The 57,671-nt window shown below is 41.6% G+C and carries 50 protein-coding genes (1 of these 50 cut by a window edge); 22 read left to right on the top strand and 28 right to left on the bottom strand.

The window, feature by feature from the left end; genetic code table 11:
* Nucleotides 1–143 carry the 5' end (the start) of an A/G-specific adenine glycosylase gene (gene mutY / locus BM378_RS14515; protein ID WP_371915640.1) on the bottom strand. Its footprint begins 934 nt before the window's first position, so the window shows 143 of its 1,077 coding nt (coding positions 1–143); its start codon is at nucleotides 141–143; the stop codon falls past the left edge of the window.
* 372 nt (nucleotides 144–515) lie between these two features.
* Between mutY and trmB the strand changes: the two genes are divergently transcribed.
* From trmB to arcA, 5 genes are all read left to right on the top strand, one after another.
* Nucleotides 516–1,241, top strand: coding sequence for a tRNA (guanosine(46)-N7)-methyltransferase TrmB (gene trmB / locus BM378_RS14510; RefSeq protein ID WP_074989461.1), 726 nt, complete (start codon nucleotides 516–518; stop codon nucleotides 1,239–1,241).
* A gap of 17 nt (nucleotides 1,242–1,258) precedes the next feature.
* Complete coding sequence (locus tag BM378_RS14505; protein ID WP_074989460.1) at nucleotides 1,259–2,287, top strand: methyltransferase; 1,029 nt, start codon at nucleotides 1,259–1,261, stop codon at nucleotides 2,285–2,287.
* Between the two features lie 118 nt (nucleotides 2,288–2,405).
* On the top strand, nucleotides 2,406–4,028 hold the full coding sequence (locus BM378_RS14500) for an ATP-binding protein (RefSeq protein WP_074989459.1): 1,623 nt from the start codon (nucleotides 2,406–2,408) through the stop codon (nucleotides 4,026–4,028).
* Nucleotides 4,028–4,549, top strand: a complete 522-nt coding sequence (locus tag BM378_RS14495) for a YfiR family protein (protein ID WP_036970447.1) — start codon at nucleotides 4,028–4,030, stop codon at nucleotides 4,547–4,549. The genes BM378_RS14500 and BM378_RS14495 overlap by 1 nt, the downstream gene beginning before the upstream one ends.
* Before the next feature lie 105 nt (nucleotides 4,550–4,654).
* On the top strand, nucleotides 4,655–5,371 hold the full coding sequence (gene arcA, locus BM378_RS14490; RefSeq protein ID WP_036970449.1) for a two-component system response regulator ArcA: 717 nt from the start codon (nucleotides 4,655–4,657) through the stop codon (nucleotides 5,369–5,371).
* A gap of 6 nt (nucleotides 5,372–5,377) precedes the next feature.
* Here arcA and arcB read toward each other — a convergent pair whose 3' ends face one another.
* Nucleotides 5,378–7,705, bottom strand: coding sequence for an aerobic respiration two-component sensor histidine kinase ArcB (arcB, locus tag BM378_RS14485; protein ID WP_074989458.1), 2,328 nt, complete (start codon nucleotides 7,703–7,705; stop codon nucleotides 5,378–5,380).
* A gap of 174 nt (nucleotides 7,706–7,879) precedes the next feature.
* Here arcB and folE2 point away from each other — a divergent pair, with 174 nt between their 5' ends.
* The 4 genes from folE2 to BM378_RS14465 all read left to right on the top strand — a co-directional run bounded on the left by folE2 (nucleotide 7,880) and on the right by BM378_RS14465 (nucleotide 11,246).
* Complete coding sequence (gene folE2 / locus BM378_RS14480) at nucleotides 7,880–8,800, top strand: GTP cyclohydrolase FolE2 (protein WP_036970453.1); 921 nt, start codon at nucleotides 7,880–7,882, stop codon at nucleotides 8,798–8,800.
* A gap of 80 nt (nucleotides 8,801–8,880) precedes the next feature.
* Nucleotides 8,881–9,480 (top strand): DUF2726 domain-containing protein, encoded by a 600-nt coding sequence (locus BM378_RS14475; protein WP_036970456.1) that lies wholly within the window; start codon nucleotides 8,881–8,883, stop codon nucleotides 9,478–9,480.
* A gap of 103 nt (nucleotides 9,481–9,583) precedes the next feature.
* Complete coding sequence (gene mtnN / locus BM378_RS14470) at nucleotides 9,584–10,291, top strand: 5'-methylthioadenosine/S-adenosylhomocysteine nucleosidase (protein ID WP_036970459.1); 708 nt, start codon at nucleotides 9,584–9,586, stop codon at nucleotides 10,289–10,291.
* A 1-nt stretch (nucleotide 10,292) separates the two neighbouring features.
* Complete coding sequence (locus BM378_RS14465) at nucleotides 10,293–11,246, top strand: cobalamin biosynthesis protein CobD/CbiB (protein ID WP_036970462.1); 954 nt, start codon at nucleotides 10,293–10,295, stop codon at nucleotides 11,244–11,246.
* 55 nt (nucleotides 11,247–11,301) lie between these two features.
* Here BM378_RS14465 and tyrS read toward each other — a convergent pair whose 3' ends face one another.
* Nucleotides 11,302–12,501 (bottom strand): tyrosine--tRNA ligase, encoded by a 1,200-nt coding sequence (gene tyrS / locus BM378_RS14460; protein ID WP_065978412.1) that lies wholly within the window; start codon nucleotides 12,499–12,501, stop codon nucleotides 11,302–11,304.
* 395 nt (nucleotides 12,502–12,896) lie between these two features.
* Between tyrS and BM378_RS14455 the strand changes: the two genes are divergently transcribed.
* Nucleotides 12,897–14,213 (top strand): peptidoglycan DD-metalloendopeptidase family protein, encoded by a 1,317-nt coding sequence (locus BM378_RS14455; RefSeq protein WP_036970468.1) that lies wholly within the window; start codon nucleotides 12,897–12,899, stop codon nucleotides 14,211–14,213.
* A gap of 62 nt (nucleotides 14,214–14,275) precedes the next feature.
* Here BM378_RS14455 and BM378_RS20440 read toward each other — a convergent pair whose 3' ends face one another.
* The 4 genes from BM378_RS20440 to BM378_RS14440 all read right to left on the bottom strand — a co-directional run bounded on the left by BM378_RS20440 (nucleotide 14,276) and on the right by BM378_RS14440 (nucleotide 17,741).
* On the bottom strand, nucleotides 14,276–14,452 hold the full coding sequence (locus tag BM378_RS20440; protein ID WP_162898025.1) for a hypothetical protein: 177 nt from the start codon (nucleotides 14,450–14,452) through the stop codon (nucleotides 14,276–14,278).
* A 105-nt stretch (nucleotides 14,453–14,557) separates the two neighbouring features.
* Nucleotides 14,558–15,688 (bottom strand): sodium ion-translocating decarboxylase subunit beta, encoded by a 1,131-nt coding sequence (locus BM378_RS14450; protein ID WP_036970471.1) that lies wholly within the window; start codon nucleotides 15,686–15,688, stop codon nucleotides 14,558–14,560.
* A gap of 10 nt (nucleotides 15,689–15,698) precedes the next feature.
* Entirely contained in the window at nucleotides 15,699–17,477 is a 1,779-nt protein-coding gene (gene oadA / locus BM378_RS14445; protein ID WP_036970475.1) for a sodium-extruding oxaloacetate decarboxylase subunit alpha, read from the bottom strand.
* 15 nt (nucleotides 17,478–17,492) lie between these two features.
* Entirely contained in the window at nucleotides 17,493–17,741 is a 249-nt protein-coding gene (locus tag BM378_RS14440; protein WP_036970477.1) for an OadG family transporter subunit, read from the bottom strand.
* Nucleotides 17,742–18,273: 532 nt separating this feature from the next.
* Between BM378_RS14440 and BM378_RS14435 the strand changes: the two genes are divergently transcribed.
* The 3 genes from BM378_RS14435 to BM378_RS14425 all read left to right on the top strand — a co-directional run bounded on the left by BM378_RS14435 (nucleotide 18,274) and on the right by BM378_RS14425 (nucleotide 21,859).
* Entirely contained in the window at nucleotides 18,274–18,447 is a 174-nt protein-coding gene (locus BM378_RS14435; RefSeq protein ID WP_036970480.1) for a DUF1328 domain-containing protein, read from the top strand.
* A 52-nt stretch (nucleotides 18,448–18,499) separates the two neighbouring features.
* A complete protein-coding gene (locus BM378_RS14430; protein WP_036970483.1) occupies nucleotides 18,500–18,691 on the top strand; it encodes a hypothetical protein in 192 nt (63 codons plus the stop codon).
* 201 nt (nucleotides 18,692–18,892) lie between these two features.
* Entirely contained in the window at nucleotides 18,893–21,859 is a 2,967-nt protein-coding gene (locus BM378_RS14425) for a TonB-dependent receptor domain-containing protein (protein ID WP_036970486.1), read from the top strand.
* 51 nt (nucleotides 21,860–21,910) lie between these two features.
* On the opposite strand, the gene BM378_RS14420 is transcribed toward BM378_RS14425, so the two are convergent.
* Nucleotides 21,911–22,864 (bottom strand): hypothetical protein, encoded by a 954-nt coding sequence (locus BM378_RS14420; RefSeq protein ID WP_227006836.1) that lies wholly within the window; start codon nucleotides 22,862–22,864, stop codon nucleotides 21,911–21,913.
* Nucleotides 22,865–23,119: 255 nt separating this feature from the next.
* Here BM378_RS14420 and BM378_RS14415 point away from each other — a divergent pair, with 255 nt between their 5' ends.
* Nucleotides 23,120–23,587, top strand: a complete 468-nt coding sequence (locus tag BM378_RS14415; RefSeq protein ID WP_074989457.1) for a YcxB family protein — start codon at nucleotides 23,120–23,122, stop codon at nucleotides 23,585–23,587.
* Nucleotides 23,588–23,614: 27 nt separating this feature from the next.
* Here BM378_RS14415 and csrA read toward each other — a convergent pair whose 3' ends face one another.
* The 6 genes from csrA to BM378_RS14385 all read right to left on the bottom strand — a co-directional run bounded on the left by csrA (nucleotide 23,615) and on the right by BM378_RS14385 (nucleotide 29,693).
* Nucleotides 23,615–23,806, bottom strand: coding sequence for a carbon storage regulator CsrA (csrA, locus tag BM378_RS14410; protein ID WP_036970495.1), 192 nt, complete (start codon nucleotides 23,804–23,806; stop codon nucleotides 23,615–23,617).
* Nucleotides 23,807–23,899: 93 nt separating this feature from the next.
* On the bottom strand, nucleotides 23,900–25,117 hold the full coding sequence (locus BM378_RS14405; RefSeq protein ID WP_036970498.1) for an aspartate kinase: 1,218 nt from the start codon (nucleotides 25,115–25,117) through the stop codon (nucleotides 23,900–23,902).
* Between the two features lie 6 nt (nucleotides 25,118–25,123).
* On the bottom strand, nucleotides 25,124–27,724 hold the full coding sequence (gene alaS / locus BM378_RS14400) for an alanine--tRNA ligase (protein WP_065978417.1): 2,601 nt from the start codon (nucleotides 27,722–27,724) through the stop codon (nucleotides 25,124–25,126).
* Nucleotides 27,725–27,741: 17 nt separating this feature from the next.
* Nucleotides 27,742–28,194, bottom strand: coding sequence for a regulatory protein RecX (locus BM378_RS14395; protein ID WP_036970503.1), 453 nt, complete (start codon nucleotides 28,192–28,194; stop codon nucleotides 27,742–27,744).
* Nucleotides 28,194–28,988 (bottom strand): BPSS1780 family membrane protein, encoded by a 795-nt coding sequence (locus tag BM378_RS14390; RefSeq protein WP_065978419.1) that lies wholly within the window; start codon nucleotides 28,986–28,988, stop codon nucleotides 28,194–28,196. The genes BM378_RS14395 and BM378_RS14390 overlap by 1 nt, the downstream gene beginning before the upstream one ends.
* A gap of 78 nt (nucleotides 28,989–29,066) precedes the next feature.
* Nucleotides 29,067–29,693: a GTP cyclohydrolase II gene (locus BM378_RS14385; protein ID WP_036970507.1), complete on the bottom strand. Its 627-nt coding sequence runs from the start codon at nucleotides 29,691–29,693 to the stop codon at nucleotides 29,067–29,069.
* A gap of 340 nt (nucleotides 29,694–30,033) precedes the next feature.
* Here BM378_RS14385 and BM378_RS14380 point away from each other — a divergent pair, with 340 nt between their 5' ends.
* Nucleotides 30,034–31,104: a TonB family protein gene (locus BM378_RS14380; RefSeq protein ID WP_074989456.1), complete on the top strand. Its 1,071-nt coding sequence runs from the start codon at nucleotides 30,034–30,036 to the stop codon at nucleotides 31,102–31,104.
* A gap of 42 nt (nucleotides 31,105–31,146) precedes the next feature.
* On the opposite strand, the gene BM378_RS14375 is transcribed toward BM378_RS14380, so the two are convergent.
* Both BM378_RS14375 and BM378_RS14370 read right to left on the bottom strand, forming a co-directional pair.
* The gene (locus BM378_RS14375; RefSeq protein WP_036970515.1) at nucleotides 31,147–31,596 is read right to left on the bottom strand and encodes a low molecular weight protein-tyrosine-phosphatase; all 450 of its coding nucleotides are present in this window, start codon (nucleotides 31,594–31,596) and stop codon (nucleotides 31,147–31,149) included.
* Nucleotides 31,597–31,605: 9 nt separating this feature from the next.
* Nucleotides 31,606–32,112, bottom strand: coding sequence for a DUF3087 domain-containing protein (locus BM378_RS14370; RefSeq protein ID WP_074989455.1), 507 nt, complete (start codon nucleotides 32,110–32,112; stop codon nucleotides 31,606–31,608).
* Nucleotides 32,113–32,230: 118 nt separating this feature from the next.
* Here BM378_RS14370 and BM378_RS14365 point away from each other — a divergent pair, with 118 nt between their 5' ends.
* From BM378_RS14365 to BM378_RS14355, 3 genes are read left to right on the top strand one after another with little or no spacing between them, the layout of a single operon-like run.
* Nucleotides 32,231–32,878 carry an energy transducer TonB gene (locus tag BM378_RS14365; protein WP_074989454.1) on the top strand — a complete coding sequence of 216 codons (648 nt, stop codon included), beginning with the start codon at nucleotides 32,231–32,233 and terminating at the stop codon, nucleotides 32,876–32,878.
* Nucleotides 32,879–32,884: 6 nt separating this feature from the next.
* Nucleotides 32,885–33,436: an RNA polymerase sigma factor gene (locus tag BM378_RS14360; RefSeq protein ID WP_065978423.1), complete on the top strand. Its 552-nt coding sequence runs from the start codon at nucleotides 32,885–32,887 to the stop codon at nucleotides 33,434–33,436.
* Nucleotides 33,426–34,025: a hypothetical protein gene (locus tag BM378_RS14355; protein ID WP_074989453.1), complete on the top strand. Its 600-nt coding sequence runs from the start codon at nucleotides 33,426–33,428 to the stop codon at nucleotides 34,023–34,025. Before BM378_RS14360 ends, BM378_RS14355 begins: the two co-directional genes overlap by 11 nt.
* Nucleotides 34,026–34,180: 155 nt before the next feature.
* Here BM378_RS14355 and BM378_RS14350 read toward each other — a convergent pair whose 3' ends face one another.
* Complete coding sequence (locus BM378_RS14350; protein WP_036970528.1) at nucleotides 34,181–34,936, bottom strand: hypothetical protein; 756 nt, start codon at nucleotides 34,934–34,936, stop codon at nucleotides 34,181–34,183.
* Between the two features lie 325 nt (nucleotides 34,937–35,261).
* Between BM378_RS14350 and BM378_RS14345 the strand changes: the two genes are divergently transcribed.
* Nucleotides 35,262–36,398: a PQQ-dependent sugar dehydrogenase gene (locus BM378_RS14345; protein WP_036970531.1), complete on the top strand. Its 1,137-nt coding sequence runs from the start codon at nucleotides 35,262–35,264 to the stop codon at nucleotides 36,396–36,398.
* A gap of 171 nt (nucleotides 36,399–36,569) precedes the next feature.
* Here BM378_RS14345 and BM378_RS14340 read toward each other — a convergent pair whose 3' ends face one another.
* Both BM378_RS14340 and pbp4b read right to left on the bottom strand, forming a co-directional pair.
* Nucleotides 36,570–37,946 (bottom strand): Na+/H+ antiporter NhaC family protein, encoded by a 1,377-nt coding sequence (locus BM378_RS14340; protein ID WP_036970533.1) that lies wholly within the window; start codon nucleotides 37,944–37,946, stop codon nucleotides 36,570–36,572.
* Nucleotides 37,947–38,040: 94 nt separating this feature from the next.
* The gene (gene pbp4b / locus BM378_RS14335) at nucleotides 38,041–40,488 is read right to left on the bottom strand and encodes a penicillin binding protein PBP4B (protein ID WP_074989452.1); all 2,448 of its coding nucleotides are present in this window, start codon (nucleotides 40,486–40,488) and stop codon (nucleotides 38,041–38,043) included.
* A gap of 340 nt (nucleotides 40,489–40,828) precedes the next feature.
* Here pbp4b and BM378_RS14330 point away from each other — a divergent pair, with 340 nt between their 5' ends.
* Nucleotides 40,829–41,674, top strand: coding sequence for a MurR/RpiR family transcriptional regulator (locus BM378_RS14330; protein WP_036970537.1), 846 nt, complete (start codon nucleotides 40,829–40,831; stop codon nucleotides 41,672–41,674).
* Nucleotides 41,675–42,048: 374 nt separating this feature from the next.
* Entirely contained in the window at nucleotides 42,049–45,090 is a 3,042-nt protein-coding gene (locus BM378_RS14325) for a TonB-dependent receptor (RefSeq protein ID WP_036970539.1), read from the top strand.
* A 318-nt stretch (nucleotides 45,091–45,408) separates the two neighbouring features.
* On the opposite strand, the gene BM378_RS14320 is transcribed toward BM378_RS14325, so the two are convergent.
* The 9 genes from BM378_RS14320 to BM378_RS14280 all read right to left on the bottom strand — a co-directional run bounded on the left by BM378_RS14320 (nucleotide 45,409) and on the right by BM378_RS14280 (nucleotide 55,030).
* On the bottom strand, nucleotides 45,409–45,666 hold the full coding sequence (locus BM378_RS14320; protein WP_227006848.1) for an energy transducer TonB: 258 nt from the start codon (nucleotides 45,664–45,666) through the stop codon (nucleotides 45,409–45,411).
* Between the two features lie 207 nt (nucleotides 45,667–45,873).
* Nucleotides 45,874–47,052, bottom strand: a complete 1,179-nt coding sequence (locus tag BM378_RS14315) for an exo-beta-N-acetylmuramidase NamZ family protein (RefSeq protein WP_036970543.1) — start codon at nucleotides 47,050–47,052, stop codon at nucleotides 45,874–45,876.
* Nucleotides 47,052–47,987 carry an N-acetylmuramic acid 6-phosphate etherase gene (gene murQ, locus BM378_RS14310; RefSeq protein WP_074989451.1) on the bottom strand — a complete coding sequence of 312 codons (936 nt, stop codon included), beginning with the start codon at nucleotides 47,985–47,987 and terminating at the stop codon, nucleotides 47,052–47,054. Before murQ ends, BM378_RS14315 begins: the two co-directional genes overlap by 1 nt.
* Entirely contained in the window at nucleotides 47,977–48,888 is a 912-nt protein-coding gene (locus BM378_RS14305) for a glucosamine kinase nucleotide-binding domain-containing protein (RefSeq protein WP_051501818.1), read from the bottom strand. The genes murQ and BM378_RS14305 overlap by 11 nt, the downstream gene beginning before the upstream one ends.
* On the bottom strand, nucleotides 48,889–50,463 hold the full coding sequence (locus BM378_RS14300; RefSeq protein ID WP_074989450.1) for a sodium:solute symporter: 1,575 nt from the start codon (nucleotides 50,461–50,463) through the stop codon (nucleotides 48,889–48,891).
* Nucleotides 50,464–50,543: 80 nt separating this feature from the next.
* On the bottom strand, nucleotides 50,544–51,293 hold the full coding sequence (locus tag BM378_RS14295; protein WP_065978429.1) for a L,D-transpeptidase family protein: 750 nt from the start codon (nucleotides 51,291–51,293) through the stop codon (nucleotides 50,544–50,546).
* On the bottom strand, nucleotides 51,290–52,402 hold the full coding sequence (locus tag BM378_RS14290) for a mandelate racemase/muconate lactonizing enzyme family protein (RefSeq protein WP_065978430.1): 1,113 nt from the start codon (nucleotides 52,400–52,402) through the stop codon (nucleotides 51,290–51,292). Before BM378_RS14290 ends, BM378_RS14295 begins: the two co-directional genes overlap by 4 nt.
* Before the next feature lie 8 nt (nucleotides 52,403–52,410).
* Nucleotides 52,411–53,787 carry an SH3 domain-containing protein gene (locus tag BM378_RS14285; protein ID WP_074989449.1) on the bottom strand — a complete coding sequence of 459 codons (1,377 nt, stop codon included), beginning with the start codon at nucleotides 53,785–53,787 and terminating at the stop codon, nucleotides 52,411–52,413.
* Nucleotides 53,788–53,803: 16 nt separating this feature from the next.
* Nucleotides 53,804–55,030 (bottom strand): hypothetical protein, encoded by a 1,227-nt coding sequence (locus tag BM378_RS14280; protein ID WP_143104590.1) that lies wholly within the window; start codon nucleotides 55,028–55,030, stop codon nucleotides 53,804–53,806.
* A gap of 252 nt (nucleotides 55,031–55,282) precedes the next feature.
* Here BM378_RS14280 and BM378_RS14275 point away from each other — a divergent pair, with 252 nt between their 5' ends.
* Nucleotides 55,283–57,298: a TonB-dependent receptor gene (locus BM378_RS14275; RefSeq protein ID WP_074989447.1), complete on the top strand. Its 2,016-nt coding sequence runs from the start codon at nucleotides 55,283–55,285 to the stop codon at nucleotides 57,296–57,298.
* Nucleotides 57,299–57,671: the final 373 nt, after the last annotated feature.

Below are 57,671 nucleotides of genomic sequence, written 5' to 3'. Positions count from 1 at the left end.
GTCTGTTGCAACATCACTTCGGAGATCCATACTTTGTAAGGGGTTTTATTTAACTGCCATGGCAGTGTCTTACGACCATGAAGGTGATACCAGTCAACCACTTGGTTAGCAAACCAAGTTGACTCCTTATTGCTTAAATTCAAAATAACATCTTTACTTGCTGAAGCTCATTGCGGCTCAGTCTATTGCAGTTAGTTAGGCCAAGCAAGTGAAAACCCAGCATCGAGGCGTGTTGCCCTTACAGGATTAAATAAGAGTTAATATAAGTGTTAATCCGTCCTTAAATAGAGCAAAAGCGCTTCGCATATTTATTCGCGTATTTAACAGCGACACAGCGCTTTTGCCAATTATGTCTCCTACCCACGTCATAGACTCCGCCTTGCCTCAATATCAAATTCACTACAGCAAAGTTAATCTCGAAAGATAAACAGGTCCTAACTATTGTACTCAAGGCGCTGGTCAGGGATAATACGCACCCTTTTTCTATAGTCCGTGTTTTTATCAGGCCAAATTATATGAATGACTCAAGTAACCCTAACCTCGAGCAAGCAAAGCAAGAGGGTAAATATATCCGCACTATTCGTAGTTTCGTTAAGCGCGAAGGTCGCCTAACTAAAGGCCAAGCAGCCGCCATCGAAAAGTGTTGGCCAACAATGGGCCTTGAGCATAAAAACGGCATGCTCGACCTGAAAGACGTCTTTGGTAACGATAACGATATCGTATTAGAAATCGGCTTTGGTATGGGTAAATCACTTGTTGAAATGGCCAAAAATGCCCCTGAGTTAAACTTTATTGGTATCGAAGTACATCGCCCAGGTGTGGGTGCATGTTTAATGGATGCCGATGAAGCGGGTATTACCAATCTACGTGTATTTGAGCACGATGCTATTGAAGTGTTGGCTGACTGTATTGCCGATGAAAGCTTATCTAAGCTGCAACTGTTTTTCCCTGATCCATGGCATAAAAAGCGTCACCACAAGCGTCGTATCGTGCAACCTGAATTTGCACAAAAACTACGTAGCAAGTTAAAAATAGGTGGGGTTTTCCATATGGCAACAGACTGGGAAAATTACGCAGAACACATGCTAGAAGTTATGCAAGTTGCAGAAGGTTACAAAAACCAATCTGAAACAAACGATTATGTTCCTCGCCCTGATTCTCGCCCGTTGACTAAATTTGAGCAACGCGGTCACCGTTTAGGTCACGGTGTATGGGATTTAATGTTTGAACGTACGAAGTAACATAAGGTAAAGCCAGAATGAGTAAGTTAACCAACCCCAGTTTATTATTACTTCGCAACGACGAAGAGTTAGTTGGGCAATCCATTTTAGTGGTTAACTTTGAACAAGATGGCTTTTTACGAGAGCTAAAAGCATTAAACCCAAATGCGGCCATAACTGCATTTAGCTATAACCACGCAAATGCACAGTATGCCAGTAAAATTAATGGCATACGCGCGGTGGTTGATCACACTATGCCTGAAGGGAATTACGACTTAGTTATCTATTACTACCCTAAAGCGAAGCCTGAAGCTTTAATGTGTCTTGATAATATTCGCGCTATTTGTAAAGAAGATGCACAGCTTCTTATTGTTGGTGAAAACAAAGGTGGCGTTAAGTCAGCAGAAAAACAGCTTAAGGATTTATGTGGTTTTAGTAACAAAATCGATAGCGCCAAACACTGTATTCTATACCTTTTTTCTGAGCTGACATTAAACGATAGTTTTGATATCAGCCGTTACCACAAGCCATTTCAAGTTAAAGCGGGCGATCTTGAATTTACCGCTATCAGTGTACCGGGGGTATTTAACCATGGCGCACTCGATGTAGGGACCGCTGTATTATTAAATAACGCTCCTAATATCAGTAAAGGTAAAGTACTCGATTTTGCCTGTGGGGCTGGTGTAATTGCCGCCTATCTAGGAATTAAACACCCTGAACTTGTGTTTACTTGCAGTGATGTCAGCGCACTTGCAACCTATGCAACCACACAGACTCTTGCGTTAAACAATTTACAAGGTGACGCAATATTAAGTGATGGTCTTGAAAGTATTGATGGTAAATTTGATTTAATAATCAGTAATCCACCTTTTCATACCGGCATTGCGACCGACTACACAATTGCTGAAGCGTTTTTAGCTAATGCAAAACAACACCTTACTAAACAGGGTAAGCTTACAATCGTCGCGAACAGCTTTTTGAAATACCCTCCTATTCTTGAAGCACAATTTGGTCAATACACAACTGACTTCAAAAATACCAAGTTTTCAGTTTACTCAGCGGCTTAGTTTTCGTTAATTAATATTGGTTGTTGAAATATTTTTCTTATTATTTAGTTACTTTTTGTTGTCTTTGCTAGACTAAGAAGTTACTAATAATATTAAAAAGATTGGCTTTAGACAGCGCATGTCAATATTCTCTGCACAAACAAGTATTCGCAAAGCTTTAACTAACGCAGTAATGTTAGTTACCGCACTCTGTTTGTCGCTATCAATTTCTATTTCGACCTTCCTTGATGTAAAAGAGCAAAAATCACTCATCATCGATAAGATTACTATTTTATCTAAAATTGTCGCATACAACGCACAAGTTACCGTGCTATTCGACGATAACGAAACAGAAACTGAGCGCTTAAAATCATTTGAGTCAGTGCCTTTAATAAAAAACATTCATATTTACTCTATTGACGAGCTTTCTAATGAACCGGTTTTTTTCAGTAGCTTTAACGCCAGCAAAACGCCGCCCGTTCCGATTAAAGTTGGTAGTATTAATGACTTATTAGTACCTAATGTTAAAGATAAGGTTATTGAGCTTGTTACCCCTATCGTTTACGAGGGGAGCACCATTGGCTATGTGTATATTCGCGGTGGTCTAGACCGATTAAATGAATACATTAATCATAAAATTATGATTGATATCCTACTGACGCTGTTCGTACTGGTATTAGTGTTTTTTGTTGCGCGAAGTATTCAAAAGCGTATTGCAAACCCCATTGATGAGCTGAGTGTGTTACTGCAAGACGTTTCTAAAAATCATAATTATGAAACGCGCGCGCAAAAAACCAATATTGATGAAATAAATCAACTCGCGGGCAGCTTAAATATCATGCTTGCGCGCACTCAAAAACAAATTGAGCGCCATGAAAAAGACAAACAAGAGATAAAACAACTCAACCAAAGTCTTGAAGAAAAAGTAAATCAGCGAACCATTGCCCTTCGTGAAGCAAACCAAGAGCTACTCAACACCCTTGAGCGAATGCATCAATATCAAAACCAAATCGTTGAAAACGAAAAAATGGCTTCGTTGGGCCAAATGGTTGCAGGGGTCGCACACGAAGTTAACACCCCTATTGGTCTGGGGATCACCGGGTCGACGCTGTTGCGTGACAAGCTGGCTGAAATCAATACGCTGTTTGAACAAAAAACCTTAACATCGGCACATTTAAAACGCTTTATAAATGATGGCATTGAAAACCTCGACTTAATTTATCGTAACCTCAACCGCGCTGCCGAACTGGTGTCGAGCTTCAAAAAGGTGGCTGTAAACCAAGATGGCGAAATGACTTCTCTGGTTAACTTACATAACCTACTAAGTGATGTTGTGCTCTCAATGCGTTCAGAAATTGAATACCGCAGCCCTAAAGTAAACATTAATTGCAGTCACGACATTAGCATCGAAACAAAGTCAGGGCCGCTGCAACAGATCTTACAACAACTGTTAAGTAACTCCGTGATACACGCTTTTACTGACAATCAAAATAACGAAATAACCTTTGACGTTGAGCGTAATGAGAGCAGCTTAGTCATTCATTATTTCGACAATGGCGTTGGGGTAGACAAATCGATTAAAAAACGAATTTTTGACCCCTTTGTTACCACCAAACGTGGCGAAGGTGGAAGTGGTCTAGGCATGCACCTCGTTTATAATTTAGTTACCCAAGCATTAGGGGGCAGCATTATTTACGATGAGCTAAGTAATGAAGGCGCTCACTTTATTATTACTCTGCCATTGAACGAAGGTGCAGTTTAATGAGAGCGCTCTTTTATCTATTTGTATTAGTGCTTATAACATACCCCGCGCAGGCTAAGTCACCAGACCAAGTAAAATCGGCATTTTTATTTCAAATTGCGAAGTTTGTTGAGTTCACACATGATGACACTGCACGCCCTGTGTCATTTTGTTTTTACAGTTTAAATAGTGGTCCTGGTGCATTTATGAAGGACCGAGATGAACTGCAAATTAACAACAAACCAATTAATGTGATATTAGTTAAAAAAACTCAGCAAATTTCTGAACTTTCTCAACTTTGTGATATCACATACATTGATGAAACATTAGAAAATGATATACTTCCACTTTGGACCGATACAATTTCATTGGATACTTTAACAATAGGTGAAAGTATCAGTTTTTTAGAAAACGGCGGCATAGCCTCTCTGGTTCAAGAAGGGAATAAAATCCGACTGTATATCAATAAGCAGCACGTATTGCAGCAGAACTTTAAAGTGCAATCTCGATTGTTAGCTATGGCTAAGTTTTATCCAAATTGATTTTACTTGTTAACAATTGGATCTACTCCTATAATCTCTAGTATTCGGTTTTGCTTGATAATACCGAATTTTTGTAAATAAAATTTCCGAAAAGGTTAATATACAATGCAAACGCCAGTCATTCTGATCGTAGAGGATGAAGACGTAACTCGACTAAACCTCGTTAGTTTATTTGAAGCTGAAGGTTACAAAGTTATTGAAGCCATTGATGGCGATGATATGCATGACAAGCTTACAAATAATGATGATGTGAACCTTGTAGTTATGGACATCAACCTACCAGGTAAAAACGGGTTAATCTTAGCTCGTGAATTACGTCAAAAACGCAATGTTGGCCTGATTTTCTTAACAGGTCGTGACAACGACGTTGACCGTATTCTAGGTCTTGAAATTGGTGCAGATGATTACATCACTAAGCCGTTCAACCCTCGCGAACTAACGATTCGTGCGCGCAACCTAATCTCTCGTACAGCGTTAGGTGGCGAAGAAGCTAATATCGAAACAAATGGTGTTATTACATTTAACGGTTGGGAACTTGATGAAAACAGCCGTTGTTTAACATCACCAAGTGGCGATGCTAAACGTCTGCCTAAAGGTGAATACCGTGCGTTACGCTTAATGCTTGATTCTCCTGGTCGTATCTTTAGCCGTGAGCAACTTATTAAGCATATGACTGGCCGCGAGCTACGTGCTAACGACCGTACAGTTGATGTAACAATTCGTCGTATTAGAAAACACTTTGAAAGCGATAACAGCACATCTGAGCTTATCAGCACCATCCATGGTGAAGGCTACCGCTTCATTGGTAAAATTGACAACTAATTAGAACTAATCTTCTAACTGTTGTAAAAATAATTGGAGGGCTTCATGCCCTTCATTTATTTTGTCTGCTAAAACACTTAACCACTCTTGCAGTTCTTCTGCACTCTCATCAAGCGCACCGTGTTCCATCTTTTTAGCATGTAATTGCACATCGTTTAAACCAACAGAACCTGCAGCACCTTTTAGCTTATGGGCTACCGATTTATATTCTTCTCTGTCGTCTATAGCCAGAGCATCGGCTAATTCTGTTTGATACTGCGGGTTAAGCTTAGCAAATAACGCAGCGCTGCGTTTAAACACCTCTAACCCCATAGAGCCAACAAAATCTTCAATGGTTTCAATGTCGAGTAATTCTACTTTGATACCGGAAAGATCTTTCGGCTTAGCGGCTTTAACAGGTGCAGAGTCAGGTACTTTTTGCTGTTTAATATCAAATAGCTCACCCAGCATTTTATCAAGCTTCGTGGTGTTAATTGGTTTTGCTAATGCACCTTGAATACTTATACCAGCGAGCTCCTCTTCGGCGCTTCTTACGTTGGCGGTAAGGGCAACTATCGGTAAGTTATCAAAATGCTCATCATCACGAATTTGCCTTGCTACTTCATCACCATTAATGTCGGGTAATTGCATATCTAATAGCACTAAGTCTAAATCATCCTCGGTGTAAACAAACGACAGCGCATCTTCACCGGTTTCAGCCCAAATAACTTCGTGACCACGCTGCTCTAACAGGTTAGTTGCTATTTCAGCATTTAATGGCACATCTTCAACTAACAAAATGTTTAAGCTGCGAACTGCATAGCTTTGCTCGGTTGGCGCAATACAAAGTTTAAGGGGGATTTCTACCACGAATACACTGCCCTCGCCCTCTGTGCTGCTAACATGTATTTCACCTTTCATAGCACTAACCAATGCTTTGGTTACGGCTAAACCAATTCCCGAGCCAATTGCGTTGGTGCCATTTATATCTGGCGCTTTATAATACATGTCAAAAATACGGTGTAGCTGCTCTTGAGGGATCCCTTGTCCTGTATCACTCACTCGCATCACTAACCAAGGCCCATCTGGGCGATTTTCACGGCGGCATTCGAGTTCTACATGACCTTGCTGGGTAAATTTCACCGCATTATTAATAAGGTTCCAAACAACTTGGCGAAGGCGGGTCGGATCTAAAGACGCATACACATCAAGCGTGCCTTTACGCTTGATATTAAAGTCGAGGCCTTTTTGTTCAGCAATTAAACCCGCAAAGTTCACAACATCATTGATGAAGTCTGCAACATTCACTGAATCGGCTACAATATCAAGTTGCTCACGATCAATTTTATCTAAATCTATAATATCATTAAAGATATTACCCAGCGTTTCAGCACTTGAGAACACCGTATTACACCAGCTTCGTTGCTGCTTATCGAGCTCAGTATCGAGTAGCATGCGGGTTAAACCAACAATGCCATTAAGTGGGGTTCTTAATTCATGGCTCAGAGTAGCAATGAATTTCCCTTTATCTTTGTAGGCTGCCTCTAGCGCTTGAGCAGCTTCTTTACGGCTGGTGATATCACGACCGAACGCAAGTAAGCCTATGTATTCACCTTTTTCATTAATAAACGGCAATTTACGCATTTCAAACCAACGTTTCTCCCCTCCTACAGGGTATTCAACGTCTAAAGTGAGTGCTTGATGAGTCTGCGACACTTTTTTGTCGGTGCGTAATACTTCAGGTAGATAATCGCTTGGGTAAATTTCTTCGACACTTTTGCCAATCAGGTCTTCGCTACTTTTACCAATCACCTCTTCAAACATTTTATTACACCCAGCGAACACACCATTGTTATCACGGTAGTAGAATAAATCGGGTGAGGAGTCGACAATAGAGCGAAGTAACATGCCCTGTTGTGCTAACTCTTGTTGTGTTTTCTTACGCTCGGCAATTTCTCGTCTTAACTCTTCAATTGCTCGGTGTTTGGCATGAAACGCCATTTTACGTTCGTCAATTTCTTCATTAAGGCGACTAATATTGTCTTTTAACGTTTGGTTTAAGAGCTTTTCTTGTTTGGTTGCACTGTCTAAGTAACTGTATGACGCTTCTAACTGACGAATAGAATTTAACAATACAGAAATTAAAATTGGCGATACGACAGCCGTAAAAAACATTACAGCCAATACATCAACTAAGGTTACGGTTCCAACTGCCACGTAGTAAAACATACACGACAATATTAAAGACATAACCAATAACAGGGCATAGCAAGCTGCGGCGGTTTTGAATTCACCGTATTTTGATATAAAGCTTGAGAGTGTGCGAGCCCACGGACTCAAAGAAGAATCAATCATAGATAAAGCTTAGGCACATAATCTAAAAAAAACAGCATAGCTAATTTTATCACTATTCCTTATGAAATATTCATATTGTGCGATAAACACAGAATTTTTTCATCAACGCCGCGTTTTTTATATTTTTTCATGTAAAATACCGCGCTTTAATAATTGCAAAGAATGAGTATTACCATGCAGACCACGATGCCAGATATTGCTGATACGGCTCCCGCCTTACGAACAGGAAAATTAGACTGGGTTGGCATGGGCGAAATTGAACTTCCTTTCATTTTTGAATCTCGCAATATTGCCCCTGTAAATGTAGTTGCTAAAGCACGCGCATTTGTAAATTTACATAAAGAAGATGCGAAAGGCATTCACATGTCGCGCTTATTTTTAGCACTCGATACCTTATCAACTGAACAGCAAGTGAACCCACAAACACTTGCTCAGGCACTTGATACCTTTATTAGTAGCCATGATGATTTAAGTGACCAAGCACAAATTGAATTTAAGTTTGAGCTTCCATTGCGTCGTGAGTCTTTGTTGAGTGGCAAAGTGGGTTGGAAAAACTACCCAATCCACCTAATAGCCAAAATTAATCAAGGTGTATTAAGCTTTGAGCTAATGGTTGATGTCACTTACTCATCGACTTGCCCATGCTCAGCTGCACTCGCAAGGCAATTAATTCAACATGCATTTGATGAAAAATTTGCAGAGCAACAAATTGATAAACAAACGGTTTTAAACTGGCTGGGCACAACAGAAGGGATTGTCGCCACACCCCACTCTCAGCGATCAATTGCAAATGTGAAAGTGAAGCTTGATAACGCTCTCACCAGCTTTGATGTGGTTGGCTTAATAGATGCATTAGAAGGTGAATTAAAAACCCCTGTGCAAGCGGCAGTTAAACGTGAAGACGAGCAAGAATTTGCACGTTTAAATGGCCAAAACCTGATGTTCTGTGAAGACGCGGCTCGTAAAATCAAAGGGCTGTTAGAAGAGCAAGAGTATGCCGATTACTGGTTGCAAATCAACCACTACGAATCACTTCATGCGCACGATGCTGTTGCAATTGCCGTAAAAGGAGTTGCTGGCGGTTATACTGCTTAAATAATTTGGTAACTCCCGACACTTAGGCACACATATTGCTTTTATATTTCAGTGTCAATTTGTTGTTGTGGAGTTACCTTATGGAATTCGCTTTATTATCAATTTTAGTTTTAGTCGTAGTGGCTTCTGTTGTTGCGTCAAAGTTCAGCGATGATGGCGGAAACCCGTACCCTTTCACTCGTAAACAAAGTGTTTTTACTCAAGTTGAAAGTGCTTTTTTAAACCTTCTTGAACGTGCCGTTGGCGATCAATACAAAATTGTAAGCCGCGTAAAACTAATCGATTTAATTGACTGCAAGCAAGGCTTGTCTGTTAAAGCAAAGCGAGCAGCCATGACGAAGGCAAAAGGTAAGCAATTGGATTATGTGCTTATCGATAAAGAAAAGCTAACAATCGTTGCAGCGGTTGATTTAGTAAACAATACCAACAAAGACGGTCATAAAGCACAGCGAGATTGGTTTGTTAGTGGCGCATTAGAAGCGGCTGGTATTCCTCATATTCGTATGAAGGTGAAATCGGGTTATCAACCAAGGGAAGTCCGTGATGCGATTATGTTTAAGCTAGGGAAACCTGCAGCAGCGCCGATAAGACCAACACGCAACCGTGTTACAAAGCCTGCAGTATTGTCGCCATCTCAAGCAAAAGCTCATACGAGCTCTACCGCACTTGCTGAAATATAAGTTGTCATAATAGTGGCAAAAGCAGACTTTCGGGTCTGCTTTTTTGTTTGTTTTATACATTTTTAGGTATAATCATCCTATTCAATCTAAGGAATCAAATATTATGCACGTTGGTATTATTGGCGCGATGGAGCCAGAAGTAAAAATTTTACGCGAAGCAATGGCAAACCCAAGCACGATGACAAAAGCAGGGTTTACATTCTACACAGGCGAATTAGCAGGTAATAAAGTAACACTTGTTCAGTCTGGCATCGGTAAAGTGGCGTCTGCAGTAGCGACCACGTTACTGATTGATAACTTTACACCTGATTGTGTGATCAACACCGGTTCTGCGGGTGGCTTTGAACCGTCATTAAATGTGGGTGATGTGGTTATTTCATCTGAAGTGCGTCACCACGATGTTGATGTTACTGCGTTTGGTTACGAAATCGGTCAAGTACCACAAATGCCTGCTGGTTTTGCAGCTCACCCAAAACTGATTGAAGCTGCAGAACAAAGCATTAGCCAAATCAGTGATGTTAAGACCATGATTGGTCTAATTTGTACTGGCGACTCGTTTATGTGTGACCCGGTACGTATAGAAAAAACACGTGCTGAATTTCCAACAATGCTTGCCGTAGAAATGGAAGGTGCTGCAATTGCTCAAGCTTGCCACGTACTTGAAACGCCGTTTGTGGTTATTCGTTCTATGTCAGATATAGCGGGTAAAGAATCACCGCAGTCATTTGAAGAGTACATTGAAACAGCATCAATTAATTCATCAAAAATGGTTGTGGCCCTATTAGAAAAACTGACCTCGGTGAGTTTATAAGGTGATTACACATTTTGTTCAAACCCATTTGGACATTATTGTATTTTTTATAGCGCTCCTTGCTGAGCGCTTTTTCCCCTTAGTTAGCTGGTATCACCCCAACACTTTTTTAAGCATTATATTCGCAGCCTTGGGAGAGCGTTTATATAACCGTTCAAACCCCACGAGTTATCAATATCTTGCCTCTACCCTTGCCTTTACTTTGACCGTTCTAGTGATAGTCATTCTCGTTGTATTGTTCTTAGAGTTTGCTTTCTACCCCGAGTTACTGAATGGCTTAATCTTATATTTACTGCTAAGTAGCCGCTTACAAGAAAAGAAGTCGCTGCGTATTGCTAGACTCATAAAACAAAATCAAAAAGCTATCGCAAAAGAGCTACTATCGAGTTTGGTTGCACGTGATGTGTCACGACTTTCATCGCCAGGTATCTGTAAAGCCACCATGGAGTCATTGGTGCTGCAAAGTGCGAGGCATTATTTTGCCGTTATATTCTTTTATTTAATCGGCGGCCCTATTAGCGCAATCGTTTATCGTTTATTAACGCTTATTCACCAATCATGGCGTAAAAAGCAACAGCCAAATAGTCCATTTTTAAAACCTATCGCAAAGCTGTTATTTGTCCTTGAGTGGCTACCTACTCGATTAGTTGCCATCACGATTGCGGCAACCAATGCCAGTAAACACAGTATTCATTATATTAAATACTACGGTAGACATTTTTATCAAACGAATACTGGCTGGTTATTAAGTGTGACCTCAGCAGCCTTACACGTACAACTTGGCGGCCCCGCACTTTATCAAGGCGAACGTTACAATAAAATGCGTGTAGGCACCGAACGATTACCCACTGCCGATGATATTCCTGTGCTTATAAACCGTTTAAATCAAGCAAAAGCATTCTGGCTGCTATCAATCGTTGCAATCGAAATAGCCACACTATTGCTCGTTAACTAATTGCGACAAAAAAACCAGCCGAAGCTGGTTTTTTGTTTTGCTTAGTATGGAAGTATTAAGCAACCGTGATCTTTGCAAACTTACGTTTACCTACTTGGTAAATCTCAGTGGTGCCTTTTGCAACTTCAAGCTTAGTATCTGTTACTTTTTCTTCACCATTAATTTTAACTGCGCCTTGCTTGATCATTCGCATTGCTTCAGACGTACTCGCTACTAAGTTTGCTTCTTTTAGCAAATTAGTGATAAAGACCGACTCTTCAGCGATGGTTACAGTCACTTCAGGGATTTCATCTGGTAAAGCATTTTTTTGGAATCGTTTGATGAAATCTTGGTGTGCACCTTCGGCTGCATCTGCGCTGTGAAAACGCGCAATTAATTCTTTAGCCAGTTCAATCTTAATATCACGCGGATTAACACCCTCTGCAACGCGTTGCTTAAGCGCAGCAATTTCTTCAATAGATAACGCACTTAGTAAGTCATAGTAACGCCACATTAGCTCATCACTAATTGACATCACTTTACCAAACATATCGTTTGGTTCATCAGTAATACCAATGTAGTTGCCTAATGATTTAGACATTTTTTGTACGCCGTCAGTCCCTTCAAGCAGCGGCATCATTAGCACTGTTTGTGGCTTTTGACCTTCGTCTTTTTGTAACTCACGACCCATTAGTAAATTAAAACGTTGATCAGTACCACCTAGTTCAACGTCTGCTTCTAATGCAACTGAGTCCCAACCTTGAACAAGTGGATATAAAAATTCGTGGATTGCAATAGATTGGCCACCGGCATAACGCTTTTTAAAGTCATCACGTTCTAGCATACGTGCTACTGTTTGACGCGCAGCCAGTTTGATCATGCCCGCAGCACCTAATGTCTCCATCCACGTAGAGTTAAATGCAACCGTTGTTTTAGCAGGATCAAGAATCTTAAATACTTGCTCTTTATATGTTTCGGCATTTGCAAGCACGTCATCACGGGTTAACGGTTTACGTGTCACGTTTTTACCCGTTGGATCACCAATCATACCTGTGAAATCACCAATCAAGAAAATCACTTCATGACCTAGGTCTTGGAAGGTTTTCATTTTATTGATAAGTACTGTGTGACCTAAATGTAGATCAGGCGCAGTTGGATCGAAACCCGCTTTGATCTTTAACTTCTTACCAGACTTTAATTTTTCAACTAATTCGTCTTCAATTAATATCTCTTCTGCACCGCGTTTTATCTCAGCTAGAGCGGTTTGTAAATCCACTGTGTATTACTCCAAAAATTCAGCTTACCGGGCGTGGTGGCCTATTAGGGTTAAAATAGAACTAAAACATTAAAATTTAGCTAGTTAGCGCCAGAAATACTGCACAAAAATAAAGCTAACTTAACCGTGTTAAGTAAAAGCCCCGAAGGCAGCGCGCGTGATTGTTCTTTATACCGCGTTATTGCATTTTAATGAAGGTACTTTAGTTAACTAATGCATAATTAGTTTAACTCTTGGCATCTGCTGCAAATTTAATCAAAAAAGTTTAACGCGCCTACTAATTCTAGCGTAAAATAGCGCCAGTTTAAATCTACAAAACTCTGGTATTTGCTCTATTTTAGGTATATCCTGCAATATTAGTAATTAATTTTCTTGACAGCAGAAAAAGGCACGTTATGGTTCACGTTGTGCACAAACTCCCCAAAAAACACAAACTGCTTATTCTCGGTTTGGTTTCTGCTATTGCTGGCTTAGCATTATTACCTTCGGAAAAAGCCACCGCATCAAAGGATAACAGTGCGAATGCACTTGAGATTGGCAAGCGCTACGAATTACAAGTTAAAGTTGACGATAACGAAAAACTAACTGAATTAAATTCTGAGCAAGCAGCAGCTAAACTTCCAGAATACGACCTTATCGACCATGAAGTTCGCAATGGCGATAATTTAGCACTTATTTTTAAACGTGCAGGCTTTTCCGCACAAACATTACACAAGCTAATCAATACAAACGCTGAAACGCGTAAACTGACAAAAATTCATCCAGGTGAAGTATTAAGCTTTGCAACCGCAGAAGATGGCTCATTAGCACAGCTTCGCTATGTTATCTCAAAAACAGATACCTTATACGTTACCTTAAACGAAGAAGGTAACTACGACACCTCTATCGATAGTAAAGAGATAGAAACGCTGAGTAAATCAGCCGGTGGAGAGATTAATAGCAGCTTTTGGACATCAGGTATTGCCGCAGGCCTTAGCGAACGTCAAATTATGAACTTTGCTGATATTTTTGGTTGGGATGTCGATTTTGCCAATGATATTCGTAATGGTGACCAATTCGGTTTAATTTACGAAGCACATTATGTTGACGGTGAATATATTGGCGACGGTAAAATTATTGCCGCAGAATTTATTAACCAAGGCGAGCGCTACACAGCAATTCGTCATACAGATGGTAACTTTTACACTCCAGAAGGCCGTAGCATGAAAAAAGCCTTCTTGCGTGCACCAGTTAACTTTAAATATATTAGCTCTAGCTTTAACCCACGCCGTTTACACCCTGTAACAAAGACAGTTAAGCCACACAACGGTATCGATTATGCCGCGCGCACTGGCACACCGGTTGTTTCAGCTGGTAATGGTAAAGTGCTTAAGGCAGGCTACAGTAAGTACAACGGTAACTATGTTTTTATTAGCCATGGCACTCAATACGTGACTAAGTACTTACACTTAAACAAAAAAATGGTTAAAACGGGTCAGAAAGTGAAGCAAGGCCAAAAAATTGGTACGGTCGGTGCCACTGGGCGTGTAACAGGCCCACACTTACATTATGAGTTTTTGGTCAATGGTGTACACCGTAACCCTAAAACGGTAAAACTGCCTAAGTCAGAACCCTTGCCTCGTGATGAGTTAGCCAAGTTTAAACCTATTGCAGATAACTTCTTAGCGCAATTACAGCGTAACCGTGAAATGCAATTAGCCTTAAACAAATAAGCTAAATTAATAATGACAAAGCCGCTGCACGTTGTAGCGGCTTTTTTGTGCTTGGCCCTAAATTACCTTACGAGTAAATAAATAAGCTGAATAACCATTGAGATCATCACTAGAGGCCAAATGTATTTAGCGTATTTAGTTGCGCCATCAAGGCCCAGTTTTGAATGGTACTTTTCAAGTAACGGCACCAGAATAACCAAGGCAATAAACAAGCAAAGTAAGATAACAAATATATTCATGGTGGCTTCCTAATGTAGACGGTAATGTAGCCAGTCTATAGGCAAAAAAAAGCGCAGTAAAATTACTGCGCCAGTCGGTTGGAAGTAAAATGTGTAATCGCTTTATTAACCTACAATCGCTAACAAAATACCTGCTGCAACAGCGCTGCCCAGTACCCCTGCAACATTTGGCCCCATTGCATGCATTAACAAGAAATTATGCGGGTTACTTTCAAGGCCTACTTTATTAACAACACGCGCAGCCATTGGAACGGCCGACACTCCAGCAGCCCCTACTAGCGGGTTAATAGGTGATTTAGAAATCTTATTGAGGCCTTTTGCCATAAAGACACCAGACGCTGTACCAATGGCAAAAGCCAATGCACCAAGTACTAAAATACCTATCGTTTCGACAGTTAAGAACTTATCGGCAGCCAGTTTTGAGCCAACAGCAAGACCTAAGAAAATAGTGGTAATGTTAATGATCTCGTTTTGCGCACTATTACTTAAACGGTCAACAACACCAGACTCTCGCATTAAATTACCTAAACAAAACATGCCAACAAGAGGGGTTGCCGCTGGTAAGAACAAAATAGTTAGGCTCAATACCATAAGCGGGAAAATAATCTTCTCGGTTTTCGACACAGCACGTAATTGTGGCATTTGAATTTGGCGCTCTTCAGGCGTTGTTAAAGCTCGCATGATGGGCGGTTGAATTATAGGAACCAATGCCATGTACGAATAGGCAGCTACTGCAATGGCACCTAATAAATCAGGAGCCAATTTCGACGCTAAAAATATTGCCGTTGGACCATCTGCACCACCGATAATAGCGATAGCGGATGCATCTTGCAGGGTAAACTCAAAACCTGGAATAAAGTTAAGTAAAATGGCACCAAATAAGGTTGCAAAAATACCAAACTGAGCAGCAGCCCCCAATAACAACATGCGAGGGTTTGCAATTAAAGCACTAAAATCTGTTAATGCACCCACCCCCATAAAGATCAACAGTGGAAAAACACCTGAGTCGATACCAATGTGATAAACATAATATAAAAGCCCACCTGGGTCAGATAACCCAGCAACTGGAATGTTTGTCAAAATAGCGCCGAAGCCAATGGGTAAAAGCAGCAACGGCTCAAAATTACGTGCAATTGCCAAATACAGCAATAAGCACCCTACGGCAATCATAATCAAAGCTGGAAAGGTAAAGTTTGCTATACCCGTTGCATGCCAAAGGTTTAAAAGACCATCCATCTTCTATCCCCTACGCTAACGAAATCATAGCATCGCCAGTGGTAACTGAGTCACCTTCGGCTACTAAGATTTCAGCGACAGTGCCTGTATGTGCAGCACGAACTTCGGTTTCCATTTTCATTGCTTCCATAATGATAACCACATCGCCTTGATTTACCGTTTGGCCCGGCTTTACCTTAATTTTAAAGATATTACCCGCCAATGGCGCATTGAGCGTTTCACCCGCTGACGCTGATGCCGATTGTGGAATTAATTCGCTGTCTTTAAGAGTAACTTCTTTAAGCTCACCACCTTGCGCTACTACGACATCGTAAACTTTCCCATCAACTTTTACGCTATACTGCTCAGCTTTAACGGCATTTTTACCTGACGTAGGTTGTTTACTTTCAGTCTGGGCAGTTTCAGCGGTTGGAACTGCTTCAAATGCATCAGGATTATGGCGGTTTTTAATAAACTTCAAGCCAATTTGCGGGAATAATGCATAAGTAAGCACATCATCAATCACTTCATCAGCAAGCTCTAAACCTTGCTCTTTGGCTTCTTTTAAAAGCTCAGCTTCTAATTTCTCAAGTTCAGGCTCAAGTTTATCAGCAGGGCGACAAGTAATCGGTTCAGCACCATCAAGGACGCGTTCTTGCAACTCTTTATTCATTGGCGCTGGTGTCGCACCATATTCACCTTTAAGTACACCGGCAGTTTCTTTAGTGATTGTTTTATAACGCTCACCAGTTAATACATTAAGTACCGCTTGTGTTCCTACTATTTGCGAGGTGGGTGTAACAAGCGGAATGAACCCTAAGTCTTCACGAACACGCGGGATCTCAAGTAATACTTGGTCTAATTTATCTGCTGCACCTTGCTCTTTAAGCTGGTTTTCCATGTTAGTTAACATGCCGCCAGGCACTTGTGCTAGTAAAATTCGACCATCAACCCCTTTTAAGCTGCCTTCAAATGCCGCATACTTTTTGCGAACATCACGGAAGTACGCAGCAATTTCTTCAAGTTGATTTAAATCGAGTTCAGTATCGCGCTCTGTGCCTTCAACAATTGACACAATTGTTTCAGTGGCACTGTGGCCATACGTCATACTCATTGACGATATTGCGGTATCAAGCATATCAATACCCGCATCAATTGCTTTTTGATATGTTGCAGTGCTAAGCCCCGTAGTCGCATGACATTGCATAGCAATCGGAATTGAAACTGTCTCTTTCAACCCTTTAATGAGTTGCTCACACTCATACGGTTTTAATAAACCCGCCATATCTTTAATACAAATAGAGTGACAACCAAGCTCTTCTAATTGTTTAGCAAGTTTTAACCACATATCAAGCGTATGAACAGGGCTTACCGTATACGAAATAGTCCCTTGCGCGTGCGCTCCCACTTTAACAGCCGCTTTAATCGCCGTTTCTAAGTTACGTACATCATTCATCGCATCGAAAATACGGAATACATCAACGCCATTTTTATGGGCGCGTTCAACAAATTTTTCAACAACGTCATCAGCATAGTGGCGATAACCTAAAAGGTTTTGACCGCGTAATAACATTTGCTGTTTAGTGTTTGGCATTGCCGCCTTTAGCTCACGGATACGCTGCCAAGGGTCTTCACCTAAATAACGGATACAGGAGTCAAAAGTAGCTCCCCCCCATGATTCAATAGACCAATAACCTGCATGATCAAGCTTTTCGGCAATAGGCAGCATATCATCTAGGCGCATACGCGTTGCTAAGAGAGACTGATGCGCATCACGCAATACTAATTCGGTTAGTTTTAATTTAGCCATGTTCAAGCTGCTCCGTTATTGTTGTTTATTTCTAAATTGAGCGATAGCAGCGCTGATAGCTGCAATATGTGTCGGTGGTACCCCTTGCTGAGGCTGTAATTTTGCGGTTCGGACTGGAACTGAGCTCGCAGAGTTTTCAAATCGCCCCAACAATTTCGACATCAGCAGTACGGCTGAAATCAAAATACTGAGAAAGATAAATACACCCACCATACCCGTTAGCATTAAGCTGGCTGCGGTTGTAAGTAAGCCACCAATATCCATACTGCTCCCCTCGCTACTCAGAATAAAAAAACACTTAAATCGAATATTTATACATTCATAATAACAAACAAAACTTATTTTTAAAGCTTTATTGTCAATTGGTAAAACCAATTAATTATAGGGTAACACATCAAACAATTAATTAACACCAAGCCATTACGGCAATTAACTACCCAATATAGACGATAAAAATACTCAATATAGTCAAAAGTTATATGTAAAAATAGTTAACTGTGTAACGTAGCAGCGTAAAAATCAGCTAAAGCAAGGGGTTTGGTAACTCGTATGCCATACAGGTTAAATTGGTCTTACCAAGAAAACATACTCACAGGCGTCCACTTTCAGCATAGAAGTTGAAAAATTATCACTATGAATAAGTTACATGATCACTCGTAATAATTACCAAACGACACGCCACAAAAAAAACCGAAAAAAAACTAACAAATTGAAAAATAAGGACTTTAAAACTTTGGTATGGAACTCGCTTCAGTCTAATCAACCGAAACGAAATTAAATAACCAAGGAGAACATTATGTTACGCTGGACAGTTACTTTTTTAGTTATAGCGCTAATCGCTGCAGTGTTAGGTTTTGGCGGTATTGCAGGGGCCGCAGCAGGCATAGCTAAAATCATATTTTTTATATTCTTAGTTTTACTTGTTATTTCACTTATATCAGGTGCTCTTAGAGGCAATGTACCTAAGTAATAATAAACCAACAGCAATTTACTTTACTAATTTATTTACAAGGAATTTCATTATGAAAAATTCAACTTTAAAAGCAGCTACTATCGCCCTATTTTCAGCTTTATTTATTATGGGGTGTGAAGACAACACAGCAGAAGAAGCTGGTGAGCGCATTGATGAAGCAGTAACCGACGCTCAAAATGCAGTAGAAGATGCATGCGAAGAAGTTAAAGAAGGTGTAAAAGCAGAAGAAACTAACTGCTAAAAATAGAGACTTTACGAAAAAAAGCGGCTTTATAAGTCGCTTTTTTTCGTAAAGCATTGGTATTTTTGAAAAACATATACAAAATAACAAAGTATTTTTTTACTTTTACCTAATATGTATACTAAGCTGATATTGCTAAGAATGGACTATCAGCAGTATTCCATTGTTTTCTAGCCAACTATAATTTATTGGGAGATAACAATGTTAACCAGCAAACTATCTAATGCTATAAGATTAGCAATTAGTACAGGCTTCGTGTCATCAGTTTTACTGTATGCACCAACAAGTTCAGCCGAAGAAGAAACTGAAGCAAAAAAAGATCTCGAAGTGATATCAGTCACCGGTAGTCGGATTAGACAACCTGGTGCGGTCTCTGCAAGCCCTATTGTTTCAATTGGAGAAAAAGAACTAGGTTATCAACAAGAACCTGAAGTAGAGCAAATCCTTAGAACCCTTCCCTCTACAATCCCTGGAGACGGTAGTAACGTAAATAATGGCTCTGGCGGTGCCGCAACCATTAACTTAAGGGGCTTAGGTTCACAACGCTCTTTAGTGTTAATGAATGGTCGCCGGATGATTCCATACAACTATAATGGGTCTGTTGATAGCTCAACAATCCCCACAGCCCTCATTGAAAGAATTGACATTATTACCGGTGGTGCCTCTGCGGTATACGGCTCAGATGCGATTGCAGGTGCTGTGAATGTAGTCTTAAAAGATGACTTCCAAGGCGTTGATTTAGACTTTAAGCACTCTGAAACAGGTGATGGTGATGGCGATAAAGACAGCATAGCCCTGACAATCGGCTCTAATTTAGAAGATGATAAAGGCAATGTGGTTCTCTCTTTAGGCTGGAGCCAACGTGATCAAATCTTACTGGGTGACCGTCCGCTGGGCCTACTCGGTATAGAAACTAAAACAGGTGCTAACTACGAGCAATTCCTCAATGGTGAACCCCCAATTCCAGCACCAGCAGATTGTAGCGGTCCAAACTCTGTTGAAAGTGGCGGTTCAACAACTGCATTCCCTACGAGATTTGCGATTGTAGGTGCGGGTACAACAGGTTCTGGGCAATTTAGAAATGACGGAACATTGCAACCAGACACCTGTAGTGTATTTAACTTTAACCCTTATAACTTCTACCAAACACCTTCAGAGCGTTATTCTGCTACAGCCATTGCTAAATATAACTTAACTGATGAGCATAAAGTATATTCAAGCTTCAACTACACAAATACCAGTGTTGATACTCAGGTCGCACCATCTGGAACATTTGGTTCAAGCTTCAACTTACCGCTTGCTAATCCACTAATTGGTGACCAAGCTAGACAATTTATGATTGACGGAGCAACAGCAGCTCTGGCAGCTGGAAGCTTAGATGATAGCAACTGGCAAGACGTCAATGGCAATGGTATCGTTGATAGTGAAGACTATTTAAAAGTTCAACTTCGTCGTAGAACGTTAGAACTTGGCGCAAGAACAGAACGTTATGACAGTGCGCAATTCCAACTTGTAACTGGTGTGACAGGTTTCTTCCTTGATGACTGGGAATACGATGTTAGCTACCAATATGGTGAATCTAACAGAACCACAGTGCGTGGCGGCTATACTAACCTAACTAATATTCAAAATGCTCTTGATACAACAGATGGTGTCACTTGTAAAAATGGTGATTCTAGCTGTGTGCCAATCAATTTATTTGGTGGTTTCGGTACAATCACTGAAGAAATGGCAGGATACGCTCAAGCAATCGCCCTGCAACAGCAAAAATACAGCCAAGAAATTTTCACCGCAACGGTTAATGGCGCCATTAATTTTATCGAAATTCCAGGTGCAGGTGCGCCACTTTCGATGAGCTTTGGTTATGAAAATCGTCGCGAAAAAGGCCTTTTTGAACCGGATGAATGTTTAAAACTTGCCCCTGCAAGCTGCCAAGGGGGAGCCGGTGGTAACCAGCTACCGATTTCGGGTGGCTTTAAAGTTGATGAGGTATTTTTAGAAGGTTACCTACCTGTGTTAGATGGGTTACCTGGTGCTGAAACACTTGATGTTGAATTTGGTTTCCGCTGGGCAGACTATGACACTGTTGGTAGTAACGAAACTTGGAAGCTCGGTTTTAACTGGCGCCCTGTAAGTGATGTACTTGTTCGTGTAATGCAACAACAAGCAACACGTGCACCTAATGTTGGTGAGATTGCATCACCTGTAGTCACAGGCTTAGACAATGCACAACAAGATCCTTGCTCTGTCGCAAATGCCGCTAATATTGATGCAACGTTGAGACAACTTTGTATTTCAACTGGCATGACTGACGCGCAAGTAGGTAATGTACAAGATGTAATATCTGGTCAAGTGCAAGTTATCAGCGGGAGCGATCCTTTAAACCCACCTGGTGCTGAAGAAGCAGAAACATTTACTGCGGGTATTGTCTGGACGCCTGAGTTCAGTGCAGTTGAAAACTTTACAATTACACTCGATTACTACGATATTGATATTGATAATATTATTGGTAACTTCTCAGCTCAGGAAATTCTAGATGCATGTTATGTACTTGGCGATGCAAACGAGTGTGCAAAAATCAACCGCATTGGGGGTGATTTAACAATTGCTGGCGCGGGTATTGAGCAATTTACGACCAACTTAAAAAACCAACGCGCCGAGGGTGTAGAGCTTGGGTTTAATTTTGGTATTTTGCTTGATGATATGGGCGAATTGCAGTTCTCTGGTAATGTAAACAAATACCTAACTCAAGAATCACAAAGTTCCAGCACTGCCCGCATTATTGACTGTAAAGGGTATTTCAGCACAAGCTGTGATCCTGTTTCTGAATTACGCTGGGTACAACGTACTAGCTGGATTTGGGAAGACTTTACGGTTTCATTACAATGGCGCCATATAGATGGTGTTGATGTTGAGCCAATCGAAGCACCTAATGTTTTTGAAGAATTCAGAAGTATTGAAAGCTATGATTACTTCGATTTATTTGCCAGCTATCATGTTACCGAATACATGAATGTTACATTCGGTATTGATAACATGTTTGAAAAAGAGCCACCTGTAGTGGGCGGTGAAGCTGGTGATACAAGCTCAAACTCAGGTAACACATTCCCAAGTAACTATGACGTTTTAGGTCGTCAATTTAAAATGGGTGTGAAGTTAAAGTTTTAATAACTTAAAACCAGAGCGGCTTATAAAGCCGCTCTTTTTTTACTTAATTTTTTACTTACATTGAACAGTTAATACCTTCCCTGACGCCATACTGTTAATTTGCCAATGACCATCGACTAAACTCACCTTCGCTATATCACTTACTTCAAAGTCGCCGGGCACATTCAAACGGGTTAAATTATCAGCCAGTTGCTGCTGACAGTATGGGGGTGTATCACCATGCATTACCAACACCGGCTTATCAGTGCGCTTTGCAAAGTCATTGATTGCATCTCGATATACTTTAAAGGCGTCGCAGTCGCTTCGGCGTGAATCAGCGCATGGCTGCTTTTTAGTTGAACGATAGATATCGGCTTGAAAGCCAAACACATATGCCTTCGCACTCTGATTAACTAACGCCTGATTTAACCAATTTACATTGAGCTTGTCTCGTGTATCGGCCGCATCGAGTGCAACATGTTTATCAGTTTTTAGTATTTGAGAGCGGCCATTAAACGTACCTGGTATATGCAAAGTGCGAAACTCTATTCCGTCAAACTGCCAGCGAGCGTTTTCAAGCATATCGGCCTGCTGTGTAAAGCCCTCGAGCTGCTTCGCTTTTTTAACGTATGCTTCGTCATACATTAATCCTTTAACGTAGTTTAATCGCTCAAGTTCATCAAAACGGGGATTTAGCGTAGCACGGTCACAGTCGGTCCATTCATTGTCGCCAGGCGTGTAAATAAATGGCTGAGAAGAAAGAGAAGTAAGTAGTTGTTTATTGCTTGTTAAGAGTTCATTGGTACATGCAAGAGAGCCAGATTTCATATCACCTAAATGCATCAAAAAGCCATGAGGTGTAGTCGCAACAGCTTTTGCTAACTTGCCATTGGGCTTAGCAAGGTTAATTTCATCAATCGGTGTATAAGGCATGTCGGCCATAACTAAAAACGAGTTAGTGGCCACTGTAAGAGCTAAAGATAATGAGCTAACGAGCATAATATTTTCGCCTAAAAACGCATTCACTTAAACTCTAGGTAGCTTAATTAAGCTGTTTAGAGACAGATAAAACGGGCAATAGCAAGGCGAAAAGCTTCATCATTACGTTGTTCTAGATAGAAACTTTTAACGCAGCTTGCGTCAGGTTTAACCCCTCTGAATGATTAAGTAATATTGCAGGTTGGTATAAGCTCTCATAATGACAACAAAATGAAAACCAACTACGGTAGTTTTTTTCTAAAAATGATAAACTTCATGTATCAAATAATGTGAGTACTATGAATGTCGCTAAGTATAACTTACACACTAGATAAACCTTATTACTATGAGTGCTTTGATGAGTCATTGCCCTACTCTTCACAGGCAAAACCAAAATATCCATTATTATTATTGCTAATAAGCCTAGGGTTACTTGCCTTTTATATGCTTGAAAACCATTACCTTGGCAGCTTTATGTTTATGCTGGCTATCGTTGAGTGTTTATCGTTTTACTACAAACGCCCTTGGTGGGTCACTAGACAAATGCTGAGTCGCGCATCAGGCAGTGAAGTAACCGTTAGTTTTGATGATGAGGGTGTAAAAGCCGAAAACCCTTACAAAAGCTACCAATTAAGTTGGCAGCAAATCAATGAGATTATTGAAACAGAGCGGGGTTATATTTTAAAAGCAGACAAAGGTATGCAGTATTTATCAAAGCAAGCGCTAAACGAAGCAATGACCACCGTGCTAAATAAAAGAGCCACTCAATGAGTGGCTCTTAAAAAATCTTGTTGCTGATTAAACATTACCCGGATTAGGGTTAGATTTCTCTGCTTGGATTCGCATGTAAATTTCTTCACGATGTACAGAGACATCTTTAGGTGCATTTACACCAATGCGAACCTGATTTCCTTTAACACCAAGAACAGTAACTGTTACTTCGTCACCGATCATTAGGGTTTCACCTACTCTTCGAGTTAGTATTAGCATTCTCTTGCTCCCATGTTCCAAAAAATTAAAAGATTCCGCGTCAAAATCATTTTAATGAAAACTAGACCTAAAAGTAAGTAAAAACTCTATATCTTACTCATTTTCAGTTAAAAAAACTTTGTGTAGTGCACGTACAGCCAGTTCTAAATACTTTTCATCAATTAAAACTGATATCTTTATTTCTGATGTCGATATAAGTATCACTTTGATGCTTTCTTGTGCAAGTGCATTAAAAAATAAACTTGCGACACCTGAGTGAGATTTCATCCCTACGCCAACAGCAGATACCTTGGCAACATTGCTTACTCCATTTATAGATTCAGCTTTGATAGCACTTTGGTTACTGGTTAAAATTTCAAGCGCCTGCTCAAAATCATTTGTGTGCACAGTAAAAGCATAGTCTATTTTTTCAAAGTTATGATTAACTTGATTAATCATATCTATTTCGATACCGAATTCTGCAAAAAGTTGCAAAATTTTTGCAAGGTTTTCCATTCCTTGTGGCACTGCGTTGACATAAATAAGACTTTCATCTCGATTAAACGCAATACCCGACACAATATTTGCTTGCACATCCGGCTCCTCAAAACTGATCAAGGTCCCTTGATCGGGATTAAAACTCGATAACACCCTGAGCGGTATATTATACTTTCCTGCTGCTTCGACACTGCGAATATGTAAGACCTTTGCGCCTAAACTCGCCATTTCGAGCATTTCTTCAAAGGTAACATGGCTCATACGACGCGCATTTGGTTCAATGCGTGGATCGGTCGTATAAACGCCGTCAACATCAGTATAAATTTGGCATTCATCGGCATTAATTGCCCCCGCAATTTCAACTGCTGAGGTATCAGTGCCGCCGCGACCTAACGTGGTGATATTGCCCTCGATATCACGGCCTTGAAAACCAGCAATAATTGCAATCCGGTTATGCTCAAGCTCATGCTTTAGCCGTGTCGCTGCAATTTCTTCAATACGGGCTTTACCGAACATATTGTCAGTACGAATATTTACCTGATCGGCAAGTAAGCTAACAGCGGAGTGTCCACGCTTAATTATTGCCATTGCCAACAACGATACCGACACTTGCTCACCAGTGGTAAGCAACACATCGAGTTCACGGGCACTAGGCCGAGAATCTATTTGTTTAGCGAGGTCAATCAGACGGTTAGTTTCTCCCGACATAGCCGAGAGCACCACCACAACTTGATGGCCTTGTTGTTTTGTTTTAACAACAAGGTCGGCGACGGCCTCAATACGCTCAATGGAGCCCACTGAAGTGCCGCCGAACTTTTGGACGATAAGTGCCACTAGTGATTAAGAACGTTCAGATAACCAACTAGTTACGCTTTCTAAAGCTGCGCTTAGGTTCTCTGGCTGAGTACCACCCGCTTGCGCCATATCAGGACGACCACCGCCTTTACCGCCCACTTGTGCAGCCATGTGATTAACAAGTTCACCCGCTTTCACTTTGCCTGTCAGGTCTTTAGTTACACCGGCAATTAAGCTAACTTTGTCGCCGTTTGCTACACCAAGTGCAATCACGCCTGAACCAATCTTCGTTTTCAGGTCATCAACCATGCCACGTAATGCTTTCGACTCTGTACCAGCTACATCAGCAACTAGAAGTTTAATACCATTCACTTCAACAACTGAGTCAAGTAGCGATGCACCCGCCGCACTTGCTAGCTTATCGTTAAGCTGAGCAATTTGCTTCTCAAGCCCTTTTGACTTTTCAAGGAGTGCTGTTACTTTTTCAAGTACCGTGCTGCTATCACCTTTTACTAGGGCTGCAACATCGTTTAACTGTTGCTCTTGCTCACTGACATACGCAACAGCTTCAGCACCTGTTACCGCTTCGATACGACGAATACCAGCTGCAATGCCGCTTTCTGATACGATTTTGAATAAACCAATATCACCAGCACGCTTAACGTGAGTACCACCACACAGCTCGATTGAGTAATCACCAATCGTGACTACGCGCACTTCGTCGTCGTATTTCTCACCGAATAACGCCATCGCCCCTTTTGCCTTGGCCTCATCAATTGCCATTAGCTCAGTCTCAAGCGCAAAGTTACGACGGATTTCGTCGTTCACTGCACGCTCAATTTGACGTAATTCATCTTTTGTTACGGCTTCAAAGTGAGAGAAATCAAAACGTAAACGCTCAGGGTCAACCAGTGAACCTTTTTGACTTACGTGATCACCTAAAATTTGGCGAAGCGTTTCATGTAAAATATGCGTGGCAGTATGGTTTTTCTTGATGCTATCGCGACGTGCAGCATCAATTGTTGCTTCTGCTTTGTCGTTTGTACCAATGCGGCCTTGTACACGACCATGGTGCGCAAATGCATTACCCAGCTTGGTAGTGTTAGTAACAACAAACTCACCACCCGCCACTTTTAACACACCCGTGTCACCAACCTGACCACCTGACTCGGCGTAGAATGGTGTACGGTCAAGAATTGCAATACCTTCTTGGCCATCTTCAAGTACAGAAACAGATTGGCCCTCAGCAAATAATTCAACCACGGTGCCAGTGTAGTGCTCTGAATCGTACCCTTTAAAGTCTGTGTGTTTTTCAGATTTAAGTTGCTGGTTATAATCAGCACCAAATTTACCCGCTTGCTGTGCTTGCTTACGCTGAACAGCCATGCACTCTTGAAAACCTTGCTCATCAATAGTCATGAAACGCTCACGCGCAACGTCAGCCGTTAAATCAGCAGGGAAACCGTAAGTATCGTAAAGCTTGAAGACTAAATCACCCGGGATTACATCACCTTCGATGTCAGTAAGGCTTTCTTCAAGAATCGCTAGACCACGCTCAAGTGTTTTACCAAACTGCTCTTCTTCGATGCGTAATACTTTTTCGATAATTTCTTGTTGCTTAGCAAGCTCAGGGTACGCTTGACCCATTTGCTCGATTAGTGCAGCAACAAGCTTATAGAAGAACGCGCCTTTTGCGCCAAGTTTGTTACCGTGACGTACTGCACGACGAATAATACGACGTAATACGTAACCGCGGCCTTCGTTTGATGGCATAACGCCGTCAGACACTAAGAATGCACACGAACGAATGTGGTCAGCCACTACGCGTAATGATTTATCATTTAAATCTTGCGCGTTGGTTACTTTAGCCGCCGCAGCAATGAGTGCTTGGAACAAATCGATTTCGTAGTTTGAGTGAACGCCTTGTAAAATAGCCGCGATACGCTCAAGACCCATACCAGTATCAACAGATTGCTTAGGAAGCGGCTCCATTGTACCGTCGGCATGGCGGTTGTATTGCATGAATACGAGGTTCCAAATTTCAATGAAACGGTCGCCATCTTCTTCAGGTGAACCTGGAGGCCCCCCCCAAATTTCTTCACCGTGATCATAAAAGATTTCTGAACATGGACCACACGGACCCGTGTCACCCATTGACCAGAAGTTATCGCTCGTTGCAATACGAATGATGCGGTCTTCACTTAGACCCACTTCTTTGTGCCAAATGTTAAACGCTTCTTCGTCATCGTGGTAAATAGTAACCAATAACTTTTCTTGCGGTAACTTTACAGTCTCTGTTAAAAACTGCCACGCAAACTTAATCGCGTCTTGTTTGAAGTAATCGCCAAAGCTGAAGTTACCTAACATTTCGAAGAATGTATGGTGACGTGCAGTGTAACCCACGTTTTCAAGGTCGTTATGTTTACCACCTGCGCGCACACAACGCTGTGAGCTGGTTGCACGTGAATAAGGGCGGCTTTCCGCACCTAAAAATACATCTTTAAATTGCACCATGCCGGCGTTATTGAATAATAATGTGGCATCGTTGCCCGGGATCAGCGAGCTTGAAGGAACAATTTGGTGTTGTTTAGAGGCAAAAAAGTCTAAGAACTGTTGCCTGATCTGTGCGGTAGTCATATGCTGCATGTGAAAGTCTCACCCGTTTATTGCTGTGCTTGCATTGCAAAATCAATTTGTTCGTAATTAAAGCCTCGATACATCAAGTAGCGTACACGTTTCGCTTTTTCTTTCTGATCGAGTTCTTTACGTGAATTTGAAAACTTTTTTAAATATGCGTCCTGTGCGAGCTCAAACCAATCGATTTCGAACTCTTCGAGCGTCTTGTCTAACAAAGCCCGATCTATCCCTTTTGCCATTGCTTCGCTTTGGATGCGTTTAGCCCCATGATACTTCGCTAAATGGCGGCGTACAAACCCTTCGCAGTAGCGCTGCTCGTTAATAAAGTTGTGTGACTCACACCAATCTAACAAACGCTCTGTAAACTCGGGCGTCGCTTCTTTTTGTTGTAGCTTTCGGGTTAAATCACGACGCGAGTAATCTTGTCGTGAAAGTAACCAAAGTACGTAATTTTTTAACTTTTTTTCTTTATCATCCATTACGCGTCAAAGCGTCCTGATTGTGACGATGTTTCTGGTGTCTTTGGTTGGTCATCACTTTTTGGCACAACTGGCATAAAAATAGCCTGAAAAGACACGAAGAAGCTAATGTAACAAATTGGCATTAAAACCAATAGTGGAATAAACGATAAAGGTATACAGATCAGCATTAATACAGCACAAATCAAACCGTAAACACCTAACGGAGCCATATTATGATAAAACACCATGAACGAGGTTTTTAATACCTGGAACATGTTGGTTTGCTTTTGAAAATAAACCAAGGGGACTGCATAAGCAAACGCCGTTAAATACACACAGATTGCCAGTAAAAAAACGGCCACTTGCCCCATAGAAATGGTTGCCAGTAAATCCGCTATGTGTGTTTGGTTTTGTGGGTCGAACGTTTGACTTGAAATAACTGCATAGGCATCAGCAAAGATAAAATTAGATAACACCGCTAATAAAATGCCCGCCGCCATTTGATACACAGCAACTCGCACTAAACCAATACGATTCCCTTTATTGGTAAACGGTTTAAAGATATCTGCCTGACTAATCGTGCCACCTTGTTGTTTAGTTAGCACGGCTTGATAAAAGCCCGCCATTAAAAATGGGGCAACAAATGCACCGACAACTTGCAGCAGGGGTAACACTAACGATAAGAAACCAATCACACCTATTAATAGGTGCATTAAAATAAACGTAAACGGTTGCAGCTTAAAGATTTCCCAACCTGCTTTAAACCATTTTACGCCTGCATCGGCTTTAAAAATACGCACTTCGATCGACATAGCTTCTCATTCAATAACGACAAAACGCACCGAGTATAACTGGGTGCGCTATTTGTTTATAGTCACCTGCTGTGAAAATTATTCAGGCTTTTTAATTTTTTTGATATCAAGCATGTGTGAACCATGTTTGATTTTTGTTTCTAAGTAAGCGCGATTACCAACAACACCTGCTTTAATGTGTGCATGCGTGCCGACAACTGAATCAACTTCAATGCCAGCATCACGCAAAGCTTTGAGCTTATTTGGGTTGTTGGTCATTAACTTAACATGCTTTTGATTAAGTGCCTCGAGCATTAAAACAGCGTCAGAAAAATCACGCAAATCATCGGCAAAACCTAGGTGGTTATTCGCTTCGTAAGTATTCATACCTTGCGATTGCAATACATAAGCATCAATCTTATTGTATAAACCTATGCCACGCCCTTCTTGGCGCAAATATAATAAAATTCCACCTTGCTCATGCATCATTTCAATGCACTCATTTAACTGCTCACCACAGTCACAACGCGAAGAATGAAATACATCACCCGTTAAGCACTCTGAATGCATACGAATTAAGGGGATGTCTTGCTCGGTGTCGGCTTGATTAAATACTAAAGCAATATGCTCTTGGCCATCATTTAAACCACTAAACGAGACGATTTCTGCAGGGATATCACTGTTTTTGCCAACATTTAGCTGGACTCTTGCTCTTACTTGCGCCACGACAAATCCAAATTAAAAAAATAAATGCAATACTGCAAATGTGATTACAACAGTTTGAGGTTGTAAGAATGCAACATACGACGAGTGATAACTAATATTGAGGCAGTTACCAGCAATTCAAGTATTATACACTCAAACCAGACGAAGATACGAGCTTTGCACATCTTTCAAGCTTAATTTTACAGCCGTATTCATCAACACTTCCTCCGCATTTTTAACTAGAAATTACCCAATTAAGTGACATTTATAATACCTTTTGCTAATCTCGACTAATAAATATGAGTAACCCTCGTTTGTGGTTTATTTAAAAGCTAACTTGCGAAATATAATAAGGATTATTATGAAAAAAGCCTCTTTAGCCATATGTTTAGGCATACTATTAAGCCAGCCTTGTTTAGCTAATCAAGATATAAACAGTGAGTTTAATGAAACTTACCGCGCCTATTTAGCTGCGCTTGAAAACCAACAAGACACTACCGAACTTGCGCAAAAAGCCTATCAACTCGGTCAAAAAGTGTATGGCGAAAACTCCGACAATACAGCGAATTTAGCCATTAACTACGCAAATAGTCTTGCCACGTACCAGCACGAAAAACAATACGAGTTATACAAAACGGCATACACTATTTTAGAAAAAAGACATGGTGAACACAGTACCGAAGTCTATGATGCACTGCTCGGCATGGCTGAATCGACTCAATCAGCAAGAAAAGCAAGTGCTTACTTAAGCGACTTAATTAGCATTGCTGAGCAACAAAAAAATGACAAACTGGTTGCCGACAGTAAGCTCAGTGCAGCACGTATTTTGGCCCTTAAAAACAGTGGTGAACGTTACTTAACAGCTAAACGTTACCTAGAAGAAGCCGATGAATATTACATAGATAATGTGCCAAGTAACTCGCTAGAGCGTATTCAAGCAGACTTTTTAGCCGCTGCTTTTGCTCAAAGCAGGCACGATTATGACTACGCAATTGAGCGTCTTAACCATGTTGTTAAAGTATTTGATGACGCACTCAGTTTTGATCACAAAGCCGAACTGGACGCCCACTCTAAGCTAGTTCATTTATACGAAAAAATAGGTAAAAGCGATGAAGCAACCAAACACTGTATTGCTATCGCAAAAATGGTGCCGTGGAAAGACAACCAAGAGCAAGAGCCCTTGTATCGCGTGCATCCTAAGTACCCCATGTCAAAGGCACAGCTTAGACAAAGTGGTTCTGTTATTATGGAGTTCGAAGTGACTCCCACAGGCTTTGTAGATAACGTTGCCGTACTTGAGTCTAAAGGCGGTAAAGCATTCGAAGTAGAAGCTATAAAAGCAATGAAAAAGTGGCGTTATGCCCCAAAATTTGAAGATGGGCATGCCGTTGCATCAACAACCCAAGTTCAGCTCGACTTTAAAATAAACTAATCAAAATAAACTAAAAGGTCGCAGTGCGACCTTTTAAAAAAATTAAAGCTTTTTGAGCAAGTTATCCGCCGCGTTTTCGATTAAATCTAGGACCTTTTCAAAACCTTGATCGCCACCATAATAAGGATCGGGAATTTCTTGCTCGCCCGCATCACCATGGCTTAAAAATAACGACAATTTATATTGCAAATGCTCAGGGCATTGCGCGTGTAAATCAGCAAGGTTTTGCTTGTCAGCCGCTAAAATAAAATCAAACTCATAAAAATCAGCCTGCGTAACCGGGCGCGAATAAATCCCTTTAAAGCTGTAGCCTCGTTTTTCGCCTGCTGCTTTTGAACGTGAATCAGGTGGATTACCTTGGTGATAGCCAATCGTGCCTGCTGAGTCGACTTTTACATTAACATTAAGCGTCTTTGCACGACTTCTGAGCACCGCTTCAGCAGTTGGTGAGCGGCAAATATTACCCAAACATACAACCAAAACCTTCTTCATTACTCGTCCTTAAAAGTTCTTTAAAATAGCCTCATCATAGCGCTCGGCATCCAGGCTTAAATTATATTTCTCGGCGACACTATCAAGCTCAGCTTGTTTAATTGCCAGCTCATCCATAGTGATGGTGTTGTCGTCGAGCTGCCATAACAAACGCGAGCCAGCATAGCTGTAATGAATCGCTAATAAAGCATCGGCATTGCCCTCACGCCCAGCCGCTTTTAGCTTTGGCATTTTACGGGTAATCTTATTCAGCGCTTTTTTAAGCTCCCACACATACACAATCTCGGTCATATAATCATGGTTGCGGTATTTATTGAGTACAAAGCCCACCAGCAAACTGCACACAACAACCCCCAATAGATTCCAGTGAAAATGACTCCCACTTGGGTCTGGGAATAACGCAATCAAGGTTTGTGAAATGGCTAAACTACCAACGGCTAAAGCAATAACACACGCTACAATAACGTGGTTTAAATGCTTACGGTAACGGGCTTTATCTATTTGAATGAGTTTCATAACTACCTAAAGAATCACACTAATTAAAGTGAAAAAATAAAAAGTGAAAATAGTTTCACCCCTTTTTTATTTGCCAGCCGTTTTAGCTATGAAAGCAATTATCCAAAAAGGAACGGCTATGCATACTTTACCACTAAACTCAGCAAGCTTGAATAACAGCAATGGCGCTTTAAAGACAACCGTCGCAATTATAGGTGGCGGGGTAATGACCTTTGCTGCATTTGCCTTTATGCAATACCTAATTTCAGCAGAGCAACGCGCAGATATAAAAATGGGCCCCGATATCACCGTTGAAATTTACCAAGTGCCCGAAGACTCAAAAGTGCAAGTAAAGCAAACTTTGCCGCCACCACCCGTTACTCAGGTGCCACCGAAAACGCCCCCGCGGCCAGCTGCTGAAAACCCAGATACAATAATCATTTCCGATGCAACACCTACTATGACATTTGATGGCATTGGCGACTCACTCAGTAAAGCAATTAATCAACCAACCGGTGATGCGACCCCTATCGTGCGTATTAACCCTAAGTATCCCCCTGTTGCTGCACGTGATGGTATTGAAGGATGGGTGCAAATTAGTTTCAGCATTTCACCCACCGGCGAAGTTATCGACCCAGTCATTATTGACGCTGAGCCAAAACGAGTATTTGATCGAGAAGCTATTCGCGCTATAAAACGTTGGAAATACCGCCCCAAAGTAGTTGAAGGTGTGGCACAATTACAAACAAACCAAAGCGTTCAACTTGATTTTAAAATAGATGGATAACGGCCTATGCTAATGAGCATCAAGACATGGTTATTTGACACGCCAAACAGCGATTGTTTGGCGCTGTATGCCAAAACAGGCGACAACCGTTATCTCAACCAACTTGTTGCTCAATACGGTAACGACCTTTATCACTACCTAGTAACACAAAGTGATAAAGATTTAGCATTCGATATTTGCCAGCAAACCTGGTTAAAAGTCATTGATAAACGTGACTTTTATCACGCGCAAAACAACCCAAAAGCGTGGCTATTTCGTTTAGCGCGTAACGTGCTAATTGATGAGTTTCGAAAACAACAAAAATTTGTTGAACTAGAAGACAACCAGCTAGTGTCTGAGCCACACGATGCAAGTTATCACTACGATTATGACGCATTTGATAAAGCACTAATGGCGCTTAGCTTTGTACAGCGAGAAGCCCTGACATTACAGCAAGAAGGCTTTAGCCTCGATGACATTGTTGCCATTACACAAAGCAACCATGAGACCATAAAAACTCGGCTGCGATACGCCCGTCAAAACCTAAAACAACAACTTGGAGGCAATCATGAAGCGTGACGACGAGCAATTTGATGCCGATTTAAAAGCGCATTATCAAAAACGCAAAGCACAGCATACTTTAAGTCCTGAGCAGCTGACGCAAATGCAAAAGCCACAACAAGCTCGCTCAAAACAGCAACGCTTTTTAGGCCTGCAAATGACAGGTGTTTTTGCTGCGCTGGCCATTTTGGGCTTTATTATGTTGCAATACAATAACCGCGAACTGACTGACGTATATGCTGTAGATTTATCAGATTACCACTGGCTTGAAGTTCATGAACTTGACGCAAAAGGCAGCTATGTCAGTAACCTAAAACAACAAAAACAAACCCTAGATGCCGACTACCAACACGCCCTTGCAGCTCATCAAACCCGTACCCGCTTCACAGGCCGCTTAGTCAGTGTTGATAATGATTGGTATATCGCAGATTGCGAGCAAAATATACTCGTACAAATAAAACAGTCACTACTTGAAGAGCTACAAAAACACGGCACACTCGATACCCACATTCACCAAGGCGATTTGCTGGCCCTTGACCAAAACCAACAAGGGCAAATCATCGCACTTAAACAGTTAACGCATGAGGCCGTGAAATGTGAAAGTTAAGACACTCGTTTCCAGTCGTTAGTTGTGAGTCGATTGCGCTAACTTCGAGTAATAAGAAGCGAGAAGTGGGTTTACCCTGCGTACTAATCTCACGTAATTCACGGCTGAAGCCACTCCTACCTCTAACCTCTAACCTCTAACCTCTAACGAATAAATTACTCCCCGACCTTCGGCAGCATACTCTTACTAATCACTTTAAATGTCTCTAGGTCTATAACCATAGAGTAAACTTCGTTGTTGTTGATGAATACCACAAATAGGTTGCCTTCGGCGTTGACACTTGACTCTACAATGCGATTGTAGCCTGAAATGACCTCGGTGTAGTTTGAGCCATCAATCTGACTTAGTGCGAACGTGCGCTTATCTTTGTCATCAAGTATTTTGTCATTGTTGGTATCGTTTTTGATAACTTGGTAAGAAATACCGCGTGGTTTGGGGTCAGCTTTCTTATCGCTGTAATTAGTGGTAAGTGCGAACTCTTCTTCGAAGCTCAGGGTACTGAAATCAATAATGAGCTGATCTGTAGTATTAAAAAGCCATTCGGCTTGATTAGTTTGATCGTTAATGAACAAGATATTCTTTGAGCGCGTGGGCGTGTATTTATAGCTACCACCACTAAAGCTCTCATAAACTGCTGATTCAGATTTTATATCAACCGATCTTTTTTCTGACTCTAATGGGATGTAATAATAATCGCTATCAGCGACTTTTCGTGGGTACCCTAACTTCCACTTTTCTTGCTGCTTTTCATCTTCAGCTAAATTGAGCGCCTGATGATCCATTTGAGTATTAGATTTAAACAAAAAGCTCGCAAGATTATAGCCAACAACCAATATTGTGATAATTAAGCCAATAAGTAACACAAGGCCATTAATATTCCACACCCATTTGAAAAACTTTTCTGATTTCATACGTAGATTAAATCCATTTAAGTAACTGATATCTCTAAGCTACCAGTAAACTTAAAACAAAGCTATCTAGGGACGAAGGTTCGAGTTAATCAACTTGGCAGGTTTTTTCATGACTGTAATGCCTAATATTCGAGATTAAAAAGCCAACTACATTCATACATTTCATTTTTCGCGCGAAATAAATTTCACGCCTACGGCTAACTTACAACCGCTTTTGTTCTATCCCGCTTTTTCTACCAATAGTCGCACTTTACTGAAAGTTAATAACAATTTACCTACGAACAAGCTAGGCTAATAGTATTGTGCTTAATAATTTGGAGTAACCATGAAAAAGTCTTTATTTAGCAGCCTCGTCGTCGCTTCTATCAGTTTAACCAGCTTGCAGGCATGTGCGCAGCCAGAGCAAACAATTCCGTTAGATGCCAGTGCCAATAAGTATGAGCTTGAATTAGTGAGTAAAGGGATTCAGATCCCTTGGGGTATGGCGTGGCTAAACGAGCGTGATTTATTAGTGACCGATAGGCGTGGTGAGTTAAGGCTGATCCGCGATGGTCAGCTTGATAAACAAATAATCAAAGGAACTCCTAAGCTTCACGCAGAAGGCCAAGGGGGATTACTTGATATAGAGCTCGACCCAAATTTTGCCGACAATGGCTGGATTTACCTTTCTTACTCAGGTTATGAAGGTGATGATGAAGGCTATAACACCTCAATAATGCGTGCACGTTTAAAGGACATGACGCTTGTAGACCAGCAACTCTTATTTAATGGTGAACCAAATACCACAACAACTAAACACTATGGTTCGCGTATTGAGTTTGATAAAGACGGTTATTTGTATTTTTCGATTGGCGACCGTGGCGACAGAGATGTTCACCCACAAAGCCTTGATTACGATGCGGGTAAAATTCACCGTATCAACAGTGATGGCTCTATTCCTGAATCAAACCCTTTTTATAACCATAAGAGCGCGCGTAAAAGCATTTACTCATATGGTCACCGTAATCCTCAAGGTATGGCTATGCACCCAGAAACTGGGGTAATTTGGAGTCATGAACATGGCCCTCGTGGGGGAGATGAAATTAATATTATTAAAGCTGGGGCTAATTATGGTTGGCCTGAGATCACCTACGGCATTAACTACATTGGTACAAAAATCACTGATGAAACAAGCCGCGAAGGCATGGAGCAACCTGATTGGTACTGGGTACCTTCAATTGCGCCCTCTGGTATGGCGTTTATAAATAGCGATAAATACCCGCAGTGGCAAGGGCAAATAGCCGTGGGCTCAATGAAGTTTGCTCACCTTGTGCTTGTTAAACTCGATGGTAATAAAGTCACTGGCCACAGCAAAGTATTTGAGGGTGTTGGCAGAGTGCGCAGTATTGCGACCCATCCAAATGGAGATTTATACCTTGGGGTTGATGGTGTAGGTATTTATAAAGTTGTGCCTAAAGCCTAGCTCCAAGCCTTAAGCTGTCACCTCGAAGAAGCTAGTTTTCAGTCGTCAGATATCAGATTTGAACGTGCTGGCTATCGAGATTTGAGAAGCGAGCCTAGAAATACGAGGTACGGACAATAAAAAACCACAGATTTCTCTGTGGTTTTTTATTGTTTGCTTAAGGGCTTAAAGTTACAAAACCAAAATACTGGTTACCAAATAAGCGATAAAGGTTAATGCGCCGCCGAATAAGGCGTAAGGCATTTGAGTTTTAACGTGGGTTAATAAGTCACACCCAGAGGCAATCGCCGATACCGCACTGGTATCTGAAATTGGCGAGCAGTGATCGCCAAACACACCGCCACCTAGAATGGCAGCAATAACCAGTGAAGGCGGTAAACCTAGCGCTTGAATAAGCGGCACACCAATTGGAATAAGAATGGCAAATGTGCCCCACGAGGTGCCCGTTGTGAATGAAATAACCGCTCCGGTTAAAAATAGCACTGGCACAACAAGGTAAATAGGTAAGAAATCCCCCACAAGCCCCGCTACAAATACACCGGTGCCTAAGTCTTTTAAGCTCGCACCAAGTGTGAGTGATAACAAGACGATTGCAACCAGCGGTAATAATTCACCCATGCCTTTAAAGCCAATATCAACAAGCTTATGGTGAGTAAAATCACGAGAGCTAATCATTAAAAAGTAAGCGACTACACAGGCTAAAATGGTTGCATACAACACTGATTTTGAGCCACTGCCACTAGCAATATCGCCATCGCCAGTCCAGAACATAAAGCCAACCATGCTACCAATTAAGGTAATAAGTGGAATAAGCATGTAACGCGCTTTTGAGCCTTTAACTTCTTCTGCTAATTCGGTTTCTTGCTGCTCAAAGTTCTCTTCGGCTTGTTTTAATGGCCCATGTACTTTGTCGAAAGTAATGGTATAAAACACGATGAGCAAGGTGATAATCGCATAAAAATTATAACCAATACTGCCCCACAGTACCGAAACAGCAGACTCTTCCATCTCGTAGTTACCAAGTAGGCCAAGCACATACGCACCCCAGCCGTTAAGTAAAATTAAAATACACACGGGTGCACTAGTACTATCAATAATATAGGCAAGACGCGCCCGGCTCATTTTAAATTTATCAAATAAACCACGCGATAAAATACCCGAAGTTAATACGCTCAAGTTCGATTCAATAAACACCGCAATGCCCGAGAACATGGTTAAATAACCCACTTGGCGCTTACTCTTAGCAACACCTTTGTTCATTAATAGGTTTACGGTTGCTGCCACACCGCCAGATTCACGAATATAGGCAAGCAGTGCACCAATCAAAATACTAAAAATAAGAATACGGCTGTTACCCGCTGAGCTCGCGACTTCGATTACCCGTTCAATGGTATTGATAAAAGTGTAAAACACGCTATTGCCTTCACCATTGAGGGCTAGCAAAAACTCAGACGACGCAACGGCGACCAATAAAGCCATGATCACTTCTTTGCGCCAAAACACAATTAAGATAGCAATCAAGGGTGGTAAAATTGAATACCAAGACATAAAAACCCTTTTAAATTAAGACCAATATTTTATTTTTATTATGCAAAAACTCGCTAAGCTTAATGGCTTTGCCGCTAAACTCAACTTAAATCGACTAGTGATTTAATATACTCTCATAAATCAGTGAGATAATTGAACCATACTTACCTGTTTCAAAACGCTTTCCGACAAATTCATAATTTTTATCGTTGCCCTCAATAGGTGTGTGACGGGCATTGGTAAGTAACACAATGGCAAGGTCATACTCGGGGTCAATCACAGTAACGGTGCCGGTCCAGCCAGTATGACCATAGGCTCTTGGGCTGGCATACGGGCCAAAATGCCATGTGCGTGCTTGGTGCCCTGCTCTTCGCCAGCCTAAGCCATAGGTTTCGTCGCTGGCTTGAGGCTGAGTAAATTGCGCGAGTACTTGTGGGGTAAATAACTGTTTATTGTCGTAGCCACCGCCGTTAAGCAGCACCTGCATCAATACCATTATATCGCCAGCCGTACTAAAGAGGCCTGCATGCCCTGCGACGCCCCCTAAAGCATAAAAGGCTTTTTCGTCATGCACTTCACCTTGCAATACATCGGTACGAATATTGTCAAACTCAATACGCCCGCCACGGGTGTTGCCATTTATTTCAGTTGCAGCAATCTGCGACGCTAAAAATCCCTTTTGCAAAGGGTTGTACACTGTGTGTGTTAACCCTAGCGGCTGATAGAGTTGGCTTTCAACATAGCTGTCGAGAGGCATACCGCTAATGCGCTCAATCAATACGCCTAGCAACATGTAATCAATATCTGAATAGAGGTGCTTTACATTACGCCCCGCCACAAAAGGCACTCCTGTAAGCAGTAAATTTTTGGTACGTAAACTGTTTTGCGAGAAAAACCGTTCGCCAAATTTATTATCTTTACGGTGAAAATCAACCACTGCAGGGTAACCTGCGCTATGCGTGAGCAAATCCTTTACTAAACGCTGCTCTCGACCGCTGCCTCTAAATTCTGGCAGGTAATAAAACAATGGTTTTTCTACATCTAACTTACCTTCGCTTGCAAGTTTCATTAACGCAAAGTTAGTAGCAAACATTTTTGAATTCGAGGCAATGTCGAATAAGGTATCGTTTTTCATCGCTTCAGGCGATGCGAGCAACGTGCCATCTGCATGGTACTTTTTAGCAGCGCCATAGTGGCTTAATTTAATTAACTCACCCTCTTTAATAACGCCAAGCACAGCGCCAGGAAATCCTGCGGCGACTTCTTGATTTATCAGCTCATCAACAGCTTTAAAACGGTCTTTATGTGTGTTTTTAATCAATGTTGGGTAAGGAAACCGCAATGTTAAGCTCGCCCCCTCTGGTTGAACATTGTCAACTTTAAAGGTGTTAATACCGTTATGAGTGCGTTTCGCTAAGCTGTATTGATATACTTTTTCAGCTGTTAATGGTGATGCGATATTAATTTTTTCACCATTAATATAAATATCAGCACTGCGGGCATCGTGGTTTTCAATGATTATTTCACCACGTCCCTTATACGCTTGAAACGTGCCTCGGTTATTTACTAACTCACGGCTGCTGGGGTCGAGCGATGGAATACGTACGACAACTTGTGCATTCGCAAGCACCGTTGTCTCAGGCTCCGTTGCCAGTTGCTGTTGCTGATACTCTTTAAACAGTCTCTCGCACTTTTTAGGAAAATACTTTTCTAATAAAGCAAACAGTACAGCTGCACTTCTGGCATCGTTATTACCGCTAACATGCCAAGGTAAAAAGTGCATTTGAAAGGCGCTCAACGCATCTAATGTTTGTGAATCAAGTTGCCCCGTTGCAATCACCTCGTAACCGTAGCTGCGCATGGCTTTTTGCATTAACTCTGTCGAAGGTTTCGATGCGCTAAATAACTGCCAATACTTATCGACCGTGTCGCTGTCGTACCACGCGCCAATACCCGCTTTATATAATTGATACCAAGGAAAACGCGGGCCAGGATCATTTTTACGACTTGGCGCAATGTCTGAATGCCCTACAATTTGAGTTGGCCCAATATCTGGATTGCGTTTAAGAATATCTTTGCTTAACGTAATTAATAATTCAATTTGCTTGGCATCATAATCAGGATAAATACACAGCTTGCTTGTATCATTTTGCATTGCAGGCGAACTATGCTCAGGAATATGACATGTAGGCACATTCACTATTTCAATGCCAATGGAGTGATCGTTTAAATCTTCACGTCCTTGCCAGTAACTTCGTCCAGCATGCCACGCGCGATCGTTCTCATCAACAAGTTGAATAATTTCTAATTTATCGTGCGGATAACTTGAATCGCCCGACTCCGGTAATAAATAATGTGAGCTTAAGCCCCCTTCATCCACTAAAGCTCGCATCGACTTTTCGTAATCAATCGCGGTGTAGTGCATTACTAAAAACTTAACGCGATGACTGTAGTTAGCTGACTGGGTAAACGTATATTGATTACTGGCACAACTGACTAAAAGCGCAGCGCCACTGAGATAACACAGCTGTTTAAGTAATGTTTTTAAAGAGGAAAAACTCATAACAGTTTCATACCTGAAGTTTTAAGCATTGACGATTCACTGCAATACAGTAGCAACACCCACTTAACATGTAAAATATTTTATTTTAAGATCCAAGAATAAAAAGCATACATTATCGCTACCTCACTAAAAATGGTGCTATCTCAACAAATAATGTTGTATCTATTATGGAATAAAACTATATTATTCCATCTAAATTAAGAAAAATATTCCAAAGTTAATTCGAGTAAAACAAAAATAATTCGTCGTTTGTACTTAATTTTGCGTCTTGGCGCTTAATATTCTCGATTGAAAGGTTTGTATTACACAAAGAATAAGTTAACTAACAAAGTGAGCCCGAATGTCTACTTTTGTAAAAATTAAAGCCTTACGCCAGTCTTTGTCGAGCAGCGAAGCAAAACTAGCAGATTTCACATTAAACTCGGCCAATGCGATTCGTAATTTATCCTCTGTTGAATTAGCAAAAGTGGTTGGTGTAAGCCAATCAAGCGTGGTTAAGTTTTCACAAAAATTAGGTTACAAAGGGTTTCCTGCTTTTAAGCTAGCCGTTATCGATGCCCTAAACGATGAAAGCAGCGAGCCCAAGTTACACGGTAAAATTACCTTAAACGACTCTCTTGAACAAATTGCCGAAAAATTACTCAGCAGTAAACTGGCCGTTTTAACTGAAACCAAAAACCTTAACGAAGCGCCTGCAATCGAAAAAGCGGTTGAATTATTAAAATCAGCTAAACGTATTCTTATTTGCGGTTTAGGTGGCTCGGCGCTGGTTGCCAAAGATTTCTCTTATAAATTACAAAAGCTAGGAATGCCAGCTATCGCTGAACCAGACGGCCACGCCCAACTTGCCTACGTTGCTACGTTTTCAAAAGGTGACTTGGTTATTGCGATTAGTGAATCGGGGATGACCCGTGAAATTGCTGAGGTCGTTAAACAAGCTAAGAAAAACGACAGCGCAGTGATCTCAGTCACTAAGTTTGGTAGTAGCCCCGTCGCAGACTCAGCAGATGTAAAACTCTACTCTGTTGCTGAAGGTGAATCAGTAAGGCTGTCATCAATTTTAGCCCGAACTGCACAAGATTTTGTCATTGATATTCTGTTCATTGCACTGACTCAATCGAGTCGACAAGGCAGAAAATTACTAGAACATTCTAATGAAGTTGTAGGCGAATTTAAGAATAACTAATTTTTAAATACAGACTATAAACCTAAAAAAGCAGCGAAAGCTGCTTTTTTTATGCCTTTACTTAGCAACTAAATTTGCACCTCATCTTTCTTGTTATGTATTGATTTTTATAAGCTAATAAAAAATAAAGCGTTCATAATTTCTTACAAAAAAGACCCCTCACATTCCGTATGCTCTTAAAAGCAAATGAACACAAACACTTACCCAATAAAGGTAATATATTTTATTCCACAAACAACCATAAGTAACAAAAAAATATTCTTGACCGATTCTTCTAACAGCTGTTTAATGTATAGGCAACATAATTTTAAAGTTCATAAGTCTCAATTGGGTAAGCAGTCCAACAAAGCATATAAATATAAGGACGGGAAACAATGAAACAACATGCATCCTCACTCGTAATAAGCTCCATAGCTAAAGCGACACATAATGCACTTCGCGCAAAGAAAACAGCTCTAACAGGTGTTGTAATGGCCGCGGCTTTAGCCAGCGCACCAGCCTTTGCTAATTTAACCGGTGGAATCAAGGGTAAAGTATCAACACCAGAGGCACAGCAGTCTCTGGCGGGGATCACGGTAACGGCAAAAAGTAACGTAATGCCGAAACCACGCACTGTTGTGACTCGTGAAGACGGAAGCTACGACTTACCCCAACTAAAACCAGGGACTTATGAACTCACTTTCACCGATAAAAACGGGGTCACTCAAACGATGACCGTTGATGTTTTGCTTGAGCAAACATCGAGCCTAAACGTTACCTTCGGTGGCGCAAATGAAAATGTTGAGGTCATCACCATTACTGGTAGTAAATTATACCGTCAGGGTAAGTCAGCTCTGACCAACTCACTAGGCGAAGAGGCAATCAACAACGTGCCAGTGGGTCAAGACTACCGAGACCTATTAAAACTTGTACCAGGTGTGGAGCTTTCGGCGAACACAGTTTTAGGTCCGTCAGCAGGTGGTTCAGGGGTTGATAACTCATACGGTTTTGATGGCGTAAATGTTTCTATGCCAATGTTTGGTAATTTAGCGTCAGAGCCTTCGACCCATGACGTGGCGTATGTCACCATGGACCGCGGTGGTGCTAAAGCCGTAGGCTTTAACCGTTCAGGTGGCTTCTCAATCAATACAGTATCAAAATCTGGTACTGATGAATTTCACGGTAACGTTGAATACAAAGCACAACCGAAGAGTTTTGTTGCGACCCCTATAGGCGAAGAAAGTTATGAGATGGATAAAAGCTGGTTAACTGCAAGCCTAGGTGGACCGCTGATTGAAGATACACTGTACTTTTATACCTCGTATTATCGCCCTGAAGAAACGAAGGCTAACAAGAATACAGCTTATGGCGAAGTAAAAGACTATGAAAGTATCCGTGACGAATACTTCGGTAAGCTTACATGGGCACCGACCGACGATATTTTAATTAATATTTCACAACGTACCTCTGATAAAGAGGTAAAAGGCGATTCAATAGGCGCTTACGAAACTGACAGTGTATCTGTTGGTAGCAAAGCCGACCAAGATATCTTTACGTTAGATGGCTCTTGGATTTTAGGCTCTGCAACCACCCTGTCATTCCAATACAGTAAGTTTGAATTAGAAACAGGTTCGAAACCAGATACTGAGTTGAGTGTCGTACCTTCGTTAAATAGTCAGCTTGATGTTAACAACCTTACTCAGATGGGCTATTTTTCGGTGCCAAAACCAAGAGAATATGTCTCTAAAGAAGGTTTCACAGAAGAGCAAATCGCTATTTATAATGCCGGAGCTACCGCATTAATTAATACTTATGGCTATCTTGAAGATGGTGTAATGAAAGGCAGCGGTGGTGTTGGCGCTTATTCACAATATGACAATATAAACTTCTATCGTGATTCATTTGAACTCAACTTAGAACATGAATTTGATTGGGGTGACACGTACCATACACTCCACTTTGGTGCCAAATGGGAAGAAAGTGAAGAACAACTTACCCGTTTATCAAATGGCTGGGGGCGCATCTCTTACCTTGGCGGTTTAGTTGATGCTGATGCAGATACGGCAGGCTTTGACCCTGCAGATGCTATATATCGTGCACATGTGCAACAAATGAGTCTGGCAACTGAAGATGGTACAACTGTTTCTGGCATAAACTCAGAAATGCGTAGTATCAATTTTGAAATAAACGATACCATAGAACATGGTGACTGGACTTATAATATCGGTTTACTCGTAAGCCAAGATACGTGGTACGGGCAAGGTTTAAAAGCGAAGTCAGGCACCGTTTCAGGTTATGAGTTGGCTCCAGGACAGAAGTACGAAATGTATAAAACAGACTGGAGTGATATGCTGCAACCTCGTTTAGGTGCAACTTGGACGTACTCAGATGAAGACTCAGTCTTTGCAAATTTCGCAATTTATAATCCTGAAGCGAGTTCACTCGCTCGTGCAGCCTCGTGGGACCGTAATACGCGCTCAGAAATTGAGCTACTTCTAGATGAGTCTGGCAACATTCTTTCTGCATCACCTCGACGTGGTTCATCAGGTAAAGCATTCCAAGAAGGCATGAAACCTCGTCGTATCAATGAATTCACGCTTGGCACAACGAAATATGTGGGCTCTGATTTAGTATTACGTGCTCACGTACGTCACCGTAAAGGTATGCATTTTTGGGAAGATATGCCTAACAATGCACGCTTAACTGATTACTCAGGCGTTGATGCCGAAGGTGTGCCACAACATATCGCAGATAAAGGCCTTTATGTTGAAAACCTTGCCGATATTATCGATGAAATTGGTGGCTCATCGTATGTAATCGCTGAGGTTGATGGCGGCGAAACGAAATACTGGGAAGCCAGTATCGAAGCTGAATACCTAGGTGAAAACAGCTATATCAATGCTTCTTATGTGTGGAGCCATTACTACGGTAATTTCGACCAAGACAATACCACGACAAGTAACGATGCAAATAACTTTATTGGCTCATCATACTATGGTGATGGCCGCGGCCGTTACTCATGGGATAACCGTTACGGCACACTTTCAGGAGATAAGCCGCATAAGGTTAAAGTCTATGGTTACTACACTGTGCCGTGGGAAGCAAACATTGGTGCGTACTTTGTATTCCAGTCTGGTCAAGCTTGGGAAAACTGGGATGGAACTATGTATGGTTATCCGACAAGCCATGTTAGTCGTTATGCAGAACCTGCTGGTTCTCGTAGAACAGCAAGCCACTGGCAACTTGACTTGAACTACACGCAAGACTTTACGTTCTCAGGTGACATGGAACTACAATTCCGTGCTGACTTATTTAATGTCTTTAACCGTCAAACTGGTTACAACAAAAACCCGTATGTACTTGATGAAAACTATGGTGAATCACGCAGTTACTATAATCCACGTAGTTTACAGCTTTCAGTTAACTTCAAGTTCTAAACCAATCAATCCTGTTGGGGGCCGCATATGCGGCCCTTTTTCATCCCTTTTAATCTAAATTGTACAAAACGTTCTTGCTTCATCTAAATGAATGGCCTGCTTCATCAAATAATCAATCTGTACCGTACGTTTAATACCATTCCGCTTAATTAAGTGGCCTATTTTGAGGCAATAAAACCGCGTTGATAACAAGGCAAAAATTTAGTTATTTAGTTGTTCTCGGCAATTGCTCCTGCATTGCTCTACCTCCTGCATCCATGCAGTCGTAAATCAGAAATTTTTAACGCAGGTAGCGACTGGTTTGATCACTCAAAATGATTAAGTATTTTTGCGGATTGGTATAATAGCGTGTTGCTGGCTGTTTTTTGATGTTGCTTGCCAGTGCCAGTCACTAAGTGCTTCACGCGATTCACTAATAAACATGCCTGCGGGGAAACTTTCTAGAAAGGTAATATCTTTGCTATTCCCGTGTTGATCAATCGTAATAATGAAGCGTGCACTGCCCGCTTTTTTGGTCATCTGTGCCACTTTAGGATAGCTAGGTTTAGTTACGCGTTTTAATGCCCATAGCTCGATCTGCAGCGCTTTTATCGGCGCTTAAGTCAAGTATACGTGCAGCCTTGCTAGGGGCCCGTGAGCAGCCAGAGAGTAAGGCAAATACTGCCGCACAAAAATAGACCTTCATAATACATCCTTTTAATTATTCAGGGCCTAAATTTACCACAGCCGTCAAAAAGTGATAATAAAAAAAGAGGCAAGTGCCTCTTTTTGAAATATGTTTTGTTATTGATACAGTAAATAGGGCTGTCGCTTACGTTTAAATGCCGCAAGCTCAGTTTGCCAACTCTGTTTTATTTGTTGCTCGGTTTGTCCCGCCTCAATCGCTAAACGAAGCTTATCTGTGCCCGCTAACTTATCCATAAACTCAGCACGTTCAAAAAATAACTGCTGTGAATCGGTTAGTTGTTGATAAGCAGCAATAAATAAACTTAAATCTAAGCCATGCATGTTTGAATCACGTAAATCTTGACCAAAAACCTCAACGTCTTTAAATTTAGGGTTCATTGATGCCCCTTTAATCGCACGTGGCGTAAAACTAAACTCTCCTAGTTTTACAGGTGAATAGCCGACGACTTGGAACGGAAAATCAGTTCCACGACCAATGGTTATGGGTGTCGCTTCAAAGAAGCATAATGATGGATAAAGCTGAATAGATTGAGCATTTGGCAAATTAGGGCTTGGTTTTACTGGCAAGTCGTAAGTAATGGTGCGCTTATAATTCGCCACCGGTACCACTGATAGCTGAAGTTCAGCTGCGTTATTGATCCACCCTTCGCCTTTAATCATCTGTGCAAGCTCAGCAACCGTCATACCATGTAAAACGGGAATTTCATGCATACCCACGAACGAACGGAATTTGGGATCTAAAATTGGCCCATCGACATAAGCAATGTTCGGATTGGGTCTATCAAGGACAATAAATGCTTTACCGTTCTCAGCAGCCGCTTCCATCATATAATGCATTGAACTGATGTATGTATAAAAGCGCACACCGACATCTTGGATATCAAAAATAATAACATCCAGATCAGCCAGTGCTTCTGGGTTCGGTTTTTTATTGCTGCCGTATATAGAAACAACATCGATACCCGTTTTGGCATCTACAGTACTTTTTACATGGGCACCCGCATCATGATCGCCTCGAAAACCATGTTCCGGGGCAAATATTTTACGCACCACAACCCCTTTCTCGAGTAAAAAGTCGACTAAATGTTGACCATTAATTTCTGACGTTTGATTGACAACTAAACCAACGCGCTTGCCTTTAAGTTCTGGCACATAGGCTTGATAGTTAACAGCCCCCACTTGTAATGGTTGTGCTTTTTCTGGCACATTAACTGGCGTTTCCTTACAACCAAGTAATGCTAAACAGCTCACAATTAAAATGGCTAAAAAACGCATTATTCCTCCACCGCTTTACGTAAAAACCCATTCGCTTGGCAAAGCAGCTGTTTTGCCTCATCTGCAGGCTTACCCGTTAATACAATCAAAATAGCTAATTTGGCACTTTGCTCGGCTTGCTTTAAAGCATCGACAGCTTGCTGCTGTGAGCAACTAGTTGCCTGCATCACTATACGAATAGCACGTGCATGGAGCTTTTCGTTACTTGCATTTACATCAACCATCAGGTTTTTATACACTTTACCGGTGCGGATCATACTGGCAGTGCTTAACATATTAAGTACAAGCTTTTGTGCCGTACCCGACTTCATTCGTGTTGAGCCTGTCACAGCTTCTGCCCCTACCACAGGGCAAATACCAATTTGCGGTAAACGCATCACCGCTGAATCAGGGTTACACGTAATGCCCACCGTGACACACCCTAACGACTTAGCATACTCAATTGCAGCACACACGTATGGAGTACGTCCACTGGCAGCGATACCCACAACGATATCTTTTCCTGTAAGGTTCGCATTTTTTAAATCTTCCACACCAAGTGTGGTGCTATCTTCGGCACCCTCAACAGCTTTTTTAAACGCGGTGTCACCGCCAGCAATAATGCCTAATACCTGCTGTTCGCTCACACTGTAGGTCGGGGCACACTCAACAGCATCAAGAATACCTAAACGGCCGCTAGTGCCTGCGCCTATATAAATAAGTCTGCCACCTTGTTGAAATGCTTCAACAATATGATCTACTGCTAAACTTATTTGCGGGATAACCAGCTTAACGGCTGCTGCAACCTTGTGATCTTCATTATTGATTTTTGTGAGGATCTCAGTGGTGCTGAGCAGATCGATATCCAAAGTGTCAGGGTTTTGTCTTTCAGAGACAATACCGTTTAATTCTTCAAGTAACTCACTTTGATGCTTAAAGACGTGCTCAGGGCTCATTACGTTGTCCTTTTTCAATAATGTCATGGTAATGCTTTACCGCTAGTATAGCGGCACCAGTTAATGAATCCCCTTTACAAGGAGATAATTCGTTTTGCAATGTAAGTGGCAATAAGTCTTGGCTCACCTTAGCAAGTCCCCCAATTAAAATTACGGGTAACGGCGATGTACCGCGACTTTTATTAATTAACTCAACCACTGACGTCGTGTGCTCAGTTAATACCTTATTGGCTACTTTACATTCGTTTTGTAAGCTAAACACAAGCGGACTAAAACGTGCATAATCCGCGGGTTTGGCTTGTTTAAGCCAATGACTAATTGCTTGACGAGTGCATCCTAGCTGCTCACTCAAGCGAATCGTTAATCGGCTTTTTGGTAAATCGTAACAATCTATATCGTTTAATAAATACTGTACAGCCATTAGACCAATACGCGCGCCGCCACCAAAGTCATCCACAGTAAAACCCCAACCACCGACTAATTTAGCTTGGTTGTTTGATTGTAAACGCGCACCGACAGCACCTGTACCAAGGGCAACAACAACACAAGGTTCCCCCAAATTTGCACCATAAAGCGATGTAATGGCATCACTCTCTATGCGAAGACTTGCAAACTCAATCTCGTAAATTAGCTTGAGCATTACTTTAACTTGCTCAGCTAATGTGGTTGATGCACCTCCGGCGAGGCCCATTACAGCAACGATATCACTGGCCTTTGCACCACTTTGTTCGCAAACGTCTCGAACAACCTTCACAATATTCTCAACCGCTAAATCAAGATCATTCGAAATAGACGCGGGCCCGCCTTGTGAGCGAAACGTCAATTGTGAGGATTGCTCTGTCAGTTCAGCTAAAACTTTAGTACCGCCACCATCAATGGCTAGAACATAACGCACTGTCATTTATGCAAATGCCTCATTACTTGCTTTGGGTTTGCCAACACAGCACACTAATGTTGATAACAAGGTGCCAATACATAACTGCCAAGTAAAACCTAAATAAAAGCGCATCGACTCAGGCAATAACCAATCAATCATATAGGGTTGCATTAATAGCGTAACAACAAAACCAACAATTAATGCAGCGAGCACAGAACCTTCACTGCCGCGTTTTGTAAATAACGTTGTGAAATAAACACCCAATAAACCGCTGTACGAAAACACCATAACGCTTAAGGCAAACTTTAATAACGGCATATCACTGTATTGCTGCCAGAAATAGCAAAGTATTGCCATCAACGCCAACGCTAAACTAACCACTGCCATCCCCACTCTACCGGCTTTAACAAAGTGGTGGTCACTCACGTGTTTATTGGCCTTTTCTAGATACGGGCGATATAAATCTTGCACTATCACTGATGACATTGAGCTCAGTCCCGAATTTAATGTTGATATCGCCGCAGCGATTATGCCCACACTAACCAAGCCTTTAATTCCTGCTGGTACTTCATTTAATACGTAATACATAAAAATGGTAATTTTTTCGCCATTAAACTCTTGTACAACCGCCTCTCCAGCCTGATTATTCATAAGTGTTGGTTGCTGATAAACAATATAAAGCAGCATGCCAATGAAGATAAAAATAGCCATAACCGGTATTACCATCAACACCGATAGCAGTAATGCCTTACTGCCTTCTTTTGGACTCTTACAGGTTAATAAACGCTGTGTCATGTCTTGATCAAGGCCAAATGCTGCAATATTTAACAATACAAACCCGGTTAATACAGAGGCCATATTGAATACCCCTGATGGCGTAAAGTCTAAATCAAACTTAAACAAAGCAAGTTTCGAGTCAGCACCAGGAGCGGGTTCATTTAAGGTGGCTATAATGGACGAGAAATCGGCAGGAATAATATTCAGCAAACACCAAATAACCGCGATCGCTGCACTAACATAAACAACACTCTGTAAAACATCAGAATAGATAACGCTGCGGATCCCGCCTAAAAAGGTATAAAGTAACCCCGCCAGCGCCAGTACTAAGGTCGCTATCACCACACTGTCGGCATGTATATTGCCATATAAAATCATAGCCACCGCGATGGCTGCCATATAAAGACGCGCACCACTGGCAAACACACGACCAAATAAATACATTAAACCGCTACGGCGTTTAGCTTTTGGGCCTATACGCTTTTCTAACAGCTCATACACTGTGTACACTTTTTGTTGGTAAAACTTAGGAATTAAAAATGCCGACACCACAAATGCCGCAATAAACGCCCCTATATTTGTTGCGATATAAGAAAAATCACCTTGATAACCTTGATCAGGGCCACCAATAAAGGTTGCCGCAGATTGCGACGTCGCCAAAACAGAAATAGCCACCATCCAGGTCGGCATGCTATTTCCACCCAAGAAAAAATCTTGGCTTGAGTTGGCACGTTTGCGATTAAACCACCAGCCACTGAGCAATAAAATTGCGCCATAACTTGCGAATACTAACCAATCGAGTAATGCGTAATTTGCACTCATTTATTATCCTAACTCAAACCTTGATGGAATATATTATTCCATCATTACGACAAAAATAAAATACTTTTATTTTATTATTTTTAATTTTCCAGTACCGGCAATTGCCACTGACTTTGTTTTTGCTGATATTGCTGCTTAGTTAAACTCACCAATAATGGTTTTTTACGCTCATCAAGCCAAGCTAATAAGGTATCCATATCGGTTTCGGTCATCGCTGTACATCCTGCCGTTGGTTTACTGGGCGCACGCCATAAATGCATAAAAATACAACTGCCCGCCCCATCGACATTGTAAGGATTGTGCTTTACCACGATCCCCTTTTTATATAAGTCGTCTTGGCTGTAAATATCACGGCGCATCCATTCAGATGAGTTTTTTACCGCAGCGTCTCCCACTTCTGACTTATCAACGAGCTGGTTGTAAAAAGGAGACCCTTTTACATCAATGCAGTAATCGTTAGCAGTCATAGCTTGATAGCTAAGATTCGTTTGTAATGTGTCTAAGTAACCAAATGCAGTACCTAGTTCAAAGATACCCGCTGGCGCTTTGCCATCCCCCTCTTGTTTTTGCAAACCAGCTTGTGCTGGATGTAAGCCAACACCCCAAGCAAGCCCAGTACGCCCAAGCACAACAGCGTGTTGATCACCTTGTTGTTGCCATTGTCGCCCTTTTTTTTCAAAGCGATAAAGCGTCGCATCAATTGCGTCACTGTCATTGGCTACAACCACAACTAATTGTTGATGTGTATTATCAATCACAGGCGTGTACTGCTGCGAGCTTGCACAGGCGGTTAAACTCATTGCTGCAACAAAACTAAAGATTTTTTTCATTCTGGCCACACTCCATTTGTTATCAGTTCAAGACCGTTGATTGATTCAATACCAAGACCTGGGGCATCCGAAAGCGTGATCTGTGGGCCATTAAATTCAACCCCACCTTGCACCGGATCATACTGGCCAAGGGCTGGACCATCTAAATCAATTTTACTAATTTGTTGGGCTTTTGCGGATGCTAAATGTGCAGCACCCGCCACAGCAATACTGCCCTCAAGCATACAACCAATCATACACTGCGCTTGATACTGCGCAGTGATATTGGCTATTTCAATCGCACGGCTCAACCCACCGGTTTTCATCAGCTTAATATTAATAATATCAACGGCGCCAAGCTCTAAAAGCTGAATAACCTGCTGAGGAGAAAAAGCACTCTCGTCGGCCATAATCGGTGTATTAACACGATCAGTAATGTATTTTAGTCCTTGGATGTCGTTACTTTTAACAGGCTGCTCTACAAGCTCAAGCACGACCCCAGCGTGTTCTAGTTGCTGTAAGGCCTGCACTGTTTGCTTAGCACTCCAGCCTTGATTAACATCAAGACGCAAGAGTGCTTTGCTTGCAAAGCCCGCATAAATTGCTTTAACACGCTCAATGTCTTGGTTCAGGTTATTGCCGATTTTAACTTTTAATACATCGAAACCTTGATCAACCGCGAGCTGGCAGTCGCTGAGCATCTTATCGATATTATCAACACTGATAGTGATATCAGTCTTGAGCTCTGACTGACCGCCACCGAGTAATTTATACAATGGCGCTTTATAAAGCTTGCCCCATAAATCATAAACAGCAATTTCTAGCGCCGCTTTTGCGCTACTATTACCGACTACAGTCGTTTGTATAATATGGGTGAGCTGATTAATATTTTCTATTTCGAGGCCCAATAATTTCGGCGCAATAAACTGCTTAATAACGCTTATCATGCCTTGGTGAGTATCCCCTGTAATAACTGGGGTTGATGCTGCTGAACCATAACCAATCTGGCCGCAGTGAGTCTCGATGATCACCACTAAATCTTCTATAAAACTAACTTCTCTCAACGCCGTTTTGAATGGGGTCACTAATGGCACTTTGAGCTTTGCAAAACGAATTGCTTTAATTTTCATACAGGCCTCTAGCGAATACGTTTAATGTTGTACACACGGTCTAAATAGCTGGTTTCTTGCGAGAGCCTTAACGGCAATAATGGAGTAACCGATACCCCATTTAGAGCACTGCTGTAAAAACTACCATCGCCTTTGTTGTAGCCAAGCCCTTTCACGTCGTGAATTACGTACGGCTCACCTTGGTGTTCACCTAAATACATCATCACATGACCTGGAATATAAATTAAATCACCAATTGCCATATTCTTAACCACAGATAATTTAGACGCTTCATTGGCATTTTTATCAAAGCGGCTATTTTTACCGTATTCACTGCTCCCTTGCTGACCGGAGTTACGTGGCATGAGTAAACCAAAACTTTTATAAATTTCTCCCACAAAACCAGTGCAATCTCGGCCATTGTAATCGTGCCCCCATCCATACCGCTCACCTAAAAACTTAAAGCCTTGCTTAATCAGGTTTTGTTCGGTGTAGGCGAGGTAACCGATATTTACATCTGCGGTTTTACTGATCATTGCTGGCTTTATGGCTAATTGGCCATTTTCATCGCGCGTTGGTAATTGCACAATATGGCTGGCATAAGTATTTTGCCCATTCAGTAAGTAAGGAACTTGCTCGTTATCAACAAGGGGTAAACGCACCCCCATATCAAGCTGAACTTCTGAGCGTGCATCATCATTAGGCACATAAGCAGTGTGCACTTTAGCGCCAGTGATGACTAAAAAGTTTTCTTGGTCTCGGTACGCTTTAATTTTATCAGCATCGGCAAAAGCAATATCCTCAGCGGGTGTCCACGCTAAATAGTTATAAGCACGCACTAAAAGCCACTTTTTATCCGCGCTTTGATGCAAGACAGCGACACTCTCTCCCGGAAACATGCCACTTTCTTGAAAGCGATCTAGGTCGTGATCTAAGCCACTGTTGAGCACCCGATCCCACGTTGGAAAGGTCCGTAATGACGTACGCTTCACCACCACACCAAAGCGAACTAAGTTAGTACTCGCGACCTTATTAATATTTAAATTTGCCTGATATTTAGCAAAATCTTTCGCTGTTAATTGACGTCCGTCAGTAAAAAAGCGCGGGCTTTTTGGCACTGAGCTGGCTTGATTAATTAAGCTAGTGAGTTCGGCTTTAGACAGCGATTTTTGAAATGACAGTGGATCAACAATGTACTTATTTTCTTTGATTAACTTATCGTTAAACGCCTGAATTTGCGCATTTGTCATGAGCATTTTTGCTGATGCGCCTTGCTGCAACCAATAACTAGGTGACAACTGTGACTGAGTGACGGCTATCACATCTGACTGCCACCCTTCGGCATGCATAGGTGAGCTAAAGGCAACACCTAGGCTAATTGATAAAGCGATAATTGAACGACGCATGTGTGTTCCTTAATACTTATTGAGCGCGTGAATCTAATAGTTTTGTAAAAGCTGCCTGCAAATTTTGCTGCATTAGCTTGCCGACTTTTGGCAAGTGGGCTTCCTCTGCACCAGGGGTTGCTTGCTGAATACTCAAGGTAAACTCGCGACCGCCATTAATTTGCCCCAAGCAAACATGAGCGAGCATAACCGTTTCGGTCGCAGAGCGAGTTTCACTTGGGCCCCAGCCGATTTTTTGCCACACTCGCCACTGCCCATTTGTCGCGGTATCAAGTACTTCTTTTGCCGAGCGTGTATCATTGGGTGCAATCGCTTTTGCAAGTGCATTAGTCACAAGATGACTGATGCCAATCATCATACCACCTCCGCCAGCCTGTTGTTCGCTATGACCTGTGCCATTAAGGAGTACATCTACATCGCTACTTTGCAAATACGGCATACGGGTACTGGGTTCACGGTCGTGACTAACAAGGCGTTTTAACCATTCAGCTTGTGCCAAGGTAGTCATTGCCTTATTACCCGTTAAACCGCAGTTATCACAACGGTAACTTAAATAACCAGGATCATCACGATTTGCTTTGTAATGGCTGATCTTTGCATCATGTTCTGGGTGTGCAGGGTCATGCCAATATTCATCAGATGGCATAAACTGCTCACCGCCATAGGCACCATTAAATAATAAACCAGGGGTTTCGAGCTTTAACCAGTCATTATAAAAGAAGCTTTGTAATGTATTGCGCCCAGCAACATTAATAAAATAACTCGCGATTGCATTTGAATTGCCATCCGCTTTTCCAAATGGCTCATAGCTATTTACGCTACTAATTAAATCAGCCAAGGGAGTATCACAAGCCAGTGCGTGCGCACCTAATTTAGGCTGCTCTTTTCTCACGGTAGCGACAGCACCTGTGAAGGCTTGAATCTTTGATGAGCTCCATGGCTCATAAAGCTCATTGTGTGTGCCATCACTTAAGTAACGGTAAGCAAGTGCCCCGCCTTTTACCTGATAATCAATAACAAGCAATTTTCCTTGCTGTTGAGACGGAGAAAAATATTGCCAATCCGCGGCAATTCGAGACTGCCAATCAGGTTGCTGATAAGCCACTTGGTCAGCACTTTTATAGCCTTTTCCAGTCCCATTATTAGCGAGACTTAAACAACCGGTATTATTTAAATCACGTGGCATGATTGCAGGTGCCATCATCACTTCGGCAAAAAACTGCTCGTCAGTCATTGTGTCCACGGGGTTATTCGCGTGACAGCCAACTAACAGAAAAAGGCTACTACACAGCGTAAAATTGAGAGAGCGTAAACGCATGGTGTGCATAAAATAAAATTCCCACTTATTTTTATTTTTGGAATATTTTATTAAATTTAACACAAATTTCCCATGAAGCAAATTAACTCAGCTTTATTACGATTCATCTATTCTGCATCCAAAAAAATGACTTACGCGTATATACTTTTAATACCAAATAGAAAAGGGATTTATAAAATGAAAAAGTTATGCTTTATTGCGGGCTGTCTAAGCTGTTCTGGTGGCGCATTTGCTAATATTGAAAAAATTACCGTATATGGCCACCGCACTGGCTTAATCGGTGAATCAATCAGCGCCTCAAGTGGCATTATTGGCCAAGGTGAGATTGAAAATAGACCCATGCTCAGAAGCACAGAGCTACTTGAGTTAATCCCTGGTATGGCCGTTACTCAACACAGTGGTTCAGGTAAAGCAAATCAATACTTTATTCGTGGTTTTAACCTTGACCATGGTACAGACTTTTCAACCAATATTGATGGTATGCCAATCAATATGCGCAGCCATGGACATGGTCAAGGCTATACAGACTTGAACTTTATTATTCCCGAAACGATTGCCACAGTCAGTTATCAAAAAGGCAGTTACGATGCAAAGCAAGGTGACTTTTCAACTGCGGGCAGCGCCTACTTTCACCTGACAGATAACCCAAAGCATCAACAGTTAGATTTCACTATTGGTGAGGATAACTATTTACGCGCGGTTGCTTTAGGCAGCATTCCACTTGGTAATAGTAAACTTATTGGCGCCACAGAATGGCAAGGTTACGACGGGCCATGGCAAGACATTAAAGAAAGTGTAAATAAAAAGAACGCCCTCCTTCGTTTCGTTAATGAGTCTAAGCACGGTAACCTATCCATCAGTGCTATGGCATATGATAATACGTGGAATTCGGCTGACCAAATTCCGCAACGCGCCGTTGATCAAGGTATCATTTCATCGCTGGGCTCTTTGGACACCACATTAGGTGGCAGCTCTAGTCGCTATAGCTTATCGGCTAATTGGCAAAACGAACACCTCACAGCTAATGCCTATGTAATTGATTACAAACTGAACTTGTATTCTAATTTCTCGTATTTTCTTAATGATCCTGTTAATGGCGACCAATTTAATCAACGTGATAATCGTACGGTGTCTGGCGGGGCAATCAGTTATCAATTTTCGGATGTTTTAGGCTCTATTTTACTGAATCATGATGTAGGTGTTGAACTTCGTAACGATAACATTGATAACGTAGGACTGTATAACACACAGTCGAGAAATTACTTATCAACCGTACGTGAAGACCGTGTTGACGAAACAAGTTACGCTGCTTATTGGCAAACCCAACTTACTATGAGCCCTCAATTAGAGGCCACTGTAGGCGTACGCTATGACTATATTGATGCGAGCGTTAACAGCGATAATCACTTAAATTCAGGCGATGCAAATGACGATTTACTCGGTTTCAAAGCAAGCCTAACTTATTTATTCAACGAGAACGTAGCGGGTTATGCCAACTGGGGGCAATCGTTTCATTCTAACGATGCACGCGGCGCAACAATTCAACAAGACCCTGTAACCCTTGCAGCCACGGATACCGTTGATTTGCTGGTTAAAAGTAATGGTGCTGAGTTGGGCATGCGCTACTTTGATGAAAAGCACTTTAACTTTTCAGCGGCACTGTGGTGGCTTTCACTTGACTCAGAACTCCTCTTTGTTGGTGATGCAGGCAATACTGAAGCCAGTGATGCATCAACACGTTACGGATTAGAACTAAGCGCTTACTATTGGCTAGCCGAGACACTTAGCCTTGATGCTGAAGCATCGTTTACACATTCACGCCTAGACATAGATAGCCAGAACGACCGCATTGAAGGGGCTGTGCCAGTAGTTGCCAGTGCTGGGGTAAACTGGCACATAACAGAGCAATGGCAAACATCGTTGCGTCTTCGCCATATAGGTAAACGCATGCTCAATGATGATGGCAGTCAACGTTCAGAGCCTTTGACCGTCGTTAACGGTTTAGTTAGTTACCAACATACTCACTGGAAAGTCGGCTTAGAGCTACTTAATCTATTCGATAGCAGTGATCATGATATCGATTACTATTATGCATCACGCTTACCGACTGAGCCCGCAGAGGGAGTAGAAGATAATCACTACCACCCCATAGAGCCACGTACGCTTAGATTCAACGTCAGTTTACTCTTTTAGAGAACCTGCTCTGTGTACTTTTGCAAGTTAGTGATTAGGTCACGGTAAAGCGATACACTGTTATCTTTGATGCGGTCGAGGAAAAAGTCGTCAGTAATGCGAGTTATTTGCTGACGCTTGTTCTTATCACTTAACTTACTGCCAGCAATTCCTATTAGTTCAGAAATTTTTAACGCAGGTAGCGACTGGTTTAATCACTCAAAATGATTAAGTATTTTTGCACAATGGTATGATACCGCAGCTGCGGATTTCGGGCACAAAAAAACCGACTTTCGTCGGTTTATGTCACTTTCAGAGTGAAAGTGGCGGACGCGGGAGGATTCGAACCTCCGACCGCCTGGTTCGTAGCCAGGTACTCTATCCAGCTGAGCTA

It is taken from the genome of Pseudoalteromonas lipolytica, from assembly GCF_900116435.1.
Lineage (GTDB): Bacteria > Pseudomonadota > Gammaproteobacteria > Enterobacterales > Alteromonadaceae > Pseudoalteromonas > Pseudoalteromonas lipolytica.
This window is presented reverse-complemented; position numbering and strand designations above follow the sequence as displayed.

Excerpts from the sequence above, each read along its gene's own strand:
- trmB (WP_074989461.1), top strand. The coding sequence starts at position 516 with ATGAATGACTCAAGTAACCCTAACCTCGAGCAAGCAAAGCAAGAGGGT.
- BM378_RS14505 (WP_074989460.1), top strand. The coding sequence starts at position 1,259 with ATGAGTAAGTTAACCAACCCCAGTTTATTATTACTTCGCAACGACGAA.
- BM378_RS14500 (WP_074989459.1), top strand. The coding sequence starts at position 2,406 with ATGTCAATATTCTCTGCACAAACAAGTATTCGCAAAGCTTTAACTAAC.
- BM378_RS14495 (WP_036970447.1), top strand. The coding sequence starts at position 4,028 with ATGAGAGCGCTCTTTTATCTATTTGTATTAGTGCTTATAACATACCCC.
- arcA (WP_036970449.1), top strand. The coding sequence starts at position 4,655 with ATGCAAACGCCAGTCATTCTGATCGTAGAGGATGAAGACGTAACTCGA.
- arcB (WP_074989458.1), bottom strand. The coding sequence starts at position 7,705 with ATGATTGATTCTTCTTTGAGTCCGTGGGCTCGCACACTCTCAAGCTTT.
- folE2 (WP_036970453.1), top strand. The coding sequence starts at position 7,880 with ATGCAGACCACGATGCCAGATATTGCTGATACGGCTCCCGCCTTACGA.
- BM378_RS14475 (WP_036970456.1), top strand. The coding sequence starts at position 8,881 with ATGGAATTCGCTTTATTATCAATTTTAGTTTTAGTCGTAGTGGCTTCT.
- mtnN (WP_036970459.1), top strand. The coding sequence starts at position 9,584 with ATGCACGTTGGTATTATTGGCGCGATGGAGCCAGAAGTAAAAATTTTA.
- BM378_RS14455 (WP_036970468.1), top strand. The coding sequence starts at position 12,897 with ATGGTTCACGTTGTGCACAAACTCCCCAAAAAACACAAACTGCTTATT.
- BM378_RS20440 (WP_162898025.1), bottom strand. The coding sequence starts at position 14,452 with ATGAATATATTTGTTATCTTACTTTGCTTGTTTATTGCCTTGGTTATT.
- BM378_RS14450 (WP_036970471.1), bottom strand. The coding sequence starts at position 15,688 with ATGGATGGTCTTTTAAACCTTTGGCATGCAACGGGTATAGCAAACTTT.
- oadA (WP_036970475.1), bottom strand. The coding sequence starts at position 17,477 with ATGGCTAAATTAAAACTAACCGAATTAGTATTGCGTGATGCGCATCAG.
- BM378_RS14440 (WP_036970477.1), bottom strand. The coding sequence starts at position 17,741 with ATGGATATTGGTGGCTTACTTACAACCGCAGCCAGCTTAATGCTAACG.
- BM378_RS14435 (WP_036970480.1), top strand. The coding sequence starts at position 18,274 with ATGTTACGCTGGACAGTTACTTTTTTAGTTATAGCGCTAATCGCTGCA.
- BM378_RS14430 (WP_036970483.1), top strand. The coding sequence starts at position 18,500 with ATGAAAAATTCAACTTTAAAAGCAGCTACTATCGCCCTATTTTCAGCT.
- BM378_RS14425 (WP_036970486.1), top strand. The coding sequence starts at position 18,893 with ATGTTAACCAGCAAACTATCTAATGCTATAAGATTAGCAATTAGTACA.
- BM378_RS14415 (WP_074989457.1), top strand. The coding sequence starts at position 23,120 with ATGTCGCTAAGTATAACTTACACACTAGATAAACCTTATTACTATGAG.
- csrA (WP_036970495.1), bottom strand. The coding sequence starts at position 23,806 with ATGCTAATACTAACTCGAAGAGTAGGTGAAACCCTAATGATCGGTGAC.
- alaS (WP_065978417.1), bottom strand. The coding sequence starts at position 27,724 with ATGCAGCATATGACTACCGCACAGATCAGGCAACAGTTCTTAGACTTT.
- BM378_RS14395 (WP_036970503.1), bottom strand. The coding sequence starts at position 28,194 with ATGGATGATAAAGAAAAAAAGTTAAAAAATTACGTACTTTGGTTACTT.
- BM378_RS14390 (WP_065978419.1), bottom strand. The coding sequence starts at position 28,988 with ATGTCGATCGAAGTGCGTATTTTTAAAGCCGATGCAGGCGTAAAATGG.
- BM378_RS14380 (WP_074989456.1), top strand. The coding sequence starts at position 30,034 with ATGAAAAAAGCCTCTTTAGCCATATGTTTAGGCATACTATTAAGCCAG.
- BM378_RS14375 (WP_036970515.1), bottom strand. The coding sequence starts at position 31,596 with ATGAAGAAGGTTTTGGTTGTATGTTTGGGTAATATTTGCCGCTCACCA.
- BM378_RS14370 (WP_074989455.1), bottom strand. The coding sequence starts at position 32,112 with ATGAAACTCATTCAAATAGATAAAGCCCGTTACCGTAAGCATTTAAAC.
- BM378_RS14365 (WP_074989454.1), top strand. The coding sequence starts at position 32,231 with ATGCATACTTTACCACTAAACTCAGCAAGCTTGAATAACAGCAATGGC.
- BM378_RS14360 (WP_065978423.1), top strand. The coding sequence starts at position 32,885 with ATGCTAATGAGCATCAAGACATGGTTATTTGACACGCCAAACAGCGAT.
- BM378_RS14355 (WP_074989453.1), top strand. The coding sequence starts at position 33,426 with ATGAAGCGTGACGACGAGCAATTTGATGCCGATTTAAAAGCGCATTAT.
- BM378_RS14350 (WP_036970528.1), bottom strand. The coding sequence starts at position 34,936 with ATGAAATCAGAAAAGTTTTTCAAATGGGTGTGGAATATTAATGGCCTT.
- BM378_RS14345 (WP_036970531.1), top strand. The coding sequence starts at position 35,262 with ATGAAAAAGTCTTTATTTAGCAGCCTCGTCGTCGCTTCTATCAGTTTA.
- BM378_RS14340 (WP_036970533.1), bottom strand. The coding sequence starts at position 37,946 with ATGTCTTGGTATTCAATTTTACCACCCTTGATTGCTATCTTAATTGTG.
- pbp4b (WP_074989452.1), bottom strand. The coding sequence starts at position 40,488 with ATGAGTTTTTCCTCTTTAAAAACATTACTTAAACAGCTGTGTTATCTC.
- BM378_RS14330 (WP_036970537.1), top strand. The coding sequence starts at position 40,829 with ATGTCTACTTTTGTAAAAATTAAAGCCTTACGCCAGTCTTTGTCGAGC.
- BM378_RS14325 (WP_036970539.1), top strand. The coding sequence starts at position 42,049 with ATGAAACAACATGCATCCTCACTCGTAATAAGCTCCATAGCTAAAGCG.
- BM378_RS14315 (WP_036970543.1), bottom strand. The coding sequence starts at position 47,052 with ATGCGTTTTTTAGCCATTTTAATTGTGAGCTGTTTAGCATTACTTGGT.
- murQ (WP_074989451.1), bottom strand. The coding sequence starts at position 47,987 with ATGAGCCCTGAGCACGTCTTTAAGCATCAAAGTGAGTTACTTGAAGAA.
- BM378_RS14305 (WP_051501818.1), bottom strand. The coding sequence starts at position 48,888 with ATGACAGTGCGTTATGTTCTAGCCATTGATGGTGGCGGTACTAAAGTT.
- BM378_RS14300 (WP_074989450.1), bottom strand. The coding sequence starts at position 50,463 with ATGAGTGCAAATTACGCATTACTCGATTGGTTAGTATTCGCAAGTTAT.
- BM378_RS14295 (WP_065978429.1), bottom strand. The coding sequence starts at position 51,293 with ATGAAAAAAATCTTTAGTTTTGTTGCAGCAATGAGTTTAACCGCCTGT.
- BM378_RS14290 (WP_065978430.1), bottom strand. The coding sequence starts at position 52,402 with ATGAAAATTAAAGCAATTCGTTTTGCAAAGCTCAAAGTGCCATTAGTG.
- BM378_RS14285 (WP_074989449.1), bottom strand. The coding sequence starts at position 53,787 with ATGCGTCGTTCAATTATCGCTTTATCAATTAGCCTAGGTGTTGCCTTT.
- BM378_RS14275 (WP_074989447.1), top strand. The coding sequence starts at position 55,283 with ATGAAAAAGTTATGCTTTATTGCGGGCTGTCTAAGCTGTTCTGGTGGC.